The organism is Neobacillus sp. S1227 (genome assembly GCF_055385255.1).
This window is the reverse complement of the sequence record NZ_AP038276.1, coordinates 4,753,443-4,809,810: the sequence shown is the minus strand read 5'-3', so window position 1 is coordinate 4,809,810 and position 56,368 is coordinate 4,753,443. Positions and strand designations below refer to the sequence as shown.

63 protein-coding genes (2 of these 63 only partly in view) are annotated in these 56,368 nt (G+C 41.4%); 43 read left to right on the top strand and 20 right to left on the bottom strand.

Annotated elements, in window-relative coordinates; all coding sequences use genetic code 11:
• A protein-coding gene (locus ACZ5AE_RS24220; RefSeq protein ID WP_464567050.1) for a DUF3055 domain-containing protein crosses the window boundary here: on the bottom strand, window positions 1-30 show its 5' portion. 237 nt of this gene lie to the left of the window's left edge; the window shows 30 of its 267 coding nt (coding positions 1-30); its start codon is at window positions 28-30; its stop codon lies off the left edge, out of view.
• 186 nt (window positions 31-216) lie between these two features.
• Here ACZ5AE_RS24220 and ACZ5AE_RS24215 point away from each other — a divergent pair, with 186 nt between their 5' ends.
• From ACZ5AE_RS24215 to ACZ5AE_RS24205, 3 genes are all read left to right on the top strand, one after another.
• Window positions 217-1,518 carry an EAL domain-containing protein gene (locus tag ACZ5AE_RS24215; protein ID WP_464567049.1) on the top strand — a complete coding sequence of 434 codons (1,302 nt, stop codon included), beginning with the start codon at window positions 217-219 and terminating at the stop codon, window positions 1,516-1,518.
• A gap of 27 nt (window positions 1,519-1,545) precedes the next feature.
• The gene (locus ACZ5AE_RS24210; protein WP_464567048.1) at window positions 1,546-1,983 is read left to right on the top strand and encodes a DUF86 domain-containing protein; all 438 of its coding nucleotides are present in this window, start codon (window positions 1,546-1,548) and stop codon (window positions 1,981-1,983) included.
• 62 nt (window positions 1,984-2,045) lie between these two features.
• Complete coding sequence (locus ACZ5AE_RS24205) at window positions 2,046-2,810, top strand: TIGR01457 family HAD-type hydrolase (protein WP_464567047.1); 765 nt, start codon at window positions 2,046-2,048, stop codon at window positions 2,808-2,810.
• 42 nt (window positions 2,811-2,852) lie between these two features.
• Here ACZ5AE_RS24205 and ACZ5AE_RS24200 read toward each other — a convergent pair whose 3' ends face one another.
• Window positions 2,853-3,353: a phosphatidylglycerophosphatase A family protein gene (locus tag ACZ5AE_RS24200; RefSeq protein ID WP_423799470.1), complete on the bottom strand. Its 501-nt coding sequence runs from the start codon at window positions 3,351-3,353 to the stop codon at window positions 2,853-2,855.
• Window positions 3,354-3,537: 184 nt separating this feature from the next.
• Here ACZ5AE_RS24200 and yutH point away from each other — a divergent pair, with 184 nt between their 5' ends.
• A complete protein-coding gene (gene yutH / locus ACZ5AE_RS24195; RefSeq protein ID WP_464567046.1) occupies window positions 3,538-4,548 on the top strand; it encodes a spore coat putative kinase YutH in 1,011 nt (336 codons plus the stop codon).
• A gap of 134 nt (window positions 4,549-4,682) precedes the next feature.
• Here yutH and ACZ5AE_RS24190 read toward each other — a convergent pair whose 3' ends face one another.
• Complete coding sequence (locus ACZ5AE_RS24190; protein ID WP_249366610.1) at window positions 4,683-4,925, bottom strand: NifU family protein; 243 nt, start codon at window positions 4,923-4,925, stop codon at window positions 4,683-4,685.
• Window positions 4,926-5,183: 258 nt separating this feature from the next.
• Between ACZ5AE_RS24190 and ACZ5AE_RS24185 the strand changes: the two genes are divergently transcribed.
• Window positions 5,184-5,510, top strand: coding sequence for a YuzD family protein (locus ACZ5AE_RS24185; RefSeq protein ID WP_464567045.1), 327 nt, complete (start codon window positions 5,184-5,186; stop codon window positions 5,508-5,510).
• 49 nt (window positions 5,511-5,559) lie between these two features.
• On the opposite strand, the gene ACZ5AE_RS24180 is transcribed toward ACZ5AE_RS24185, so the two are convergent.
• Together ACZ5AE_RS24180 and ACZ5AE_RS24175 are read right to left on the bottom strand one after the other, a co-directional pair.
• Complete coding sequence (locus tag ACZ5AE_RS24180; RefSeq protein ID WP_464567044.1) at window positions 5,560-5,925, bottom strand: HesB/IscA family protein; 366 nt, start codon at window positions 5,923-5,925, stop codon at window positions 5,560-5,562.
• 237 nt (window positions 5,926-6,162) lie between these two features.
• On the bottom strand, window positions 6,163-6,402 hold the full coding sequence (locus ACZ5AE_RS24175) for a YuzB family protein (protein ID WP_464567043.1): 240 nt from the start codon (window positions 6,400-6,402) through the stop codon (window positions 6,163-6,165).
• Window positions 6,403-6,664: 262 nt separating this feature from the next.
• Between ACZ5AE_RS24175 and ACZ5AE_RS24170 the strand changes: the two genes are divergently transcribed.
• Window positions 6,665-7,732, top strand: a complete 1,068-nt coding sequence (locus ACZ5AE_RS24170; protein ID WP_464567042.1) for an NAD(P)/FAD-dependent oxidoreductase — start codon at window positions 6,665-6,667, stop codon at window positions 7,730-7,732.
• Window positions 7,733-7,780: 48 nt separating this feature from the next.
• Here ACZ5AE_RS24170 and ACZ5AE_RS24165 read toward each other — a convergent pair whose 3' ends face one another.
• The gene (locus ACZ5AE_RS24165; protein ID WP_464567041.1) at window positions 7,781-8,776 is read right to left on the bottom strand and encodes an NAD(P)/FAD-dependent oxidoreductase; all 996 of its coding nucleotides are present in this window, start codon (window positions 8,774-8,776) and stop codon (window positions 7,781-7,783) included.
• 437 nt (window positions 8,777-9,213) lie between these two features.
• On the opposite strand from ACZ5AE_RS24165, the gene ACZ5AE_RS24160 reads away from it, so the two are divergent.
• The 10 genes from ACZ5AE_RS24160 (at window position 9,214) to kapD (ending at window position 16,244) form a co-directional block, all read left to right on the top strand.
• Window positions 9,214-10,431 (top strand): NAD(P)/FAD-dependent oxidoreductase, encoded by a 1,218-nt coding sequence (locus ACZ5AE_RS24160; protein ID WP_464567040.1) that lies wholly within the window; start codon window positions 9,214-9,216, stop codon window positions 10,429-10,431.
• A gap of 161 nt (window positions 10,432-10,592) precedes the next feature.
• Window positions 10,593-11,084, top strand: coding sequence for an NUDIX domain-containing protein (locus ACZ5AE_RS24155; RefSeq protein ID WP_464567039.1), 492 nt, complete (start codon window positions 10,593-10,595; stop codon window positions 11,082-11,084).
• 155 nt (window positions 11,085-11,239) lie between these two features.
• Window positions 11,240-11,368 (top strand): YuiA family protein, encoded by a 129-nt coding sequence (locus tag ACZ5AE_RS24150; protein WP_217032071.1) that lies wholly within the window; start codon window positions 11,240-11,242, stop codon window positions 11,366-11,368.
• A 132-nt stretch (window positions 11,369-11,500) separates the two neighbouring features.
• Entirely contained in the window at window positions 11,501-11,824 is a 324-nt protein-coding gene (locus ACZ5AE_RS24145) for a YuiB family protein (protein ID WP_464567038.1), read from the top strand.
• Between the two features lie 121 nt (window positions 11,825-11,945).
• Entirely contained in the window at window positions 11,946-12,554 is a 609-nt protein-coding gene (locus ACZ5AE_RS24140; RefSeq protein WP_464567037.1) for a 3D domain-containing protein, read from the top strand.
• Window positions 12,555-12,641: 87 nt separating this feature from the next.
• The gene (locus ACZ5AE_RS24135; protein WP_464567036.1) at window positions 12,642-13,019 is read left to right on the top strand and encodes a DUF309 domain-containing protein; all 378 of its coding nucleotides are present in this window, start codon (window positions 12,642-12,644) and stop codon (window positions 13,017-13,019) included.
• 65 nt (window positions 13,020-13,084) lie between these two features.
• Entirely contained in the window at window positions 13,085-14,593 is a 1,509-nt protein-coding gene (locus tag ACZ5AE_RS24130; RefSeq protein ID WP_464567035.1) for a leucyl aminopeptidase, read from the top strand.
• A gap of 101 nt (window positions 14,594-14,694) precedes the next feature.
• Window positions 14,695-14,952, top strand: a complete 258-nt coding sequence (locus ACZ5AE_RS24125) for a hypothetical protein (protein ID WP_464567034.1) — start codon at window positions 14,695-14,697, stop codon at window positions 14,950-14,952.
• Window positions 14,953-15,068: 116 nt separating this feature from the next.
• On the top strand, window positions 15,069-15,449 hold the full coding sequence (locus ACZ5AE_RS24120) for a hotdog fold thioesterase (protein WP_464567033.1): 381 nt from the start codon (window positions 15,069-15,071) through the stop codon (window positions 15,447-15,449).
• Window positions 15,450-15,620: 171 nt separating this feature from the next.
• Complete coding sequence (gene kapD / locus ACZ5AE_RS24115; RefSeq protein WP_464573727.1) at window positions 15,621-16,244, top strand: 3'-5' exonuclease KapD; 624 nt, start codon at window positions 15,621-15,623, stop codon at window positions 16,242-16,244.
• A gap of 168 nt (window positions 16,245-16,412) precedes the next feature.
• Here the strand turns inward: kapD and kapB are convergent, their stop codons facing one another.
• Window positions 16,413-16,793 (bottom strand): kinase-associated lipoprotein KapB, encoded by a 381-nt coding sequence (kapB, locus tag ACZ5AE_RS24110; protein WP_464567032.1) that lies wholly within the window; start codon window positions 16,791-16,793, stop codon window positions 16,413-16,415.
• A gap of 129 nt (window positions 16,794-16,922) precedes the next feature.
• On the opposite strand from kapB, the gene ACZ5AE_RS24105 reads away from it, so the two are divergent.
• From ACZ5AE_RS24105 to ACZ5AE_RS24075, 7 genes are all read left to right on the top strand, one after another.
• Window positions 16,923-17,660 (top strand): peptidylprolyl isomerase, encoded by a 738-nt coding sequence (locus tag ACZ5AE_RS24105; RefSeq protein ID WP_464567031.1) that lies wholly within the window; start codon window positions 16,923-16,925, stop codon window positions 17,658-17,660.
• Window positions 17,661-17,739: 79 nt separating this feature from the next.
• A complete protein-coding gene (locus ACZ5AE_RS24100; protein WP_464567030.1) occupies window positions 17,740-17,949 on the top strand; it encodes a hypothetical protein in 210 nt (69 codons plus the stop codon).
• A 95-nt stretch (window positions 17,950-18,044) separates the two neighbouring features.
• Complete coding sequence (locus ACZ5AE_RS24095; protein WP_464567029.1) at window positions 18,045-18,599, top strand: superoxide dismutase family protein; 555 nt, start codon at window positions 18,045-18,047, stop codon at window positions 18,597-18,599.
• A gap of 153 nt (window positions 18,600-18,752) precedes the next feature.
• Window positions 18,753-19,106, top strand: coding sequence for a hypothetical protein (locus ACZ5AE_RS24090; protein ID WP_464567028.1), 354 nt, complete (start codon window positions 18,753-18,755; stop codon window positions 19,104-19,106).
• A 217-nt stretch (window positions 19,107-19,323) separates the two neighbouring features.
• Window positions 19,324-20,526, top strand: a complete 1,203-nt coding sequence (locus tag ACZ5AE_RS24085; RefSeq protein ID WP_464573726.1) for an alanyl-tRNA editing protein — start codon at window positions 19,324-19,326, stop codon at window positions 20,524-20,526.
• A 148-nt stretch (window positions 20,527-20,674) separates the two neighbouring features.
• Window positions 20,675-22,087 (top strand): NADP-dependent phosphogluconate dehydrogenase, encoded by a 1,413-nt coding sequence (gene gndA, locus ACZ5AE_RS24080; protein ID WP_464567027.1) that lies wholly within the window; start codon window positions 20,675-20,677, stop codon window positions 22,085-22,087.
• A gap of 70 nt (window positions 22,088-22,157) precedes the next feature.
• Window positions 22,158-22,535, top strand: coding sequence for a PH domain-containing protein (locus tag ACZ5AE_RS24075; protein WP_464567026.1), 378 nt, complete (start codon window positions 22,158-22,160; stop codon window positions 22,533-22,535).
• Between the two features lie 128 nt (window positions 22,536-22,663).
• Here ACZ5AE_RS24075 and ACZ5AE_RS24070 read toward each other — a convergent pair whose 3' ends face one another.
• Window positions 22,664-23,827 (bottom strand): MalY/PatB family protein, encoded by a 1,164-nt coding sequence (locus tag ACZ5AE_RS24070; protein ID WP_464567025.1) that lies wholly within the window; start codon window positions 23,825-23,827, stop codon window positions 22,664-22,666.
• 91 nt (window positions 23,828-23,918) lie between these two features.
• Here ACZ5AE_RS24070 and ACZ5AE_RS24065 point away from each other — a divergent pair, with 91 nt between their 5' ends.
• Complete coding sequence (locus ACZ5AE_RS24065; protein WP_464567024.1) at window positions 23,919-24,182, top strand: DUF1871 family protein; 264 nt, start codon at window positions 23,919-23,921, stop codon at window positions 24,180-24,182.
• 188 nt (window positions 24,183-24,370) lie between these two features.
• On the opposite strand, the gene ACZ5AE_RS24060 is transcribed toward ACZ5AE_RS24065, so the two are convergent.
• The gene (locus tag ACZ5AE_RS24060) at window positions 24,371-24,592 is read right to left on the bottom strand and encodes a helix-turn-helix domain-containing protein (RefSeq protein ID WP_464567023.1); all 222 of its coding nucleotides are present in this window, start codon (window positions 24,590-24,592) and stop codon (window positions 24,371-24,373) included.
• 228 nt (window positions 24,593-24,820) lie between these two features.
• Between ACZ5AE_RS24060 and yugI the strand changes: the two genes are divergently transcribed.
• From yugI to ACZ5AE_RS24010, 10 genes are all read left to right on the top strand, one after another.
• On the top strand, window positions 24,821-25,222 hold the full coding sequence (yugI, locus tag ACZ5AE_RS24055; RefSeq protein WP_464567022.1) for a S1 domain-containing post-transcriptional regulator GSP13: 402 nt from the start codon (window positions 24,821-24,823) through the stop codon (window positions 25,220-25,222).
• A 142-nt stretch (window positions 25,223-25,364) separates the two neighbouring features.
• The gene (locus ACZ5AE_RS24050) at window positions 25,365-26,564 is read left to right on the top strand and encodes an ornithine--oxo-acid transaminase (protein ID WP_464567021.1); all 1,200 of its coding nucleotides are present in this window, start codon (window positions 25,365-25,367) and stop codon (window positions 26,562-26,564) included.
• 79 nt (window positions 26,565-26,643) lie between these two features.
• Window positions 26,644-27,915 (top strand): Glu/Leu/Phe/Val family dehydrogenase, encoded by a 1,272-nt coding sequence (locus tag ACZ5AE_RS24045; RefSeq protein ID WP_464567020.1) that lies wholly within the window; start codon window positions 26,644-26,646, stop codon window positions 27,913-27,915.
• Between the two features lie 123 nt (window positions 27,916-28,038).
• Window positions 28,039-29,202 (top strand): iron-containing alcohol dehydrogenase, encoded by a 1,164-nt coding sequence (locus tag ACZ5AE_RS24040; RefSeq protein WP_464567019.1) that lies wholly within the window; start codon window positions 28,039-28,041, stop codon window positions 29,200-29,202.
• Window positions 29,203-29,850: 648 nt separating this feature from the next.
• Entirely contained in the window at window positions 29,851-31,200 is a 1,350-nt protein-coding gene (locus ACZ5AE_RS24035) for a glucose-6-phosphate isomerase (protein ID WP_464567018.1), read from the top strand.
• A 211-nt stretch (window positions 31,201-31,411) separates the two neighbouring features.
• Window positions 31,412-31,819 carry a YugN-like family protein gene (locus ACZ5AE_RS24030; protein ID WP_464567017.1) on the top strand — a complete coding sequence of 136 codons (408 nt, stop codon included), beginning with the start codon at window positions 31,412-31,414 and terminating at the stop codon, window positions 31,817-31,819.
• Window positions 31,820-31,999: 180 nt separating this feature from the next.
• A complete protein-coding gene (locus ACZ5AE_RS24025; RefSeq protein ID WP_464567016.1) occupies window positions 32,000-32,164 on the top strand; it encodes a Spo0E family sporulation regulatory protein-aspartic acid phosphatase in 165 nt (54 codons plus the stop codon).
• Between the two features lie 118 nt (window positions 32,165-32,282).
• Window positions 32,283-33,956, top strand: a complete 1,674-nt coding sequence (locus ACZ5AE_RS24020; protein ID WP_464567015.1) for a DUF6044 family protein — start codon at window positions 32,283-32,285, stop codon at window positions 33,954-33,956.
• 18 nt (window positions 33,957-33,974) lie between these two features.
• Window positions 33,975-34,994, top strand: coding sequence for a glycosyltransferase family 2 protein (locus ACZ5AE_RS24015; protein WP_464567014.1), 1,020 nt, complete (start codon window positions 33,975-33,977; stop codon window positions 34,992-34,994).
• Window positions 34,995-35,084: 90 nt separating this feature from the next.
• Window positions 35,085-35,708, top strand: coding sequence for a LysE family transporter (locus ACZ5AE_RS24010; RefSeq protein ID WP_464567013.1), 624 nt, complete (start codon window positions 35,085-35,087; stop codon window positions 35,706-35,708).
• A 42-nt stretch (window positions 35,709-35,750) separates the two neighbouring features.
• On the opposite strand, the gene ACZ5AE_RS24005 is transcribed toward ACZ5AE_RS24010, so the two are convergent.
• Entirely contained in the window at window positions 35,751-37,115 is a 1,365-nt protein-coding gene (locus tag ACZ5AE_RS24005) for an amino acid permease (protein ID WP_464567012.1), read from the bottom strand.
• Between the two features lie 422 nt (window positions 37,116-37,537).
• Between ACZ5AE_RS24005 and ACZ5AE_RS24000 the strand changes: the two genes are divergently transcribed.
• Entirely contained in the window at window positions 37,538-38,296 is a 759-nt protein-coding gene (locus ACZ5AE_RS24000) for a TraR/DksA C4-type zinc finger protein (protein WP_464567011.1), read from the top strand.
• Between the two features lie 62 nt (window positions 38,297-38,358).
• On the opposite strand, the gene ACZ5AE_RS23995 is transcribed toward ACZ5AE_RS24000, so the two are convergent.
• Window positions 38,359-38,565: a DUF4025 domain-containing protein gene (locus ACZ5AE_RS23995; protein ID WP_464567010.1), complete on the bottom strand. Its 207-nt coding sequence runs from the start codon at window positions 38,563-38,565 to the stop codon at window positions 38,359-38,361.
• A 139-nt stretch (window positions 38,566-38,704) separates the two neighbouring features.
• On the opposite strand from ACZ5AE_RS23995, the gene ACZ5AE_RS23990 reads away from it, so the two are divergent.
• From ACZ5AE_RS23990 to ACZ5AE_RS23955, 8 genes are all read left to right on the top strand, one after another.
• Window positions 38,705-38,842, top strand: a complete 138-nt coding sequence (locus ACZ5AE_RS23990; RefSeq protein WP_464567009.1) for a hypothetical protein — start codon at window positions 38,705-38,707, stop codon at window positions 38,840-38,842.
• A 34-nt stretch (window positions 38,843-38,876) separates the two neighbouring features.
• Complete coding sequence (locus tag ACZ5AE_RS23985) at window positions 38,877-39,767, top strand: cation diffusion facilitator family transporter (protein WP_464567008.1); 891 nt, start codon at window positions 38,877-38,879, stop codon at window positions 39,765-39,767.
• A 130-nt stretch (window positions 39,768-39,897) separates the two neighbouring features.
• Window positions 39,898-40,029 carry a hypothetical protein gene (locus ACZ5AE_RS23980; protein ID WP_464567007.1) on the top strand — a complete coding sequence of 44 codons (132 nt, stop codon included), beginning with the start codon at window positions 39,898-39,900 and terminating at the stop codon, window positions 40,027-40,029.
• A 12-nt stretch (window positions 40,030-40,041) separates the two neighbouring features.
• Window positions 40,042-40,980, top strand: a complete 939-nt coding sequence (locus ACZ5AE_RS23975) for a magnesium transporter CorA family protein (RefSeq protein WP_464567006.1) — start codon at window positions 40,042-40,044, stop codon at window positions 40,978-40,980.
• Window positions 40,981-41,190: 210 nt separating this feature from the next.
• Complete coding sequence (locus tag ACZ5AE_RS23970; protein WP_464567005.1) at window positions 41,191-42,411, top strand: helix-turn-helix domain-containing protein; 1,221 nt, start codon at window positions 41,191-41,193, stop codon at window positions 42,409-42,411.
• A 17-nt stretch (window positions 42,412-42,428) separates the two neighbouring features.
• On the top strand, window positions 42,429-42,581 hold the full coding sequence (locus ACZ5AE_RS23965) for a hypothetical protein (RefSeq protein WP_464567004.1): 153 nt from the start codon (window positions 42,429-42,431) through the stop codon (window positions 42,579-42,581).
• Window positions 42,582-42,880: 299 nt separating this feature from the next.
• Window positions 42,881-43,054 carry a hypothetical protein gene (locus ACZ5AE_RS23960; RefSeq protein WP_464567003.1) on the top strand — a complete coding sequence of 58 codons (174 nt, stop codon included), beginning with the start codon at window positions 42,881-42,883 and terminating at the stop codon, window positions 43,052-43,054.
• A 58-nt stretch (window positions 43,055-43,112) separates the two neighbouring features.
• Window positions 43,113-43,511 carry a cytosolic protein gene (locus ACZ5AE_RS23955; protein ID WP_464567002.1) on the top strand — a complete coding sequence of 133 codons (399 nt, stop codon included), beginning with the start codon at window positions 43,113-43,115 and terminating at the stop codon, window positions 43,509-43,511.
• 225 nt (window positions 43,512-43,736) lie between these two features.
• On the opposite strand, the gene ACZ5AE_RS23950 is transcribed toward ACZ5AE_RS23955, so the two are convergent.
• From ACZ5AE_RS23950 to ACZ5AE_RS23910, 9 genes are all read right to left on the bottom strand, one after another.
• Window positions 43,737-44,711: a nuclease-related domain-containing protein gene (locus tag ACZ5AE_RS23950; RefSeq protein ID WP_464567001.1), complete on the bottom strand. Its 975-nt coding sequence runs from the start codon at window positions 44,709-44,711 to the stop codon at window positions 43,737-43,739.
• A 247-nt stretch (window positions 44,712-44,958) separates the two neighbouring features.
• Window positions 44,959-46,476 carry an MDR family MFS transporter gene (locus ACZ5AE_RS23945; RefSeq protein WP_464567000.1) on the bottom strand — a complete coding sequence of 506 codons (1,518 nt, stop codon included), beginning with the start codon at window positions 46,474-46,476 and terminating at the stop codon, window positions 44,959-44,961.
• A gap of 163 nt (window positions 46,477-46,639) precedes the next feature.
• A complete protein-coding gene (locus ACZ5AE_RS23940) occupies window positions 46,640-47,203 on the bottom strand; it encodes an NAD(P)/FAD-dependent oxidoreductase (RefSeq protein WP_464566999.1) in 564 nt (187 codons plus the stop codon).
• Window positions 47,204-47,366: 163 nt separating this feature from the next.
• A complete protein-coding gene (locus tag ACZ5AE_RS23935; RefSeq protein WP_464566998.1) occupies window positions 47,367-48,569 on the bottom strand; it encodes an MFS transporter in 1,203 nt (400 codons plus the stop codon).
• 14 nt (window positions 48,570-48,583) lie between these two features.
• Window positions 48,584-48,988 carry a MarR family winged helix-turn-helix transcriptional regulator gene (locus tag ACZ5AE_RS23930; RefSeq protein WP_464566997.1) on the bottom strand — a complete coding sequence of 135 codons (405 nt, stop codon included), beginning with the start codon at window positions 48,986-48,988 and terminating at the stop codon, window positions 48,584-48,586.
• Between the two features lie 138 nt (window positions 48,989-49,126).
• Entirely contained in the window at window positions 49,127-52,576 is a 3,450-nt protein-coding gene (gene metH, locus ACZ5AE_RS23925) for a methionine synthase (RefSeq protein WP_464566996.1), read from the bottom strand.
• On the bottom strand, window positions 52,554-54,416 hold the full coding sequence (locus ACZ5AE_RS23920; RefSeq protein WP_464566995.1) for a bifunctional homocysteine S-methyltransferase/methylenetetrahydrofolate reductase: 1,863 nt from the start codon (window positions 54,414-54,416) through the stop codon (window positions 52,554-52,556). The genes metH and ACZ5AE_RS23920 overlap by 23 nt, the downstream gene beginning before the upstream one ends.
• 21 nt (window positions 54,417-54,437) lie before the next feature.
• Window positions 54,438-55,601, bottom strand: a complete 1,164-nt coding sequence (metC, locus tag ACZ5AE_RS23915; RefSeq protein ID WP_464566994.1) for a cystathionine beta-lyase — start codon at window positions 55,599-55,601, stop codon at window positions 54,438-54,440.
• Window positions 55,601-56,368, bottom strand: partial view of a methionine biosynthesis PLP-dependent protein gene (locus ACZ5AE_RS23910; RefSeq protein ID WP_464566993.1) — the 3' portion only. Its footprint extends 345 nt past the window's final position; the window shows 768 of its 1,113 coding nt (coding positions 346-1,113); the start codon falls outside the window, past its right edge; it ends in the stop codon at window positions 55,601-55,603. The genes metC and ACZ5AE_RS23910 overlap by 1 nt, the downstream gene beginning before the upstream one ends.

Below are 56,368 nucleotides of genomic sequence, written 5' to 3'. Positions count from 1 at the left end.
ATCATCATATAAGAAAAAACGCTCGCTCATTTCATATCTCCTTTAAAAAAATACTCTCACACTATCTATAGTAACAAATTCCTGCAGTGGATGGGAGTAGGATTAAATTTCTCAACAATGGTTTAGGAATATTTTCTTCTAAAAATTTAGGATAATGTAAAAATATGTTATAATATAGCTAAATCTGTAAGATAAACAGTTGTGAGGGATGAATGTATGGCTCGTCGCATCATGAATATGTTAAAAGGGGCAATAGATTGGGGGAAGATTTTCCTTCCTGCTGAGTCCTTGCGCTTTTATCCGCCTCAATTTATTTTGCGCAACCCTGTATTAGAGGGGGTAACAGCAGCCTTTCAGACTGGTTTGGAGGCAGCAGTTATTGTTTTTCATTTGGAAAATATGAATGAATTGCCGGTTATAAAAGGGAAAACTCAGCAAGATTATTTCATGAAGCAGTTAAAAAAGTATTTTCGCCATGCTGTCCAAGAACAACTGAAAGAAGAGGAAGTCATCGCTTTGCATGATTTTTATGGCGATGTGGTGACCTTGATCATGAAGGTGGGTGTTGATAAAAACACTTTGTCTGATATGGATCATGTTATTAAAAGATTGCTTTATTGTATTGAGGGCAGTCTGCAAAAACATTATCCTTCACAGCAAATTCACTTTGAAAATGGATATATGTTTATTGACAAGAAACATTACTCCATTTCTGATTCCATCCAAAAAGCCCATCGACAGGCCTTCTCAATGGCTGAAAAAAGACTGGCAATAAACTATGATGATAAAGATTATACGATTAATCAAATTATTACTAATAAAAATATCCGTTTGCTGGCCCAGCCCATTATTGATGTGGCAACAAATGAAATCCGTGCATGGGAGTTCTTGACACGGGGACCTAAGGACACTGCGGTAGAAAATCCTTTGCTGTTATTCTCGGTTGCGAGGCAGACTGGGACATTATATGCACTCGAAATGCTGGTTTTGGAAAAAGCATTTGAACAAATTAAGAAAGCAAAATGTAGTCAGGATATTTTTATCAATTGTACTCCGTTAACCCTTGGAAATATACGTTTCACAAGGGATATAAAGAATTTATTGCAAAGATTCACTGGTATTTCACCAAAACAAATAACAATTGAAATTACTGAAAACGATTCAATCGAAGGTTTAAAGAATTTCATTTATAATATAAAAATGTTACGATTAATGGGGTTTCGAATTGCCATTGATGATACAGGCGCGGGATACTCCAATTTAAGTACCATTAGTGAAATTATGCCGGATATTATAAAAATTGACCGATCTCTTATTCAAAATATCGATAAAAACTCGCTTAAGGAATCGATGTTAAAGGGTATTCTCCTAGTCGCGCGGGAGGCCGGTTCACTGGTTGTCGCGGAGGGAATCGAAAATGAGGATGAGGCAGCTGTCCTTACAAGAAACAAGGTCGATTTGGCACAAGGCTATTTCTACGCTCCGCCTACTGTACTAAACATAGAAATGGCAACTTAGAATAGAAAATAGAAGGAAGTGGAGTTCATGTACTTTGTTGACCGGGATAAAATTGAAACAACATTAATTTATTTGGAAACACAGATCACTCATTTCTCTAACCAGCAGGTCTGGTCGACCCCCATTGAAACGGCCGCATTGGAGCGGCTGACACATATGATGCTCGAGTCGGTATTGGATGTCGGCAATGCCATGATTGATGGGTTTATCATGCGTGATCCGGGGAGCTATGAAGACATAATAGATATTTTAATGGATGAAAAGGTCGTTACTGAAGAAACTGGAAGCAGTTTGAAAACTCTTATCAGTTTTCGGAAAAAATTGGTGCAATTTTATACCGAAATTGACCATAGTGAATTAACCCGGGAATTTTCTAAACATCTGTCGGCACTGACAATTTTCTCAGGAAATGTAAGGGACTATCTTACAAACGAATTAGGACCAGTTTCTGCATTTAAAAACTAAGACCGCCAATCGGTCTTTTTCTTTTTAACTAGAGGGACAAGGTCAATTAAGGAGTGAGATGATTGAAGAAATATAAAGGATATTTAATTGATTTAGATGGAACGATGTATAAAGGTACTGAGAGAATAGAAGCGGCTTCTGATTTTATTAAGAAGCTTCAGGAAAAGGGGGTTCCATATTTATTTGTGACAAATAATTCTACCCGGACCCCAGCACAGGTAGCGGAGAAATTAAAAAGCTTTGATATTCCAGCAACGGAAGATAGGGTCTTTACGACAAGTCAGGCAACTGCCAATTATATCGAAGAACTGAAAAAGGATGCCTCTGTCTATGTTATTGGTGAAGAAGGAATTCGCACAGTACTTGAGGACAAGGGCTTTCGGTTTGCTGGGGAAGATGCGGATGTTGTCGTAGTTGGCCTTGACCGCTCGATTAATTATGAAAAGCTGACGATTGCCTGTCTGGCTGTCCGAAACGGAGCCACATTTATTTCGACCAATGGCGATATCGCCTTGCCAACTGAAAGAGGGCTAGTACCGGGCAATGGCTCGATAACATCGGTTATAGCGGTATCAACACAAACAAAGCCGATTTTTATCGGAAAGCCGGAAGCAATTATTACGGAGCAGGCGTTAAAGGTTTTAGGCGTGGCAAAAGAAGATACGCTGATGGTGGGCGATAATTATGATACTGATATTCTGGCGGGTATAAATGCAGGGATTGACACCTTGCTTGTTCATACGGGCGTCACCACGAAGGAACTATTAAAAGGGTATAACATTCCGCCTACATATACAATCGATACACTAGACCACTGGGAACCATAAAAGGATGGCTGAAATAGCCATCCTTTTACTATTATATTATTTCTATTCACAATTGGCAGCAGCGTGTGCCAGTCTGCTTGAGGCGGCAGCGGCGATGGCGCCGACGATATCATCTAAAAAGGTATGGCATTGACCAGTTGATTTATCATTTAAGTGTGCCAAAATACCAGGTTTTTGCTTATCAATATAACCGTAGTTCGTAAAGCCGATCGATCCATAAACATTCACGATCGAAAAAGCCAGAATCTCATCAACCCCGTAGAGGCTTTCGTCTGTTGCAATAATTGATTGCAGCGGCTCCTCAAGCATCCCTTTTTCGGCTAAGACATCAAGCTGGATTCCGGTAATAATGGCATTTTGAACTTCCCTTTTAGTAAGTACCTTTTCTACGTTCGCAATGCAGTCTTCCATTTGCAGGTTTTTATGATATTTTTCCTGAAGATAAAAAACCAAATTTGCAATATCTTGAATTTCTACCCCTCTTTCTTTTAACAACCTGCGAGCCGTTTCCTGAACAACATTTGTCTTTTTTTGTTCTGCCATCCCTTATATCACCTTTTCTGTAAATTTTTCTATAATTGCTCTATTAACTTATGATATGCAATTATCCTTTCATGAATCAAATAAAAAACTTTACAGCTTGTTTTTACGATAAGGAAGACAACAAGTTTTCTTGGCTTTACTCATATATATGACTTAAAGGTGAAAAGAAGAAGGGGTGGAAAAGATGCTGCGAAAAATGCTGGAGGATCAGTATGGAATCAAGGCTGACGAACAGGTTAAAATAGATGCTTTTGATGCACTAAGAGGAAACGGCTGGCTGTATTTGATTGGAAATCCTGGAGGCAGAGAGGAGGAGGATTTGCAAGAACTGGCAGGTCTTGCAGAGCATATGCGCCAGACGGGTGACAAAAATGTCCCTGCATTCATGCAGACTAAGGATGGCAGTTATATTACAAACTGGGAGCAAAATAAATATTGCGTATTAGTAAACCGGCAGATGGAACAGCAGCAGCGAATCTCGAGAATGGGGCGGAAACTGGCAAAATTTCATGAGCGGGGCAGAAGGGTGCCTTTTCAGATTCAGCGGTCGAGCAGAGTTGGACAATGGAAGGGGATTTGGGAAAAACGGTTGGAACAGATGGAAAAAGTGTGGAGTGGCCTGCTTTTTCAAACACCTGAGGATGAATTTGAAAAATTGTTTATTGAGTCCTTTCCGTATTACATGGGATTAACAGAGAATGCTATTCAATATTTAGTGGATACGGAAATTGATGATTCCCCCGTGGAAACTGATAGCGGGACGGTTTGCCATGAACGTTTCACGAAAAAAACGTGGGGCGGACAATATATGATCAGAAATCCATTTGAATGGATATTCGACCACCGCAGCCGTGACTTGGCTGAGTGGACAAGGGAACAATATTTTCATAATATCCAAACATATGATATGGAGCTAAGACAGTTTTACGATGAATATCAGGGGATATCGCCATTGTCCTCTTTTTCATGGCGCCTTTTATATGCCCGTTTAATATTTCCGCTCCATTATTTCGAATGTGTAGAAAATTATTATATTACCCGCTCGGAACAGGAAAAAAAGCTGTTGGAGGAAACTCTAGGAAAAATTTTGCGGCAGTCCTCCGAGTACGAACGCTTTCTGGCAGGCTTTTTTCATATTTCAGGGGCGCCGGCGAAACACTTAAGCCTGCCGCAACTGGATTGGTTATATTCTTAATGGGCTTAAACTGAATACAAAAAAGCGATTGCTCTCAGGCAATCGCTTTATTATTAGCTATAAGAAAGTATAAATTCAACTACGCCTCTGTCTTCGTCCTTTTGGACCCGCCAATTGGTAGTTTTAATTTATTTTTAGAAAACTTGCTCGACTTCAACAATACCAGGTACTTCTTCTAGTAAAGCCCGTTCAATACCTGCTTTTAGTGTGATGGTAGAACTTGGGCAAGATCCGCAAGCGCCAAGTAAGCGAAGCTTAACAATGCCTTCCTCCACATCAACTAGTTCGCAGTCTCCGCCATCGCGAAGAAGAAATGGGCGTAATTTATCTAATACTTCTTGTACTTGTTCAAACATTTCCTGTTCTGACACTTTCATCGACTCCTTTCCTACTTATATTATACTGTCGATGCAAGGAAAAATCCATTCTCAGAATCTGGCGAAATGTATAAAGAAAACTCGCCGATTGGCAAGCCCCTAAGGGCGGGGACAGAGGTGCAGCTGCACTTATACGTTAATAAAGGATAAATTTTGGGGAAAATTTATTCTTCTTTACTAAGAGTCAAAAGAAGTCATTTTCTTAGGTTTTGAAGGTGCCATATTGTAAAATAAAAGAAAAACATAAGGAATGGTTTTATGGAATATACGGAAGTGGAAATTGTCCTATATGGTGCAGCAGTGCTCTGCCCAAGTTGTGTTAATCTGCCATCCTCGAAGGAAACCTTTGAATGGCTGGAAGCAGCGATTGCTAGAAAATTCCCGGAGCAGCCTGTTAAAATGACCTATGTAGATATTTTTCAGCCGCCAGAAGAAAGCGAAAAATCGCAATTTGCCCAGAGGGTAATTGAAGAGGATATGTTTTATCCGGTTGTAGTTATAAAGGATAAAGTGGTTGGCGAGGGTAACCCTCGTCTAAAAACTATTTTTTCGGAATTGGAAAAGTACGGGTACAAGGCGATATAAGAGGAAAGAGGCTGTCTTGTAAGACAGCCTCTGATCTTAAAACAAAGCCTTAACACTCTTCAGGTGATCCAGCCGCCGTTGCGGTACGGAAAGATGAACCACAGCCGCAAGACGCAATCGCGTTAGGATTATCAATCGTAAACCCGCCGCCCATCATCGATTGCTTGTAATCGATTTTCGTTCCATTTAAAATTGGTGCACTCTCTTTATCGACAAGAACCTTTATGCCAAACTGTTCAAATTGATGGTCATCTTCACTAACTTCGTGCTCGAAACCCATGCCGTACGATAAGCCGCTGCAGCCGCCGCCTTTAACACTGACTCGTAAAAAAGCGCCTTCCTCTTCATTATGCTTCATCATATCTTTAATTTGCAGTGATGCTGCTTCTGTTAAAATAACGATATCTTTACTCAAAAATGACCCCTCCTTAAAAATTTGAGGCTTATAAACTTAGTATATACACTAGCTGAAAACTACTCAACTTATACGATTACTACTAACAGGATATGCTGCCAATATAAAAAAGGGAGCGGCAAGCCCCCATTATATGTCTAGCTCCAGCGCCTAGCGGCCCGCAGGTCTACAGCCAATCCGTCAAGAAGGCTCGTCTAGCCTCGTGCCCCTGTTCAAGGCGCTTCCGCTTTTTCTGTATTAGAACATAGGATTTTCTTCGAGATACTGATAAATATTATCCACCAAATCTTCAGGGGTTTTACCCGTAACAATTTCCCCATTCACAAGCGCATAGAGAGTAGATGCGCATTTACCACAATAGCCGAGACATCCATATTCAATGATATCCAAATTTGGATCTTTTTCTAATATTTCTAGTGCTTTCTGTGCCCCACTAGCAAGATTACTGACACAAAATTCAATGATAGGCTTAATCATTACCTTCACCTCTCCACAACTTCTTATCCTACCGCTTTTAGGCTGCTTCGTCAATTATCACGTTCTTAGCAAACCTGTCAAGATGTACTTAAATGTGTTGTTATTTAGCCATATTTTCGTTATACTCATATTTGTGTGTTAAATGGACGGAATATCTATTTCAATAATATCCCACTCGTAATTTCAATTGAAATACTGTCTTTCTGAACAAAATAAAAAAATAGAAAATCTATAGTACAGTTATGACAAAGGGGAAATAAGCATGAAAAAATTAGTCATTCTTGGAGGCGGTTATGGAGGCATGAAGATTCTCTCCGAACTTCTTCCTAATAACCTGCCGGAGGACGTGACCATCACACTTGTGGATCGTGTTCCTTACCATTGTTTAAAAACAGAATACTATGCTTTAGCTGCTGGGACGATTTCAGACAAAGAAATACGCGTTTCCTTCCCGGAGCATCCTAGACTTGAGGTAGTTTTTGGGGAAGTCAGCGGGATTAACAGAGAAGAAAAAATTGTCCTGTTAAAAGACGCTCAGCCAATAAGCTATGATGACCTCGTTATCGGATTGGGCTGTGAAGATAAATACCATGGTGTGCCGGGTGCTGATCAATATACCTATAGCATTCAAAGTATCGGTAAATCAAGGGAAACCTATTCTGTCCTGAATAATTTACCCCCTGGTTCTGTCGTTGGTATTGTTGGCGCAGGCCTATCCGGGGTGGAGCTTGCCAGCGAATTAAGCGAAAGCCGCGATGATTTGCAAATTAAATTATTTGACCGCGGGAAGCATATTCTCTCTGCATTCCCCGACAGGTTGAGCAAATATGTAGAGAACTGGTTTGTAAAGCATAATGTTGAAATCATTAATAATTCCAATATCACCAAAGTTGAGGAAAACACCCTTTATAACCATGACAAGTCCATTTTTTGTGATGTAATTGTGTGGACAGCAGGGATTCAAGCGAATAAAGTTATCCGTGAAATGGAGGGGGAAAAAGATAGTTCCGGACGAATGGTGTTAACCCCGCAGCACTTTTTGCCTAATGATCAGCATGTTTTTGTTGTAGGGGATTGTGCAAGTCTGCCGCATGCTCCAAGTGCACAGCTAGCAGAAGGACAAGCCGAACAGATTGTCGAAGTTTTAAAAAAGCGCTGGAACGGCGAAGAATTGCCTGATGCTTTCCCTCCTATCAAATTAAAGGGAGTTCTTGGTTCATTAGGGAAAAAGCATGGCTTTGCTATGCTGGCAGATCGGCCTTTAACCGGCCGAGTCGCCCGTCTGCTTAAATCAGGGGTACTGTGGATGTACAAATTCCATAACGGATAATACTAAAAAGGCGTCCTATTTTGGACGCCTTTTGAATTAGTTTAATAATTATTTATCGAACATGGAAGAACTGTGAAGTGGCTGGATTTTTGCTTTGGGGTCCATGTATGCCTTTGCATTATTAACAGCAGTCGGGGCTTCACCGAAGCCGCAGGCAATTAATTTTACTTTTCCATCATAAGTGCAGATATCTCCAGCGGCATAAATTCCAGGGATATTGGTTTCCATTTTAGAATTAACCTTAATTGAATTCTTCTCAATTTCGAGGCCCCATTCTTTAATAGGTCCGAGGGAGGAAACGAAGCCATAGTTACAAATAACGGCGTCAACGTCAACAGTTTCTTTAGTTTCTCCGTTTACGGTTTCAAGAACGACCTGTTTAATGCCAGTTTCATTACCTATTAATTCTGCAGGGATATAGGGTGTTTTTACATCTACTTTGGAACTCATTAAGTTTTCTACGCTGTGTTCATGGGCGCGGAACTTGTCACGGCGATGAACAATCGTCACTTTTTCGGCAATTGGCTCAAGCATTAATGCCCAGTCAACCGCAGAATCGCCGCCGCCAAATACAACAACCTTTTGTCCGGAAAATTGATTCAAATCATCGATAAAGTAATAAAGGTTTTTGCCATCATACTGAGCAACACTTTCAAGCTCCAAACGGCGAGGCTGGAATGCGCCATTTCCTGCAGTGATAATAATGGTTTTAGAATAGTGAACCTCTTTGTTTGTTGTTAATTTAAAGGTTCCATCATCCTGCTTTTCAAGCTTTTCAACAGATTGCTCTAAGGCTACGGTTGGCTCAAATTTAGCCATTTGCTCCTTTAAGTTATTTATTAATTCTTGTGCTCGTACTTTTGGAAATCCGGCAACATCATAAATATATTTTTCCGGATAAAGCGCAGATAATTGACCGCCCAATTGAGGCAGGCTTTCAATAATTTTAACGGATGCTTGTCTCATTCCCCCATAAAAGGCAGTAAAAAGACCGACGGGGCCTCCTCCAATGATGGTAATATCATAAACCTTTTGATCTTGCACTCCGTATCCCCCCAACTAGTAGTTACGATTCCACTCATATCATAACATAAAATATGTCAATCCTCATATATCTGTTTAGAAAATTATGACAATGAATAATGATTTGTGAAAATTTATACTATTTTTGTGATAAATATATTCGATAAATTGCTTGAATTTCGGTTAGAAGTAGCATATGATGTATTGTGGATATATTGTTAAGATTTTGTGACAAAACGGGTACAATTTTTTTGTGAAATGTCTTGCTCTGTTTTTCACAAAATGGCATTTGTTTGGATTTCCCAAACTTTATGTTTGCTAGGTTCTTTATTTTTATCCTCGTTCGTGAATTATATCACATACATTTTCCAGTAAACCAAAATAATAATCACCAAAGCTGTGGAAGATAAGAAAAAGAGGATTTATAAAAATATTTTATAAGGGTGGAAGTGATTACGTTGAGAAAGCCTAAAATTGTTATTCTCGGAGCGGGATACGGCGGGCTAATGACGACTGTACGCTTGCAAAAGCACCTTGGTGTTAACGAAGCGGATATTGTCTTAGTGAACAAAAATGATTACCACTATGAAACCACTTGGCTGCATGAGGCCTCGGCCGGAACATTGCACCACGATAAGGTTCGTTATGATATTCGCAATGTCATTGATCGCAGCAAGGTTGACTTTGTTCAAAGTACCGTTGTTGAGATTAAGAAGGATGAAAAGAAGGTAATTTTAGAGAACGGCGAAATTGAATATGATTATCTTGTGATAGCACTTGGTGGGGAGCCTGAAACCTTCGGCATCAAAGGCTTGAAGGAATATGCTTTCGGTATTACGAATGTAAATTCTTCCCGTTTGCTTCGTGAGCATATAGAATATCAATTTGCCACTTACAATATGGAAGAGGAAAAAGATGATACACGCCTGACAATCGTTGTCGGCGGCGCCGGTTTCACAGGAATTGAGTTTCTTGGAGAATTGACCAATCGTGTTCCGGAATTATGTCATGAATACGATGTCGATCAGCATAAAGTGAAAATTATCTGTGTGGAAGCTGCACCAACTGTTCTGCCTGGATTTGACCCTGAATTAGTCAAGTATGCAGTATCGCAATTAGAACGTAAGGGTGTAGAATTCTTAATTGGAACAGCGATTAAGGAATGCACCCCTGAAGGTATTCTAGTTGCAAAAGGTGAAGAGGAGACTCGTGAAATCAAAGCGGGTACTGTTGTTTGGGCTGCTGGTGTTCGTGGAAACTCTGTTATTGAAAAGTCTGGTTTTGAAGCAATGAGAGGCCGTGTTAAAGTACAGCCAGACTTAAGAGTTCCTGGTTTCGATGATGTCTTTATCCTTGGCGACAGTTCTTTGGTTATTAATGAAGAAATCAACCGCCCATATCCACCGACTGCACAGATTGCGATGCAGCAGGGTGAGGTATGCGCGCGTAATATTGCATCACTTGTGCGTAATAAGAGTGAACTTGAAGAATTTAAGTTTGATAATAAAGGTACTGTCTGCTCTCTTGGTGAAGATGACGCAATTGGGGTTGTTTTTGGTAAGAAAATAACAGGGGCTAGTGCTTCTTTCATGAAGAAAGTAGTCGATAACCGTTCTCTTTACATGATTGGCGGGGCTGGTCTCGTATTGAAAAAAGGTAAATTTAATATCTTTTAATAAATTTTCGTAACAAAAAAAGGACAGGGCCGCCTGTCCTTTTTTGGCTAATAAGAAAGTAATAATTCAACTACGCTTTTGTCTTCTTCCTATTTGATTCGCCAATCGGCGAGTTTTCATTTTTTTAGAATAGTTATAAAAGCTTAAGAAAGGGGAAAATTATGAGCAGTAAGGAAAAACGAGGGAAGGTCTGGTTGGCTGTTTCCGGTTTAGTTCAATCTGATGCAGGGGAATGGCTGGTAGTTAAAAAGAGGTATGGCGGGTTAGAAGGCAAATGGTCCCTCCCCGCAGGTTTTGTGGAAGAAGGTGAGACGGCAGATGAAGCCGTGCTTCGAGAGGTGGAGGAAGAAACGGGGATTGTTTGTACGGTTAAAGGACTGATTGGGCTGCGTACGGGTGTCATTAAAAGCGAGATTAGTGATAACATGCTGCTGTTTTTACTTGAACCAGTCGGGAAAATGGACATCACCCATCAGGACTATGAATTGTACGAAGCTAGATTTATGGCTCCGGAAGAACTGCTGAAGGAAAAGGAAGCATCGATTCTTTTGGAGTATCTGATCGGGCGAAAGGATTTACTGGAAAAGCCTGTTATCGATGGGGTAAATCCTGGTGACCAGTTTGGTTATACCGCTTATAAATTATTTTTTTAATTTTTCAGAAATTTACGTCACGCTTAGAAAATGAAAGGAAACGGGGGGTGTATCCGTTTTCTTCCGTCCAAATCGCCTGAATTTCGCTCTTTCGTTTTATTTAAATACTTGGTATATTATCAGAAAATTGAGTCAATAAGAAAGGGATGATGATAATGACAGTTCAAAGTGTTGACACAAAAACCTGTGATTATTGTTCCGGAAACGGCTATTTTCAATTGGTTCTTGGCGGAACGGAAACCTGCGCAAGCTGCGGCGGCACTGGCAAGAAAGTTGAAAAATAACCGTGCCTAGGAAAAAAGCCAACCCAGTTCTTCGAAGACTCGAAGGGCTATTTTTTTTGTTAAAATGCTGTTAATATTGACTCTCACATGGACATTGAGTACACTATATGTTGATGCAAAGGGGGAGTTTCAATGCAAATGAGCATTGTTGTCTTGATTATTTCAATTGTACTATTTTTTGTGTTATTTTTTGGAATTGGCTTTATTCTGAATATGCTTTTAAGAATGTCGTGGATTATGGCGGTCGTTTATCCAATAGTCGCCATTTTTATCATAGATAAAGTCTCATTTTTTGAATATTTTACCGATAGCAAGGCAGCCTTTTTAGACTTAGTACACAGACTGGGCTCCTTAGCCACTGCAGATGTCCTCATTTTATCTAGCGGTCTGGCCGGAGCAATCGCCGCAGGTTTTACCATTAAATTCTTACGGAAAAATGGTTATCAAATGTTTTAGACCTTCACATATTATGAAGGTCTTTTTTAATATAAAATATAATTGGTAATTTTTTTCACTCCTTTTTTGAATAATTCATTCCTACTTGGGAATGAATATTTTGGGAGGAGTGAAAAAAAGAATGAATAAAGTGAAAAATTGGACGAAACGATTTGCTATGATTATTTTGTTCTTTTTGGCATTATTCGCGACGTTCCAATCTATTTCAGGTTTACCTTTGCAGACCATGTTTTTTCATCTAGTTAATGCTAATTCGGTAAGCGAGGCTGTTACCGCGCCTGCCCAAACACTGGAGAATTCCATTGATTGGTCCCAATACCCTAAACATACCGTGACAGCGACCGGCTATACGGCTGGGGCAGAATCCACCGGGAAAAATCAGGGCCACCCCGAATATGGAATCACTTATTCTGGTGTTAAAGTAAAGCGCGATTTGTTTTCAACTATTGCAGCCGACCTAACTGTTTTTCCAATTGGGACCGTTCTCTTTATTCCAGGGTATGGGTATGGAGTGGTCGCAGATAAAGGCGGCGCCATAAAGGGAAATCGCCTGGACCTTTATTATGAAACAGTTGAGGATGTTTACCGCCACTGGGGCAAGAAAACGGTCGATGTATATATCGTTCAAAAAGGAAATGGAAAACTGACCGAAGAACAGCTGCAAGCATTAAACGAAGATAAATCCCTGCAGGTCTTCAGGCAGCAATATACAAGCTCAGAAAAAAAATAACAGGCCCCGTGCCTGTTTTTGTTTTTTGTGGAATTCTTAAAAACTATTTAATAAAATGATTAAAAAGGCTTAGGGGCAGGTGGGTTCATGGATTATCCAATTGAGTATTATGAGTTTTTTGTCAGCTTTAATGAAGGGGATTATTACACTTGCCACGACCTGCTCGAGGAAATGTGGCTGATTGATAGGGATAATCTTTTTTTAAAAGGATTATTGCAAATGAGTGTGGCCATTTATCACTATGAGTACGGAAATGTGAAAGGTGCCAGATCCATGATGGCTACAGCTCACCGCTACTTGCAGGCGTACCGTCCTAAGTTTTGGGGGCTGGACTTGGAAAAGGTCTATCCATTTATTGATCAATGTTTGGCTCTATTTCCTCAAGACATAGACAGTGTCCCGTTTGAACAGGTGGGGGAATTGCCAAAGCTGCCACAAATGTTTTTGTATTTGGAGGATGATTAGTTTATCGAAATAAATTCCCTGATTCGGTATAATGAATTCGAATCATGAAGCGGAGGTCGATCAAGATGTTTGATGTAAAAAAAGAATTCGATTTATCAGCTGAGCATGAAAGCTTAGTTATTGGTCTAGCGGATAAACCGGAGAAGTTTTCCGGACTGCTGTCCAAACTAGATGAGGCTTTTGATGGGCAGTTGACAGAACTCGTCAAAGCTGGGGATATCTCGGCAAAGCTAAATAAAATTAACAAAGTACATAGTTTTGGCAAAATTGGTTCTAAGCGGCTTTGGATTGTCGGACTTGGCAAAGAAAAGGAACTATCCTTTGATAAATTAAGAAAGGCTTTTGGACAGCTATTCAAAGAGTTAAAGGCAGGCAAGCAGACAGAAGCGTCCGTATATTTGGATTCTTTCATTAGCGAAAAGGTGGATGGGCCGGATGCTGCTCATGCGCTAAGTGAGGCATTAGGTCTAGCTACTTATCAGTTCGATGGCTATAAGCAAAAATCAAATGAACCTGAGAAGAAGCTTGAACATCTAACGATTTATTGTAACACTGTTGATGCGGGGGAAATAGTAGCCTCATTAACGGTTGGATATGCCTTTTGCAAGGGAACCAATTCAGCCCGCACGCTCGTTAACACTCCAGGTAATATGCTGACAGCCACCGATATGGCTGACTATGCGGCTGAACTTGCTAAAAAGTACGATTTTGAGGCAGAAATCCTCGATAAAGCTGAGATCGAAAAATTGGGTATGGGGGCTTTACTCGCTGTCAATAAAGGGTCTATAGAGCCGCCAAAAATGATTGTATTAAAATATCAAGGTAAAGAAGAATGGAAGGATGTCATCGGCCTTGTTGGAAAAGGGATCACCTTCGATACCGGAGGCTACTCCATTAAGACGAAGGCCGGCATTGTTGGAATGAAATCTGATATGGGCGGTGCAGCCGCTGTACTCGGTGCCATGGAAATTATCGGTGAGCTTAGACCAGAGCAGAATGTTGTTGCTGTTATTCCATCAACAGACAATATGATTAGCGGAAATGCCTTTAAACCGGACGATGTAATTACCTCTATGAGCGGGAAGACAATTGAGGTTTTAAATACAGATGCGGAAGGCCGGCTCGTCCTTGCTGATGCTGTAACCTATGCAAAGCATCATGGGGCCGAATACTTGGTGGATGTTGCTACCCTGACAGGAGGCGTTATTACTGCTCTTGGTTTAAACACCACAGGTGCTATGACAAATGATGAGTTGTTATATGAGCAAGTATTGGAAGCCGCCATGGAAGCAGGCGAGCAGATGTGGCAGCTGCCTCTGTTTGAAAGTGAAAAGGAACGGGTCAGGAATAGTAAAGTGGCTGACCTTAACAATTCTCCAGGCAGCGAAGGCCATGCTATTGTTGCCGGAGCGTTTATCGGCGAATTTGCTGAAAATACACCTTGGGTTCATTTGGACATTGCCGGGACAGCGACGACATCAAAATCCCATGCACTTGGCCCTGCAGGGGCAACAGGTGTCATGACCAGAACGCTCGCCCTTTTTGTTGAACGGTTCGAACCTATCGAAAAATAGGAAAGGGGCTTGCCTTTGGCTAAGCCCGCCCACTCCAAACCAATAGTACTCGCATATGAATTAGTATAGGCAAGTATAAAGGAAAAGGAGGAAATGCCTTCATGTACCCATATTATCGAAGTCCCTATCCAATTCAGGACCAAAGATTTTTAGGAGGCTGGGGATGGGGCTTGCCGTTAGCAATAGGCGGGCTTGGATTTTTAGGAGGATTAATCGGTGGGGGAATAGGCGGAGGAATTGGTGCTTCCTTGGCTCTCAGACCGCCGTTCTATGGCGGCTTCGGATACCCGGGCTTCGGATACCCAGGCTTCGGATATCCAGGCTTTGGCTACCCTGGTTTTGGTGCACCTTATTATTAATATTTGAGAAAGCAGCTCAGCGCGAGCTGTTTTTTCTTTTTAAAAAATATAAAGGAAATTGTTCAAAAAACGAGAATAGGTTAATGTGGACCAAATACATATCGGAGGGAAAATACATGATAGGAAATACATTATTACAAGCACTTGGAATTGAAGTTACCCACCTTGAAAAGGGAAAAGTTATTGCTACTATGCCAGTCGATGAACGCACCCGCCAGCCATTTGGAATTTTGCACGGCGGGGCATCAGTTGCCTTGGCGGAAACGGTTGCAAGTGTGGGTGCATATGAGTTAGTCGACCAGGAGACAGAGGTTGTCGCAGGACTTGAAATTAATGCCAATCATGTCCGTTCCAAACATGAGGGAGTGGTTACGGCTGTCGGAACTGTCCTGCACCAAGGGAGGACGACACAGGTTTGGGATATTAAACTTACTGACGAGCAGGACCGCCTCATTTGTGTATCAAGGTGCACGATGGCTGTCATTAAAAAGAAATAGCCATAAGTGGGGATGGGGGATTATTTCCCATCCTTTTTTACTATATTGTACAAAAATTTAAAAAATTTACTTCAAATTCGTGCTATAATGTAAGAAATGAGCACAATTTTTTGTACAGGTATCATTATATAATGTAATAAGATGACTTAAATCGAAAGGCGGGTGAAAATGATGAAGGCAGCGCGGCAGCATTTGTTTATTGATTTTGAATTTACGATGCCTGAACGGAATGTTCGAATGAAGGACTTTTTTGCGGAAATTATTGAGGTTGGAATTGTTGCGGTTGTGGACGATCATATTACCGAACAGTTTTCCTCTTTTGTTACACCGCTTAAATTTCCAAAGTTAACCGAACGCTGCAAGTCCTTCTTACATATTACGCAGCAGCAAGTGGACACAGGGTTACCCTTCTTTGAGTTTATTCGAAAGCTCGAGGAATTTAATAAAAATAAATTGGATACCAGCATTGTTACATGGGGAAATATGGATATGAAGGTACTTCGCCAGAATTGTCTAGCGGCAGGCGTTGCTTTTCCATTCCATGCTGCAGAATTAGATTTATCTATGGAGTATAAACGATTCTTCGGTGACCAAAATCAAACCGGACTTTGGAAAGCGGTTCAGGAATATGGGAAGGAAGGGACAGGCAGGCACCACCGGGCCTTGGATGATGCGTTGACTACCTATAATATATTCAAGTTGGTAGAAAAGGATAAACGCTATTTAGAAAAGCCAAAACCAACGACCATTGGTGATCGTATTGATTTTTCAAAGCTCTTAAATGAATTCGCATAAAAGGCCAAATCACTTTAATGGATTTGGCCTTTAGTATTTTATAGGGAGTTGATTTCTGCTTCAGGCACTCCGCTTTCCGCGGGCGGTCCGGGGAGCCTCCTGTCACTAAAGCTCCTGCGGGGTCTCCCCGCCCCGTCCTTCCTCTCCATTAATGACCTTTATTTCGGCTTACTTAAAATAATCCTTCTCAAGAGAATCCAGCATGTTCAGGCTCATTTCAGCCCATTTTGTTTGCATTTCCTCTAGGTCTATTCTCATTTTGCCGCATGCTTCCTTCAGTGATGATAAATATTCAGGTACGTCTCCTTCGAAGGGTTTGACCATTTGTTTCGGAATATTCGCCTGTTCCCGGTGGGCTAAGGCCCGTCTTTCATGAAAAATCATAACATCAGCATCCTTAGGATTATGTAAATCTCCCTGCATTGGATGCTTCGCAACAGCCAAAACCCTTACCAAATAGGCTTGTGGTCTTATATCCGTGATTTCACCGATATATTTTCCTGTCTTATAAATCCCCGTTACAATCGTTCCTATTTCTAACTCTGACACAATAAACACTCCTAACTCCAAAATTCATTCCTTAGCTTCTTCCATTTTATTACGAAAAATAATAAATTAAAAACATGATGCCAAAAAATAATAATTTCGTTTAAAGCGAGAGAATGGAGGGAAGCTAGTATGAGAAGGAAAGTACATATCTTTATTTCTTTTTTCATGGTTGTTCTATTGGCAGCATGCGGAACAAGTAATAAGACGGAAGAAAGTAAATCGGACACTGCCGCACCAAAAACTGAACAGAAGAAAGGAGAGCAGCAAGTGGGAAATACAGTTTATCCGCAGCTTACAACAGAAGTAGCTGAGAATGAAAGGCTTGTGGAAATGGAAACCTCAATGGGAAATATCAAAATTAAATTATTTCCTGAGTACGCTCCAAAAGCAGTAGAAAATTTTGTTAAACATAGCGAGGCCGGTTATTATAACGGACTGATTTTTCACAGAGTTATTAAGGACTTTATGATCCAAGGCGGGGACCCAAACGGGAACGGAACAGGCGGCCAAAGTATTTGGGGCGAGCCGTTTGAGGATGAGTTCTCGAAAAACCTGTTTAATTTGCGGGGGGCGTTGTCAATGGCAAACGCAGGGGCAAATACGAACGGAAGTCAGTTTTTTATTGTTCAAAGCACTAAGCTTGATCCGTCTATGCAGTCCCAATTAGAAAAAGCTGGTTATCCAAAGGAAATGATCGAGGCTTATGCTGAAAATGGCGGGACTCCATGGCTTGACTTTAAGCACACTGTTTTTGGTCAAGTGGTTGAGGGAATGGATATTGTTGATAAAATTGCCGGTACAAAGGTTGATGCTAAGGACAAGCCGGAAACAGATGTTGTAATTAAGCATATTAAAGTCCTAAAATAGGAGAATAAAAAATTGGTCTGAAACATCATTTATTGTATAATTAGGCTTTAGACAGGTCTCTGTAGAAAGGGAGATTAATATGTTTCAGCCATTTATTCTATCCTTATTTTTATACTTTCCGGAAGATAAATCAGAATATATCCCGGCAGTTATCAGCTTTGCGATTTTCTTTGTGGCAGCCATTCTTACGTTTCGCTTTATCATAAAAATTTCAAAGCGGGAAGCCATGAAGGCAAAAGAATTAGAGAAAAAGCTTGAACAAAATAACATTCCACAAAAGAACAGCTAAAAAGCTGTTCTTTTCTTTTTGGCACAGCGGGAATAGGACAATATTCGATTGTTCATACTAATCGCAAATTGTCTATTTTGGGGGGAACCATAAATATGAAAAAACTTTGCCTGTTCATTCCGCTCCTATTTCTGTCGGGATGTATGGAAAAGACGATTACAAAGGTGAATGTGGACATGTATAATGCTTCAGGAGATTCGCTGGGAACGCTGGAATTGGCTGAGCAGGCAAGCGGGGTGAAATTAACTGGAAACCTAAAGGGACTGACACCGGGGGTACATGCTATTCACATCCATGATAAAGGCACATGCAAAGCACCCGATTTTAAATCAGCAGGGAACCATTTTAACCCGGAAAGCAAAGAGCATGGCCTCCTTCATCCCAAAGGGGCCCATGCCGGCGATTTGCCGAATTTAATTGTCGGGGATGACGGATCAGCTAAAGTAGATCTTATGGCCCCGAATGCGACGCTTAAGGATGGGAAGAAATCCTTGTTCACAAAGGAAGGTACCTCCGTTGTCGTAACCCAGAAAAAAGATGATGGTATGACGCAGCCGGCGGGCAATTCTGGAAAAAGAGTCGCCTGCGGGGAGATTTCCAATGATAAACAGAAACCGGGCCAAAAGAAAGCCCAGGATGAAAAACAATAGTTTTAAAATTTTTCTTTAGAAAACAGACTAAAAAGGTTAGGCTGTTTGCTTAATGGGGGAACAGCCCATTTTTTATGAGAATAGGTATCTATCTATGCTTATCCCACTATTTGTACATACACTACCAGAGAAATGAGTTTAGGAGGGATAAGGATGAGCAAAAGACAAATGGGCGGCTTTCCAGGGCAGTTTGGATCCATGGGGTCTCCGCAAATGACAGGCTTTCCACAGCAGGGATTTCCACAAATGGGCGGCATGGGCGGCTTTCCACAGCAATACCACCCGCAAATGATGGGCGGTTACCATGGCTATCCACAAATGGGCGGTTTTCCACAGCAAGGATTTCCACAAATGGGCGGTTTTCCACAGCAAGGATTTCCACAAATGGGTGGTTTTCCACAGCAAGGGTTCCCGCAAATGGGCGGTTTTCCACAGCAAGGATTCCCGCAAATGGGCGGTTTTCCACAGATGACTACTCCTACTGGCCCAAGAAAAGAAAAAAAATAATCCCTCAATGAAATTAATACGACCTTAATCAATTTTACCTGTTCCTTACGCGGGAGCAGGTTTTTCTCTGGCTAATAGGAAAGGGGAAAGTATTAATTCATCTACGGTCTTGGTCCTATCAGGCTCGCTACCGGCGAGTTTTCATTTAACTTGATTAATTGATTATTTTTTTTCACAATGGGTATATTGAAATATCCTTGGGAGGCGAGCATTTATGATGAAGAATAAATTGTACTATACTGACCCATACATAAAATCCTTTAAAGCGGAAGTTGTAAAGCAGGAACAGGATATTTCAGGTAATTGGTTCGTTGTGTTATCTCAAACTTCCTTTTACCCAACTGGCGGCGGGCAGCCGTTTGATACAGGCTTGATAGAAGGAATCAAAGTGGTCAATGTCGAGGAAATTGATGGTGAGATTCGCCATTATCTTGAGATCCCATTACCTTTCGAGAAAAAAGAGGTAAACGGGGAAATTGATTGGGATCGGCGGTTTGACCATATGCAGCAGCATGCCGGCCAACATATATTGTCGGCGGCGTTTGAGCATTTATTTGGGTATAAAACAGTTGGTTTTCACCTAGGTAATGAAACCGTCACGATTGACTTGGATACTGAGCAGTTAACCGAAATTGAGGCAGAAAAAGCAGATGAACTGGCCAATCAAATTATTTTAGAAAACAGACCGATTGAAACACAATGGGTGACCGAAAAGGAATTATCTCAATATCCATTACGAAAAGAGACTAAGGTTAAGGAAAATATCCGCCTCGTCATCATTCCGGATTTTGATTATAACGGCTGTGGTGGGACGCATCCGAAAGGAACAGGTGAGGTAAGAGCAATTAAGATTTTAGATTGGGAAAGACAGAAGAAAAAAGTCCGCCTTCAATTTGTCTGTGGTGAACGTGTCCTGAAGCAGTTATCTCAGAAACATAAGGTGCTGATTTGCTTAACAAAACTTCTTAATACACCAGAACCGGAGATGGAACAAGCAGCCATTCGGCTTATTGAAAGCAGGAAGGTACTGGAGAAGGAACTGGAGCAGCAGCAAGAGCTTCTTCTAAAATATGAAGCGAAAGAGCTTCTGGACAAGTCCTCATCCGCAGGTGTTATTGGTAAAGTGTTTCAAAACCGTTCGATTCAGGAACTGCAGAAGCTGGCAAGGCTTATGACTGGTGAAAATGCTGCAGCGCTTGTTGTATTGGCAGCAGAAAATGAAGACCGGCTCCAGCTTGTATGTGCTAGAGGTGCATCTCGAACTGAAAAGATGAATAAATTGATTCAAAGCGGACTGGAACTCATCAAAGGCAAAGGCGGGGGCAATGAATCCTTTGCCCAAGGAGGCGGTGCCCCGCAAGTTTCATGCGAGGTGCTTTTGCAGCATATGCTAGATTCACTAAAAGCGGCATCAAGATAAATGTAAAAAGTTTGGATGAACATTCCTTCAAAGTGAATACTAAAATTGAATCTTCTAAATGAGTGTATTAGAGTTGTTTGAAATATTTTTTCGTTTATAATAAATCATGGCGAAAAATTTTTTAAACGACTTGAAGGGATGATTTATATTGGCAAAACAACAAGTGGGCGTTGTAGGAGTCGGAGTGATGGGGAGAAGTTTGGCCTTGAATTTTGAAAGCAAGGGTTTTTCCGTGTCCGTCTACGACCTATCTGCCGAGAAAGTAAACGAAATATTAGAGCAGCATAAAGATAAAAACATTACTGGAACCGCAAACATCGGAGAATTTATTCAATCGCTGGAAACACCCCGAAAGATTTTGTTGATGGTGAATGCCGGTGTGATTACGGATAAGGCGATTGAATCGCTCCTTCCACATTTAGAGCAAGGGGATATTCTTATTGATGGTGGGAACAGCTATTATCAGGATACGATTCGCAGGAATGCGGAGCTTGCGGACAAAGGGATTCTTTTCATTGGTGCAGGAGTTTCAGGAGGAGAAGAAGGGGCATTAACGGGTCCTTCGATCATGCCGAGCGGCCAAAAAGAAGCATATGAGCACGTAGGGCCGCTGCTTACGGCTATTTCAGCAAAGGTAGATGGCGAGCCATGCTGTACATACATAGGACCAGATGGAGCGGGACACTTTGTCAAAATGGTTCACAATGGTATCGAGTACGGAGATATCCAGCTTATATGTGAAACTTACCATCTTATGAAATCACTGCTGGGCCTGTCCGCAAAAGAACTTCATGAAGTTTTTCACGAATGGAACCAAGGAGAGCTAGACAGCTACCTTATCGAAATTACTGCGGATATTTTTACAAAAATCGACCCTGACACCGGCAAGCCTTTAGTTGATGTCATTCTTGATACGGCCGGACAAAAGGGAACGGGAAAATGGACCAGTCAAAGTGCGCTTGAATTAGGTGTGCCATTATCAACGATTACCGAATCGGTCTTTGCACGGTTTATCTCAGCTATGAAGGATGAACGATTGAAAGCCAGCAAAATTTTAAGCGGGCCGCGCGACAATAAGTTTATTGGAAACAAGCAGGATTTTATTGAACAAATCAGAAAAACTTTATATTTTAGTAAAATCATTTCTTACGCACAAGGATTCAGTCAATATCAATCAGCCTCCAAGGAGTATAATTGGGACCTGAAGCCAGGTGAAATTGCAAAGATTTTCCGGGGAGGCTGTATTATTCGAGCAGCATTTCTGCAAAATATCATGGATGCTTATGATCGCGATCCGCATTTGGAAAATTTATTGTTGGATTCCTATTTTCAGTCGATTACCGCTGATTATCAAGAGTCTGCCAGGGAAGTGGTGGCAACTGCCGTTAAGACAGGAATTCCGGTTCCGGGTTTGTCAAGTGCCGTTGCCTACTATGACAGCTACCGTTCAGCAGTATTGCCCGCCAACCTGCTGCAGGCGCAAAGGGATTATTTTGGAGCCCATACCTATCAGAGAGTCGATAAGGAAGGGATCTTTCATACAGAATGGCTGGAAATCTAGAAACTCACAGTATCTCTGTGAGTTTTCTTGTATACTTAAATGAGATAAGTGGAAGAATGGAGGAGTCTTCATGGGATTTTTGGATGGCTTAATGGGAAATGCTTCGGAAGTAAATGTTACGGAAATTCAAAAGGAATTTGCAAAGGTGCTGGCGCCGAATGAACAAATTGAGAAGGCATATAAGCTGATTCGCGATTTGTTCCTCTTTACAAACAAGCGCTTAATATTAGTGGACAAACAAGGATTAACAGGAAAGAAAGTCGAGTATCATTCGATCCCTTATAAGAGTATTACCCATTTTAGCATTGAAACGGCCGGGAATTTCGATTTGGATGCAGAACTAAAGATTTGGGTTTCCGGCAGCGCCCTGCCGCTGCAAAAACAATTTAACAAAAATTTAAATATCTATGATCTGCAAAGCGTACTGGCTGAATATGTACTAAAATAAAAAAATCCTGCCCCTCCTGATTTTACGCGTAAAATCTAAGCGGGGGCCAGGACTTTTTTTGCTAATGAATAAATTCAACTACTCCTCTGTCTTCTTCCTAACGGACTCTCCAATCGGCAAGTTCTCGTTTATTCAAATGCTTTTTTCAGCCGCTTTAATCCTTCGATTAAATCATCCATTGGACAGGCGATGTTCATGCGGACGAATCCTTCGCCGCCTGGCCCGTATTTTGGGCCGGGTTCGAGCGCCAGTTTTCCTTTTTGGAGGAGGCGCTGCCGAAGTTCCTTATCACTTAGTCCAAGCTTACGGCAATCCATCCAAAGCAGATAGGTTCCTTCCGAGTCGATGCAGGTGATATCAGGGAGATGCTCCTTAAGAAAGGAAATTGCGGTATCTTTATTTTTCTGAAGATAATCCAGCAAATCCTCGAGCCAAGCTTCGCCCTCACGATAGGCAGCCTCCATCCCGGTAATGCCAAATGTATTCAGTGAAAAGGCCCCCTGCCGCCTCATCGTTTCCTGGAATTCAATACGCAATGTCTCATTTTTGATTACAATAGCGGAAGCGTGCAGGCCGGCAAGATTAAAGGTTTTGCTGGGGGCAATAAAAGTAATTACCTTTTCAGCTGTTTCCTCATTCAGTGACGCAATCGGAATATGCTTATGGTTTTTATAGACCAGATCTGAATGTATTTCATCAGATAGAATCAGGCAGTTATACTTTAAACAGAGTTCAGTAATCTTCTTTAGTTCTTCCTTGGTCCAAACTCTTCCCCCAGGGTTATGCGGACTGCACAGCAAAAAGAGCTTGCAGCCTTGCTTTAAAGCATTTTCAAAGGCAGTAAAGTCAACCCTGTACCTATCTCCATCAAGGATAAGCGGAGCATTGACTATCTTTCTGTTGTTTTTTTTAATCATATCGAAAAAAGGTGTATAAACTGGTGATTGGAGCAGTACCTGATCTCCCTCTTCAGTAAACGTTTGGATAGCCGTGCTGATTGCCTGTACCACGCCGCCGCAATAGAGAAGCCAATTCGGCTCAATCCTCCACTGATGTCTTTTCAAAAGCCATTCTGCTATTGCTTGTGATGTGGAGGGAGGTACAAATGTATAGCCGAAAATACCATGCTCTACCCGCTCCTTTAATGCCGTAATGACAGCCTGTGGAGGCTTGAAATCCATATCTGCAACCCACATTGGCCACAGGTTCTCTTCTCCAAAAAGCTGCTTTGTTGCCTCCCATTTAACTGAGTAGGTATTCCTTCGGTCAATTCTTTCATTAAATATTGACATCTTTGTCCCACCACCCGAAATAATTTTATAGTGCCTATCTCTTATGATAAAATATTTTAAGCAAAATGGAAAAATAATAGGAGACTTTTACATGAGAAAAGAGATTCATACAAATTTGAAGATCGTTGATTTATTGAATGAATGGAATCCATTTCAGTTGACAAACGCCAGCTATGAAACAGAGATTGCGGATGTGATTCAGGCAGTCCATGAATTTGATAATCCTGCCAAGCTAGCAAGGAGAATCCAGAGTATCTATGAATTTTCTTTTGAGAAGGTCATTCCGCTGGAAAAATGCTTGATGATGGCAGAAGAGCTGTTAACCATTCAAGCAAATGATTCCTGTTCAATTTAGCGAAAAAAAAGCGAACCAGCCGTTTGGCGGTCCGCTCAAAAAGGGGGGAATACTAGAAAGCTTATGTCATCATAGTTTCCACATATTCCTCGTTATATACCTAAAAAAATAAAAAAAGCGGAAGCTTCCGCTTTTTTTCATCATTTAGCTGCAGCACCCCTCGTCAAGGCGCTTCCGCTTTTTGGGTATCAATCATTAACAGATTGTTCTTTATGGTTTTTTAAAAGCTCTGCAGCAGGAATATCGAGAACAGTAGATAATTTTAAAATCGTTTGAGAGCTTGGTATTTGTTCCCCTGACTCATAATTCTCAATCGTTTGAGTCCCTACTCTAACCTTTTGTGCTAGTTCCTCCTGGGTCATGCGGCGTCTTTCACGGGCCTCTTTAATAATATGACCGATTGAATTCATACTGTTCACCCCTATTTTTGGATAGTTTGCTACTATTATTATATCATGGTAATAATCCTTTTTTTAATCTCATTGCAAAATTAATGTTACGATATTCTGACAATTTGAAAATATTAAAGATTTTGTTTGTTTTTATGAAATTAGTTTTTGATTATGACTAGCATATGTGGTATAATTTTATAATGCGTATAAAAGGTATATATAATTTATTTACTTAGGAGTGTTTTCATGTCAGGAAAAATTGAAACCGGAAGTATTATAACAGGTAAAGTAACAGGTATTCAACCATATGGAGCATTTGTTGCTTTGGACGGAAATACACAGGGGCTTGTTCATATTTCTGAAATCACGCACGGATATGTGAAGGATATAAACGACCATTTGAAAGTAGGCGACGAAATTAAGGTTAAAGTTTTGTCGGTAGATGAAGAGGCTGGAAAAATTGGCCTTTCCATCAAAGCTACAGAAGAAGCACCTGTTCAGCAAGCTGCACGCCCTAAAAAGCCGCGTAAGCGCCAGGCTGCTGCAATCATCCAAGAGGGTGATGGACAGCAAGGATTTAATACATTAAAAGAAAAACTTCAAGAATGGATCGACCAGTCACAACGTGAAGATTTAATTAAAAAGTAGTTTATTAAAGCCTAGACCCAGCAAAAGACCGGGGCTAGGCTTATTTTTTTAAAATTTTTGTGAACAAATTCATTCTTTTATCCTGCTAGGCTACAATAAAGATGAATGTAACTAAAATTGCCTGAAAACGGAGGATTCATAAATGCCTGCAAATATAAATTCGCAAGAAATTATTGAAAAAACCGAGAAGTATGGCGCTCATAATTATCATCCCCTGCCAATTGTGATTCATAAGGCCGAAGGAGTTTGGGTGGAAGATCCGGAAGGCAACAAATATATGGATATGCTTAGCGCCTATTCTGCAGTCAATCAAGGCCACCGTCACCCCAAAATTATTCAAGCGTTAAAGGAACAGGCGGATAGAGTTACGCTGACTTCCCGCGCTTTCCATAACGATCAGCTTGGACCTTGGTATGAAAAAATTTGTAAAATGACAAATAAAGAAATGGCACTTCCAATGAATACGGGTGCTGAAGCAGTGGAAACTGCTGTAAAAGCAGCAAGGCGTTGGGGCTATGATGTCAAAAGGATTCCTGATAACCAAGCTGAAATCATCGGCTGCGTCGGAAACTTCCATGGCAGAACGATGCTGGCAGTTTCTTTGTCTTCTGACGATGAATACAAACGTGGTTTTGGCCCAATGCTTCCGGGGATTAAACTAGTTCCATACGGAGATATTGAGGCTTTACAGTCGGTGATTACGTCTAATACTGCGGCTTTCCTAATTGAGCCAATTCAAGGTGAGGCGGGTATTATTATTCCTCCTGAAGGATATATCAAGGCAGCATATGAACTGTGTAAGAAAAATAATGTTCTGTTCATTGCTGACGAAATTCAAGCTGGTCTGGCACGGACTGGAAAAATGTTTGCCTGTGAATGGGAAGGCATTGAACCGGATATGTATATCCTTGGAAAAGCACTTGGCGGGGGTGTATTCCCAATCTCCTGCGTTGTGGCTAATAACGAGATTTTAGGAGTCTTCAATCCGGGTTCACACGGATCCACTTTTGGCGGGAATCCGATGGCATGCGCAGTATCAATCGCAGCACTCGACGTTCTTCAAGATGAGAAGCTTGCGGAAAGGTCATTGGAGTTGGGAGAATATTTCGTTAAGAAACTAAGGGAAATCCAGAATCCAAACATTAAGGAAATTCGTGGTCGCGGCCTGTTTATTGGTATGGAACTATCTGAACCTGCTAGAAAATATTGCGAGCAATTAAAAGAAGAGGGCCTGTTGTGTAAAGAAACCCATGACAACGTCATTCGCTTTGCTCCGCCACTGGTCATCACAAAAGAAGAACTCGACTGGGCAATTGAACGAATAAAAAAAATATTAGGGTAACGACTTTCATGCATGATAGCGGCGGGGCCTTAGCCCTGCTGCTCATATGTGGATTTCTTGATATAGTAGGGGTGCAGTGATGGGGAATACGGTTGGAGATGGAAAAGAAAAAGAGACATTAAACCTGCTTACATCTACACAAATGGTTCTTCGTGAAGTATTAGATAAACTAGGATTCAAACAAGAAATGTATGATTTGCTGTCTGAGCCAATGAAGTCGCTCATTGTGAGAATACCTGTAAGGATGGATGATGGATCGACAAAAATTTTTACAGGCTTCCGGGCCCAGCATAATGATGCCCTTGGGCCAACTATCGGGGGAATCCGGTTTCATCCCAGCGTTTGTGAAGATGATATAAAGGCATTAGCAATTTGGATGAGTTTAAAATGCGGGATTGCAGGTATTCCTTTCGGAGGAGGAAAAGGAGGAGTCCTTTGTAATCCAAGAACCATGTCAATGGGAGAACTCGAACGGTTAAGCCGCGGTTATGTACGGGCAATCAGCCAAATTGTCGGGCCGACAAAAGATATTCCGGCCCCGGATATTTACACGAATGCGCAAATCATGGCATGGATGCTTGATGAATATAGCAAGCTTAGACAGTATGGTTCATCTGCATTCATTACTGGGAAGCCCCTCGTGCTCGGGGGTTCGGAAGGCCGTGATATAGCAGGGGCATTGGGGGCGGCGATCTGCATTGAAGAAGCAGCTGAAAAACAAGGGATAAGACTTAAGGGAGCCCGGGTCATCATTCAAGGGTTCGGCAATGCCGGCGGTTTTATTGCCAAGTTTCTGTATGAAGCAGGAGCAGATATTATCGGAATTTCGGATGTTTATGGTGCTCTTTTTGAACCGGACGGCTTAAATATAGAGTACCTTCTTAAACGGCGTGACAGCTTTGGCACGATATCAACTCTTTTTGACGGTGTCATCACAAATGAAGAATTACTAGAACAGGATTGTGATATATTGATTCCTGCTGCTGTCTCCAATCAAATAACAGCAGAAAATGCACATGCCATCAAGGCAAGGATTGTGGCTGAAGTGGCAAATGGCCCAACGACCTTTAAGGCAACCAGAATCCTTACCGAGCGCGGCATTTTTCTGGTACCCGATGTTTTAACGGGGGCCGGGGGTGTAATTGTATCGTATTTTGAATGGGTTCAAAATAATCAAGGATACTATTGGGGCCGGGATGAAATCTTGGATAAACTGCGAGAAAAGATTGTCCAATCGTTTAACATGGTCTATGACTTGTCGCAAAGCAGAAAGATTAATATGCGTTTGGCTGCCTATATGACGGGTATCCAAAAAATGGCTGAAGCATCTCTTTTTAGAGGATGGGCTTAAATGAAGTAAGGACCACTCGCCTGCTGGCGGGTTTTTGTTTGTCTCGGGGGGATGCTGTGCGCCAATTTTGCAAAAAAACTTAATATCCATAATAATAAAGAATGGAAGGGAGTGTTCAAAAAAATGGATAATTTTATTTTTCAAAATCCTACCAAATTAATTTTTGGGAAAGATCAGCTTCAACAGTTAAAAGTAGAAGTTCCGCGCTATGGAAAAAAGGTCCTGCTTGTGTATGGGGGCGGAAGCATCAAGCAGACTGGTCTTTATGACAAGGTCGTGACAATTCTAAATGAGATTGGGGCAGAGGTATTTGAACTTCCGGGAGTAGAACCCAACCCTCGTATAACCACGGCTAGAAAAGGGGTAGAAATCTGCAAAACAGAAGGAATAGACTTCATTCTGGCTGTAGGTGGCGGAAGTGTAATTGATTGTAGCAAATTAATAGCTGCCGGAGCAAAGTATGACGGCGATGCCTGGGATATAGTCATTAAAAAAGCATTTGCGAAGGAAGCGCTTCCGTTTGGTACCGTACTGACACTGGCTGCTACCGGTTCGGAAATGAATGCGGGTTCAGTCATTACAAATTGGGAAACTAATGAAAAATACGGCTGGGGAAGTGCAGTAACATTCCCTAAATTCTCTATTCTTGATCCGGTTCATACTTATTCTGTTCCAAAAAATCAAACCATCTATGGGATCGTGGATATGATGTCTCACGTCCTTGAACATTACTTCCATCTTACTGAGAAAACAGAATTTCAGGATCGCATGTGCGAATCTTTGCTGATTACAGTTATGGAAACAGCGCCAAAACTGCTGGAAGACCTGGAAAACTATGATCACCGGGCAACCATCCTTTATTGCGGCACTATGGCTTTAAACGGTATTTTAAATATGGGCTACCGCGGGGATTGGGCAACTCATAATTTAGAGCACGCAGTGTCGGCAGTTTATGACATTCCGCATGGCGGCGGCCTTGCAATTCTTTTCCCGCATTGGATGGAGCACAATCTTAAAGTCAAGCCTGAACGTTTCAAGCAGCTTGCTGAACGGGTTCTTGGCGTTAGTGCTGAAGGTAAAAGCGCTGAGGAAGCAGGCCGTGAGGGTATACGTAAGCTGCGGGAGTACTGGAACAGCATCGGTGCCCCTGCCCGTTTAGCGGATTATGATATCGATGACAGCAAGCTTGACCTAATGGCAGACCGTGCCATGGCCAACGGGGAATTTGGCAGCTTTACCAAATTGAATAGAGAAGATTGCATGGCGATTTATCGCGCGTCATTATAAAACAAGAGGCTCAGGCATATTGCTAACAGGATTACTTGTTAGGTGCAAAATGGTAAATCACAAACCTAATCGCATAATTTTCACAACATAAATCACAGTATATTGGACAGTCCATAAGGCTTTGAGATGAAAATATCTCTAAGCCTTTTTTCAAATTTTCATTATCTGACTAAAGCAACCGTAAGTGTATTAGTTTATTAACTCTAAATAGAGTTTGATAAATAAGCGTATAAATTTCCCTTAATAAGTAAAGAAGATTAAGAATAACTTAAATAGGCGTATAAATTTCCCCTATTGACTCAAAAGACTTCAGTATTGGGGATTTTGATTTGTTTAAGCGGAAAACCTTCCCTTATTTACGCCGTTATGGGCCCTATTTTACATTTAGCGGAAAAAACTCCGCTTATTTTACGATCACTAGTTACTCAATTAAGGATAAGACTTCTTATGTTTCAAGAAAATCAAGTGAACCTCCGTTAGATGCAATGAGGGGAGTTTTGCGCAAAGAAAATGGCAAATACGAAAAATGTCCATTTTTGTAAAAAAATCAACAAAATTGGGTACGCTTACAACAGGGGGCTTCCCTTGCTAATCCACCCCTTATTCGATAAAGTGATTAATGAAATATATAATAATGGAGGATCATGCATGACACATGTTCGTTTTGATTACTCAAAAGCTCTCTCCTTTTTTGGAGAACATGAACTTACATACTTAAGGGATGCGGTTAAAGTGGCCCACCATTCCCTTCATGAAAAAACCGGGGCGGGCAGTGACTTTTTAGGGTGGATTGACCTGCCAACAAACTATGACAAAGAGGAATTTGCCCGGATCCAAAACGCAGCCGAAAAAATCAAATCAGATTCTGACGTTCTGCTTGTTATCGGAATTGGCGGATCTTATTTAGGAGCAAGAGCTGCAGTTGAAATGCTCCAGCATAGCTTCTACAATGCCCTGCCAAAAGATAAACGGAAAACCCCGCAAATTATTTTTACCGGCAATAATATCAGTTCTTCTTATATGCGGGATCTTATGGACCTTCTAGAAAATAAGGATTTCTCAATTAACGTGATCTCCAAATCTGGAACAACCACCGAACCGGCAATTGCTTTTCGTATTTTCCGCAAATTGCTCGAAGAAAAATACGGTGTGGATGAAGCCCGCAAACGAATTTATGCAACAACCGATAAAGCCAAAGGAGCCTTAAAAACACTGTCGAACGAGGAAGGGTATGAAACCTTTGTCATACCTGATGATGTCGGCGGCCGCTATTCGGTGTTAACAGCTGTCGGCTTATTGCCAATCGCTGCAAGCGGAGCGGATATAGTGAAAATGATGGAGGGTGCTGCGAAAGCCGAAGAGGACTATAGCCATTCAGAGCTTGAGGATAACCAAGCGTATCAATACGCAGCCGTCAGGAACATTCTCTATAACAAAGGCAAAACAATCGAAATGCTGATCAATTATGAGCCAGGGCTGCAATATTTCTCTGAATGGTGGAAGCAGCTGTTCGGTGAGAGTGAAGGGAAAGATCAAAAGGGGATCTATCCTTCATCAGCAAATTTTTCCACGGATCTTCATTCCCTTGGTCAATATGTGCAGGAAGGGCGCCGGGACCTATTTGAAACCATCGTCAAGGTAGAAAATCCCCGTCATGAGCTGACCATTGAGAAATTTGACAACGACCTTGACGGCCTTAATTATTTAGCAGGACAAACTGTTGATTTCGTCAATAACAAGGCATTTGAAGGAACAATGCTGGCCCATACTGATGGAGGTGTTCCGAATTTAATTGTGTCAATTCCGGCAATGGATGAGTATACATTCGGCTATCTTGTCTATTTCTTTGAAAAGGCATGTGCCATGAGCGGTTACCTGCTTGGCGTCAACCCATTTGATCAGCCTGGTGTAGAGGCCTATAAAGTGAACATGTTTGCGCTTTTAGGCAAACCTGGATTTGAGGAGAAAAAGGCAGAGTTGGAAAAACGTTTAAAATAATTTGCAGTAAAGAGTGCTGAATAAAATTCGGCACTCTTTTTTAGCTAATAAGGAATAATAAAATTTTTCCAAATTTTATTATTTCTTAACGCATAAATTCAACTACGCCTCATGAACCGTCCTGACGGACTTGCCAATCGGCGAGTTTTCATTTATTGAATTCATTTACAAAGGGAATACTAAGCTTAATGTTTAAAAGGGGTGATATGTTTTGAAGGAATTACCGTCTAAGGTTGAAGGAAAACAGTTTGATTTGTATAAGCTTGAGCAAAAATTAAAACCTATTGGCTATTCTATTGGCGGGAATTGGGACTATGACCATGGTTCCTTTGATTACAAAATAGATGATCAAGATGGCTATCAATTTTTAAGACTGCCGTTTACAGCGGTTGATGGCAACCTCGATAGAAATGGCTGCACAGTTGAACTTGGAAGACCGTTTCTGCTTTCTCATCAATATGAGGGAGGAATTGATGAACAAGGAACCTCTGGTACATTTTCCGGTTCTTTTAATCAGTTCCAAGAGCCGACCGATAAAGATGCCAGTCTTTCGGATAATGCCTTGAATGCGGGGCAATCTCTTGTAGCGGAACTGGAATCCGTATTGCTAACAGATTAGGTTATTGCTAATGAGGAGAAGAGGAGCAGAGTGGCCTCTCTCCTTAGCAGCAATAATTCGAGTTCACAAAAGTTTCACAAAATGCACCTTTCTTTGGCATTTTGGTACTTGTATATATCTAGGAAAACTTGTAAATTATGTTTAATACTAGTGCTATATTATGAAATTGAGGGTTGGAGCATGATGATGAGAGAGAGTTCTTTGTTATCCATTATTGAAAAAACGAGACAAGAAATGATTGAATTGGCACATCTTTATGGGTACTCCAATCCAAATGTAGTCCGCTGCAGTCAGCAACTCGACCAACTTTTAAATACATATGACAGGAAAAGTATAAAACATTAATACAAGAAAAAGCTTTCCATTTGCGGGGGGCTTTTTTTTATGGAATAATTTCCTGCCAAATTGCAAAGTTTAAAAGGGAAAATTGAAAACAACCATTGTTTTTGAGGTGTAAAAAGTGATGATGGAAACAAAAAAAGAGCGAAGATATATCATCTTTGCCTTGCTTGTTTTAGCAGTCTATCTTTCTCCGTTATTTATCCTGCAGGAAAATGCCCATATTCGGGTCCACGATAATTTGGACTCCAACATCGCTTGGTATAAGGTCTTGGCAAGGAGCGGCGAAATATTCGGCGGTGTTGAGGGGGCGATTCCGCAAATTATTAATGGGCTCCTTTCAAGGAATGCCTTTGGAACCGAGTACAGTGTCATTGTTTGGCTTCATTCATTGCTGCCAACGATGACAGCCTATGCATTGAGTCAGACATTAACAAGAGTTACCGCATTTTTAGGGATGTACATATTGTTAAAAAAGCATTTTCTTCCAGATGGACGCTGGCTCCTGCTAAATATTAGCGCAGCCTTGGCTTTTGCGATGACGCCTTTTTGGCCATCGGGAATGTTGAGTACATTAGGGATGCCTCTTGCTCTGTGGGCGTTTTTAAATATCCGCAAAGGTGAAGGCTCGTTAAAGGATTATGCGGTGTTAACCTTTTTGCCTTTTTACGCAAGCATCGTTTTGGGATTTTTCTTTTTTCTAAGTGCGATGGGGGTTTTTTGGCTGGTAGATTGTCTTCGTAAAAAGGACTGGAACCTTCGCTTCTTGGTTGCAATTGTTTATATGACTTTTGTGTTTGCCCTTGTTGAGTATCGTTTAGTCTATTCTTTTTTATTTAAAGGCGAACCGAACAGCCGCGACGAATATTTCCATGCGTACCTGCCCTTTTGGCGTGCTGTCCGGCTCACCTTTAAAAATTATCTACTGGGGCACACCCATGTAATGACCGTTCATACTTTTATCATCCTGCCGGCTACCTTTATCGCTTTTTATTTTATTGTATCGAAAAAGCTTTGGAGGCAGGAAAGAATCTTTGTTTTATTATTTGCCCTAAATTTCCTCTTGTCGCTATGGTATGCGTTCTGGTTTTATGAGGGCTGGCAGCCTTTGACGAAAAAATTCCACTTTATGGATACCTTTAATTTTGCCCGTTATCATTTTTTACGGCCAATAGTAATCTATGCAAGCTTTGCATTAGCCCTTAAAATCATCACCCTGCAGGGAATTAATTGGGCGAAAACAGCCCTGTGTTTGGCGATCATGCAGCTTTTGGTGCTGGGACTATTCAATGATGAAATCATTTATCGTGACAAACCGACAGTGAAGCAGTTTTATGCCGAGGATTTATTCGCAGAAATTAAAGATTATATTGCGCTGCCACAGGAGAACTATCGGGTTGCAAGTATTGGAATCCACCCAGCAATCGCACAGTTTAACGGGTTTTATACACTTGATACCTATAATAATTTTTATCCATTAAGCTACAAACATCAATTTAGGAAAATAATTGAAAAAGAATTGGCCAAAAATAAAACCATTCAAAAGTATTTCGACCAATGGGGCGGGCGCTGCTATCTTTATACGGCGCAGCTTGGAAAGAGATATATGATAAAAAAGGATTCCAAGCGGCATCTCAAAAACTTGGAATTAAACACGGCTGTTTTTAAGGAAATGGGCGGGCGGTATATTTTTTCAGCTATCCCGATCGATAATGCTGCTAAAAATCAGCTGACACTTGAAAAGGTGTTTGTCACCAAAACGTCTGCCTGGAAAATTTACTTGTATAAGACATTTTAACATCGGGGGTATTAGCAGATGATGGAACCAATCCTTACTATTGTTGTACCGTGCTATAACGAGGAGGAGGTTTTGCCGGAAACGATGGTGAAGCTTCAGCAGCAGCTTGAGGAGCTGATTGCCGATTCGCTTGTTTCAAAGCAAAGCAAGCTTTTGTTTGTAGATGACGGAAGTAAGGATCGAACATGGGAACTGATCTATAAAGAGGGGCTGCGAAATAAGTATGTCCGCGGCTTAAAATTGGCTCGCAATGTCGGACACCAAAATGCACTTATGGCAGGTCTTCATGCGGCAAAAGACTTATCTGATTGTGTTATTTCGATTGATGCGGACCTTCAGGATGATATTCGGGCCATCCGCGAGTTTATTTTAAAATTCAATGAAGGCTGTGAGATCGTTTACGGTGTACGAAAAGGCCGTGAAACGGATACATTTTTTAAACGGAGTACTGCCCAAGGCTTTTATAAAATGATGAGAAAATTAGGTGTTGATCTTGTTTATAACCATGCCGATTTCAGACTGATGAGTAAACGGGCCCTGCACGAACTGGAGCGTTTTAAAGAGGTGAATTTATTCCTTAGAGGAATCGTACCTCTTCTCGGGTTTCGGACCGATGTGGTGTATTATGACAGGCTCGAAAGACAGGCAGGAGAGACTAAATATCCGTTAAAAAAAATGCTGGCATTTGCCTTTGATGGGATTACCTCTTTTTCTATTTCGCCAATCCGCTTTGTGTTAGTAATTGGTTTTGTTTCTTTTCTAATGAGTTTATTCTTTGGCAGCTATTTCCTAACCCTAAAATTTTTAGGCAATACCGAAACAGGCTGGACATCGCTGATTACCTCTATCTGGTTAATTGGCGGACTGCAGTTAATAGCGATTGGTTTAATCGGGGAATATATCGGAAAAATTTATAAGGAAACAAAACAGCGCCCTAAATACATTGTTGATATTGATACGTTAAATCTGCCGATTCCCCGGCGCCATTTGCTGACCACCACCACTGATGAAGAACTATATCCTGTAAACCTAAAATAAGAGGAGGGCATGCTCCTCTTTTTTTGTCGTACAACCTCCCTCCCATGAATACATATGGATAGACAGGCTTTAATGGGGGGAGAAGAGCAAATGAATGTGTTTTTAAGTTATATTTTACTAGGTTTATCACTGGCTGCTCCCATTGGTCCAATCAATGCAGCGCAAATTGACAGGGGAATCCGCAATGGTTTTATGCACGCATGGCTGATTGGAGTAGGTGCGGTTGTTGCCGATGGCGTGTATATGCTGGTGGTTTACATAGGCGTAGTAAAGTTCCTCGATACTGAGTTTATGCAGACTTTTCTGTGGCTTTTCGGCTTTTTTGTGCTGATTTATACGGGAGTGGAAACGATCCTTAATGCAGGGAAAATTCATTTGAATCATTATCGTGGAAAGGAGCCGCTAGTAAAATCCTTTCTTACGGGTTTTTTTATGTCAATCTCCAATCCTTTAACAATCTTATTTTGGTTGGGAATTTACGGCTCAGTTCTTGCGAAAACAGCCGCTTCTTATGATGCGGGGAGACTGATATTGTATAGCAGCGCCATTTTTATTGGGCTGTTGATTTGGGACATCATGATGGCGAGTGTGGCCAGCAGCTTTCGAAATTTTTTAACCTCAAGGCTTCTCGTGTTAATATCGATACTTTCAGGTCTTTCTTTAATAGCATTCGGCATGTATTTTGGTTTTCAGGCCATAAGTATATTATTTTAATACTGTAGGAAAAAGGCGGCATTTTGCCGCCCTTTTGATGGATTACGCTGTCGGCCACGGTTTAAGGATGGTCTTCTTTTTGTTCTTCTCGCTTTTTTTCCATTTGACCTTCATGATTAAAGTAATCGCACCAATCACTCCCACAAACGCTATGCTGATGAAGAAACCAGGCCTGCTGGAAGCATGGAATAAGGTGCCGGTTACCGCAATTAAAATCAACAGAATTCCAAGATAATATTTTATTTTATCTTTAGCAGTTATTTTAAGAATTTTTCTTGGAGAAACAAGAATAAACATCCAATTATAAAGCAGCATTAATCCTGCCGCAGTCGTTATATATTCATAAATTCGATTTGGCATCAGTAATGCTGACACGACAGATACAGTAATGCCGATTATCGTAAGAATTAGTGTAGGCAGCGGAATCTTTAGCTTTCCTTCCTTTGCAAAGCTTGCCGGAGCATCCCCTTCTTTTGCAAGGGTAACTAAAACACTGGTTACTCCAAAAAGTGAAGCAACCATAGTGGAAAAGCCGGCAACTATTAATGCACCGTTAAAGATATGCGGCACAAACGACAGGTTATAAGCATCTAATGCAATAACAAACGGGCTTTCCTTGGCATTAAATTGATGCCAATTGACCATAGTGACAGCAATCCCGATTGAAAGAGCGTAGATGAACATCAGGGAAAAGAGCATAACTCTGCCGGCCTTTGGAGCTTCCTTAGGGTCTTTTAATTTAGTTGCCATCAAACCCAGAATTTCAATACCGCCAAAGGCATAATAGGCAAAAATAACAGCAGACCACAGTCCTTTCATTCCACCCGGAAAGAAATCCTTTTTACTGTTAGGATACTGAATCGGGCGGTCGCCATCAATCACGCCAAATAAAGCCAACAGGGCAATAATGATAAACATCAAAAGGGCTGCTACCTTTAAGACGGCAAGAACATTTTCCAGCTTATTTAAAATTCCCACACCAATAAGAATGACGGCCAATCCAAGGACAGCGTAAACTGCTGCAAATACCCATAGGGGAACGTTTGGGAACCAGAAACGTGAAAAAATTGACAGTGCTGTCATTTGGCTTCCCATAATCAAAACTTCTGAACACCAATAAACCCAGCCGCTGCTAAACCCTGCCCATCTGCCGTATGCCTTTTTTGCATAAGACCGGAAACCGCCCTCGAGCGGTTCTTTTGCGGTCATTTTTGATAGAGCATCAAATACAAAATAGGTGCCAAGTGCAGCGATTAGATAGGCAATTAAAATGGACGGTCCTGCCATTTTAATTGCCAAGCTCGAGCCCAGGAAAAAACCTGTACCGATTGTACAGCCAATTCCAAACAAGGAAAGCTGCCACCAGCGTAAAGTAGTTTCCTTTGCGCCAGACGTTGACTTACCCATAGAATATCTCCTTTTATACTAGTCTTTGCCCCAGCTATACGTTACGTCCGGTGGCGCCTGGTGACTTGTCAGTATTGCTTTGGTTATTATAGTCTTCACCATTTAGGCCGGGCATTTGTCTTCGATCCGACCCTAAATACTCTCCCTGGTGTTTTTCTTGTGCCTTTTTAAATTTATCAAAGTTTTCATTTACCAAATTAATCCCTCTTTTCTAATGCTCAAATATATTTCTTAAGATATACTCCTGACTGTTTCTTATTCAATATTCAAACGATGTTCAGTTTGTTTTTTGATGGAATTTAATTTTTATTACATAAACCGCCGTGAAACAAATGAAACTAAAGAGGAACTAGACAAATTGAACACATCAGGCATGATATAGATTTTTTATGACGCTTTTCTAATGAAAGGGGTAGATTTAGATGTTATCGACAGAAAAGCTGGCTGGTTTGCGCTTGCAATTATTAGAGGAAAAAAGTGAGCTGGAGGCACATTTGGAGCAAAATGACCACTTGGGTTTTGAAAGAGGACATGCTCATGAATCAATGGGGGAATTATCCTCCTACGACAATCATCCTGCCGATGAGGCAACGGAGTTATATGAACGGGAAAAAGATAATGCCTTACTGGAACACTATAAATTAGAGCTCTCCAATGTTAACCAGGCTTTAGAGGCGATGGAAAATGGGACATATGGGAAATGTGCGGTATGCGGCAAAGAGATTCCACTTGAGCGTTTGGAAGCCTTGCCGAACACTACGTACTGCATTGAGCATAGCCCAGATCAAGTGACTTCCCATAAACGTCCTGTCGAAGAAGGTGTCCTAATGCCGCCATTCGGCAAGTTTGATATGGATGAAAAGGATGAGAATGTCGCCTTTGATGCAGAGGACTCTTGGCAGACTGTCGCACAATGGGGAACGTCGGACACTCCATCCGATTTAGCCTTTCCGCAGGACGATTACCAAGACGTATACGTTGAGGCAGATGAAAATATTGGCTACGTCGAGGACTATGAAAATTTTGTCGGCAATGATCTTTATGGAAATAACATCACCGTTTATCCGACTCCACAGCATGAAAAATATGAGGAAGCACTTGATGAAGAAGGCATTATGACAAGCTTCGGTGATTTGCCCGCTTATGAACATGACCCATACGTGGAACGAGACGATAGATAGCAAAGGAACTGATTCTTAAAAAAAGAAAACAGCTTTCAAACGAGAGCTGTTTTCTCTGATTTTTACTCTGATTTATTGTTATTCAGGGGAATGTCTGCACCGTCCTCATTTTCAATGACGGCACCGATTTCACCTTCGGCATAGACATCGCTAACCTGTTCATGCGTCGTGGCAAAACCAGAGGAAAGTTGGTCGCTATTTTGATAATAACTGGCATGAAAGAAGCTGCCCGCTACTTCAGTTCCTTTTTTTGGGTCTTTTTTCACCATGTATCTCTCTCCTTTTTGTTATAATTGTCTAGCTGCCGCGTCGGGTCTAGGCGCTTCCGCTTTTCATGTTACATCTGTATTGTTTCTTTTTATTTTAGTCTTACTCCTATAAAATAAATCCATGGAAGGGGCACTATATATGAAGAAGAGAAATGAATTTCCATCGCAGGAACAATTAGATCAGGCATTTCACTTTTTGCATGATGAAATTAATAGAATCTCGGTAATCGAAGAAATCGAAATGATTAAAGATGAAAAAGACGGGCATGAAGAGTAGAGGGAGCAGCTAGGGAGAGTATTAGGGGGTTGTTATGGGATCAAGAGAAGCTTTGGCAAAAAAGATTGCCTGGATAAGTGTCATAAGTAATATTATCCTTACTTTAGGAAAAATGATAATAGGCTTGTATGGCCATAGTGATGCTGTATTTGCCGATGGGATCCATTCTGCTGCCGATGTTTTTGCATCCATTATTGTTCTGCTTGTCATCAAAATTGCCAATAAACCTGCCGATGAGGAGCACCCATATGGACATGGGAAGGCAGAGGTTATTGTTTCAGGAATTGTTGGTATTTTATTGTTCCTTGTGTCCATTTATGTTGTATACGAAGGGATTACAAGTTTCTTCCGGGAAATCGAATCACCAAGCCTTTTGGCGATGTGGGTGGCGGTATTTTCTTACGTTGCAAAAGTGGTTTTATATAGAAGTTCCATGAACGTGGCCAAACAAAATAACTCAAAAGCGATTGAAGCGATTGCGTTTGATCACAAAGCTGATATTGTTGCTTCGCTTGCGGCTGCCATTGGTGTTCTGCTGTCCATTATTGGAGAACGCTTTTCGGTTCACCTCCTGCAGTACGGTGATAAGGTAGCAAGTATTTTTGTCGCCTATCTCATTTTTAAAATTGCAAAAGAAATGTTAACCGAAGCATTCGATATTTTACTGGAGCGGAATATTAACAATGAAACCATTCAAGAATATATTGCTATTATTAATGAATTTTCCGATGTAAGGCGGATAGACCGCATTAGGGCTAGAGAACTCGGGCATTACATTTTGGTTGATTTACGGATTTCCATTGACCATTTTAAGACCATTAAGGAAGGGCATGACCTTGCTAGATCCATAAAAGAAAAGCTAATGGAACGGCATGACAATATCGAAGAAGTACTTATTCATTTAAACCCTTATTTTCCGGATTAAAAATAATTTACCAAAAAAAACTGATTTGTACTTTCGGATATTTGGGTTTATGATAGGATTGGTATAGGGTGCTGCATCTTGCGGTACCCTTAAAAAATAAAATAACACTACAGTAAAGGAGTTGATATTTTTGAGTTATTCCATAGACCCTGACCCTGAAAGGAGCGGGGAAGTCAATGTGTTTTTTGAATTGATGAAATTGGCTGCTGCAAGAATATCAACTCTAAAAAAAGGCGGTTGGCTTCCTCAAAAACGAAAGTGAGGAGGTTTTGGCATGTTGGAAATTTTTAATAGCACTGAGACAAGAATGTTAGAAAAGGTGGATACCATTTCAAAGGGCTGCTGGGTAAATATGTACGCCCCGACAGCAGAAGAAATAGCCAAAGTTTCAAATGACGCACAGGTCGACATTGACATTATCAAAGATGCGTTGGATGATGAAGAGCGCCCAAGGATTGAGCGTGATGATGGCAGAATCTATATTATCGTGGACTTTCCTTATATTGTTCATGACGAAACTGGCCTTGCTGTTTACGAGACAATCCCAATCGGCATTATCTTGACCGATGAAAATATTATTACCGTTTCTTTGAAGGACTCTCCAATAATTGATGAATTCCGTAAAAACAGGGTAAAGGAATTTTACACCTTCAAAAAAACACGTTTTGCCCTGCAGATATTATTTGTCATTTCATCTTATTATCTTCGATATTTAAAGCAAATCAATAAGAAAACCAATGAAATTGAACGGGTTGTGCATCAATCCTTGAAAAATAAAGAGCTTTACGCATTTCTTGCGCTGGAAAAAAGCTTGGTTTACTTCACTACTTCTCTAAAGTCAAACAAGGTCGTTATGGATAAAATTTTACGCTTTAATTATTTGAAAATGTATGAGGAAGATAAGGATTTATTAGAAGACGTAATTATTGAAAAAACACAGGCGATCGAGATGGCGGAAACCTATCATTCTATTTTAACCGGAATGATGAATGCATTTGCTTCGATTATTTCAAATAACCTGAACATCGTTATGAAATTCCTAACTTCCATCACTATTATTCTCGCACTGCCGACGATGGTGGCGAGTTTTTACGGAATGAACGTAGAGCTTCCATTTGAGAAAAACAACTATGCATTTGCTATTCCATTAATCCTCTCGGCTTGTTTAGCCTGTTTAACGGCTTATATATTTTGGAAAAAGAAATATTTTTAAATAAAAAACCGTCCCTTTGGGGCGGTTTTAAAAATTTTCCCAACATGAAATAGCTTGACTGATGCATGAGGACGGTTCTTAAGCTTCAATAATTTTATATCATTTGAACCGACCTCCGCTTATTTTTAAAAATAGTCTGAAAAAACGTATTTCAGAATGAAAATTATTGATGTAAAATAGTGTAAAAAAGAGAGGCAAGCTGGTGACATAATGGAATTTGGAGCACTAATCAAATACTTTCGTACCCAGAGAGGAATAACCCAGGCAGAGCTTGCTAAAGGGATATGCTCGGTTCCCCATTTAAGTAAAATTGAGAACAACTCTAAAGAAGCAAACGAGGAGACCATCGCCCTGCTGCTTGAACGGCTGAATATAAGCATAGAAGAGATGGAGGAAAATGAGGAAAAAATTAAAGCACTTATACGGGACTTTAGCAACAAGATTAATTTTTATTTAAAAGAAGAAATTGAAGAAACCTATCAGAAACTAAAATTGATAGAACATTTAATTCCTTTTTCAAAGTATATCTATATTTGGGAGTTATATAAGTATAGGTATCTACTATTTAAAGGGCAAATAGACGAAGCTGAGTATCAAAAAGATTTATTATATAAACAAAAAAAGAATTTTTCCCAACATGAAGATTATTTATTTCGTTACTATAATGCGGTATTTTTAATACTAAAGGGTCAGTTTAAAAATGCAGATGATATTTTTGACACCTTGAATATCGATAATGAACACGAGGCTGCTAGTGGAGAGTACCTTTACCATAGAGCATTGGCAAAAAGTTCGCTTGAGCAATCTGGCCATGCTATTCATTTTGGTAAGCTGGCACTGCAAATGTTCATGAACCAGCATAACTTTATCCGGATTCTTCATACGCTTATGCTGTTAGGGATCAACTATACCAACTCAAATATATATGAAGAAGCTGAAGAATGTTTTCAGCATATTATTCGGAATGCCGAATTACTAAAGGAAAAACAGTTACTTCCGCAGATTTACCACAATATGGGGCATCTGCAATTTAAAATGAAACATCAAAATGAGGCGCTGTTCTATTATGAAAGAAGTTTGGAACTGCAGCCAAATATTAATCAGCATTATCTTGTTACTTTGTATTCCATCGGAGAAATTAATTACTTTTTAGGGGCAAAGGAAAAATCGATGGAATGCTTTCAAGAAGTAAATTCTCTGGCAAAGGATCTGGGAGTAAAGAAATTTAGACTTTTAAGCGAATATTATCTGTTGCTTATGACTTCTCCGGCAAAGGGCTATAAATACTTGGAATCCAAAGTAATACCCTTTTTAGAAGAGGAAAATGAATCCCATGAGGACCTTACTCATTATTATAAGCTGCTAGCTGATTATTACTCAGAAAAAGGTATGGCCTTGGAAGCAGTCAATTATTTAAATAAAATAACATAAAAAGAGGGGGCAGATTTATGAAGAAGTTTATTATTGGAGTTATTCTTTCCATTTCAATGCTGGGTCTGGTCACATTTGCAGACAGCGGGAAGGTAGAAAAGGCAACTAACGAAGTGGCAATTTCTACTTACATGTCTTCACCACCGCCGATCCAACCACCAGTTGGTTGATGAAAATCCCTGATTATTCAGGGGTTTTTTTTGTGCATAATAAGTAATAAAGGCTCTTTTCTCAGAGATTGTTGCTTTTAACTATATTGAAAACACCGAGTGGATTGGAGCGAAAGGCGCTTGACTCCTGCGGGAAATAGAGGAAAGGTCGAGACCCCGCAGACGGAGCGTCGAGGAGGCTCGACTTCCTCCCCGCGGAAAGCAAGCACCTGTAGCGGAAAGGAACGGACAGTGTTATTCCCAAAAACAACAAACTTTACGAAAAGAGCCATAATAAATTTATGGATGAGGTGCTTCTTATGACCGATAAGAAAAAAGAGCCGCAGTTTCAAAGCGGGAAGGCAGATGATAAATCTGTTAAAGGGCTTTACGGATTAGATCCGGAAATGAGCTTATTATCTGTGAATTTTGCCACAACAGAAAATCCCTTGTTAAATGAACACTATCAGGAAGACTCGAAAGAAAACCAATAAAATGGTTATGCTATTCATATGTGTTTAAATTATTGGCAGTGATATAGGAGGTATTTTAATGAAATCATTCGTGGTAAGTTTTCATCAAGAAGACAATGTTGATACAATGCAGGTGCAAAAATTAAGTCAAGAGGAATTTGAGAAAGCAACAGAAGGCGGAACCAGGCATCTATTTGAATTGGACACAAACATAGGCTTTTTTATCTTTTTTGATGGAGCAGACAAAGACGGAGACCTCTCTTACATGGTGTTGCAATATGAAGAAGACAACGAAGATCCGGTTGCCTGCTACTCCTTCCAGCTTAAAGATTTTTACGAATTTATGGCCCTCTACCTGAATGATTTTGAATTGAATGAGGAACAAGATGAACAGGACGAAGAAGCATACGGCCCGGTCCATCATTTAGCGCATTTACTGTTTCATATTGCGGGTGAAGGCAGGGATTTGGAAGTTTAAACAGTAAAAGGGCGCCGGATTTTAGCGTCCTTTTTACTGTTTTTGGACTTGAACTGGGAAATTTTTAATGGAAATCATGAATTCTTGCCTTTAAAAAGGGAAAATTTCCTTTGTTAATATTTCAATTGGCGAATTTTACAAGTCTATTGGCGATTTATGGATTTCAATTGGCGGATTATAGGATTCTATTGGCGAATCTGACACTTCTATTGGCGAATTGAATTCTTACCACGGGAAAGATTTAGGAAAATAAATTCTATACCTGTTTTCTCCAGTATGATTTAGTTTTTCAGAATGAAGCAGTCTTTTCGCAGTATGAATTGATTCTAAATGTGTAAACTCTCGAAATTTTTTACTAGTAATTTTCATATCATAAAGCAAAAAATAATCCATCAACGCATTCATATGGGCATCTGCTGAATATTTATCGCAGCGAGAGCACCACCATTTTTGTTTTTTGCGGATTAGTGGAAGATAACCGCAATACGGGCACTGAACTCCGGTCAATAGATCCGACCTTTTAATCCCAAACTTATTAAATAGATACTTAGTTGGCGGTGTATTCAGCTTTACCAGAAGTTTGCAAAGTTTTCGGAGTTCCTTCGCGGTGAGGATTGCATCGGGATACAATTTTTCAAAGAATTCAATTCTGTTCAGAAGAACATCAGCCTTACAGGTACGGGGCTTTACTTTGCGGGAATTGGGGCCTGATACGACATAAGTACAATATGAATTACTAAAGACAATAACATATTCAACGGGGAGTGGAGGATAACCATTATCGGCTAGTATTTTTTTAATAAACTTCTTATGCCTTTCTGCTTGAGCCACCGGATAGGGATAACCTTTTTCTTTTTCGTTAACGATTTGCGTAAACTGCTCATTTTCAGTATCAATTATTAATTTCCCGGCCATATGTTTAACTGAAATAACTAAGGCGTATGCAGAAGTAATCAGAAGGGTATCAATTTGAAGGTTAAATTCATCATCAGGAAGATCTAAATCATAAAGTATCATATATTTGTCTTTCGGGAGCATTCGAAAGTAGAAATCGAGTGATTTTTCTCCCTGGTATCCGGCTTCCCTCCTCCTAAGTTCATCCAAAATTTCTTGATATTTCTCGTTACTTAGTGGCAGGCGCCGCAAAATAGCCGACAAAATAAGAATTTTTAACGGAATTGTCCTGTCTTTTATGAGCAAAATAACCTCTCCTTTCTTTTTGAAAAATAAATTCTTAAAAAAGGGGAGAATCCTGCTGAATTTTATCGAAAATTGTTAAATAATTGTGTCTGCAATTAAAAAGTGAAAACCTTTATATTGTAAGTAAATTTCTATTGGCGAATTTTTACGCTCTATTGGCGAATTAACAAGGCCTATTGGCGATTGTTAGACTTTTATCAGCGAATCAATAAAGCACCAGACCCCAATCAGGATCCAGTGCTCTAATTTACCCCCGCGAACCTTCTTTATTTACCTCAACCCGAGCTTTCCCCATAAAGAAAATCGTCACAGCCGCCAAAGCAATTGGGATCAACGTAAGTGTAAAGGTATAGGTAATTGATTCCGACAGTGCATGAATGATCTTATCTAAAATAACCCCAGGAATTTTCGCACGTTCACTTACTTCAAAGATTTCCCGTGGATCACCCATTTTAAAACCACCGCCGCCTGCACCTTGCATTCCCTTAAATGCCTCTTTCAAACGGTCTGTAAAAACATTATTTTGAATCGTACCGTATATCGTTACCCCCAGCGTCATTCCAAACGAGCGCAAAAACGAGTTTGTGGAGTTCGCTGTGCCCCGATATTGAGGCTCCAGATTATGAAGCGAGGCGGTCGGCAGAAGGGAGAAGGAGAAGCCGACGCCAAAGCCGACAAGAATCATAAAAATGGTCAACATCAAGCGGGACGTATCCTCGGTCATGGTACCTAGGCAGTACATGCCAACAACATATGAGATTATCGAAATCACCATCAAATTCCGATAAGACGTTTTTGTTAAAAAAATACCTCCGATGGAGCTCCCGGCAACAGACCCGAGCATCATCGGGGTTAAAATCAAGCCAGCATTCTTGGCTGTTCCGCCGTAAACCGCCTGCACAAAAATCGGAATAAACACTGTTAAAATAATAAACGTGCCGCCATATAAAAAGGCGAGAATCTGCGAGGCAGCAAACAACCGTCTCTTAAAAAGCCATAACGGTAAAATCGGTTCTGCAGCCTTGAATTCCGCTATAAAAAAAGCAACGAAAAAGACCACGAAACTAACAAATAGGCTGATAATCGGAACAGAATTCCAATCATATTCTTTTCCGCCTAACTCCAAAGCAAACATAAGGCTGACAACCGAAATGACCAGTGTAACCGCGCCAAGCCAATCAATTTTTTGCTTGGAATGCTGTAAGGATTCATGATAATAACGAACAATTAAAATAATCGAGACGAGTCCAAGTGGGATGTTTACATAGAAAATCCAATGCCAGCTAATGTAATCCGTAATATAAGCACCCAAAAGCGGACCAAGCACGCTTGATAGGCCGAAAACAGCACCAAGCAGACCTGTCATCTTTCCGCGTTTCTCCGGCGGAAAAATATCAAAGACAATCGTAAAAGCAATCGGCATTAAAGCGCCGCCGCCAATGCCCTGAATGGCTCGAAAAATACTTAATTGAACAATGGTTTGCGCGAATCCGCAGAGTGCCGAACCAATCAAAAACACCGTTAACCCAAAAAGGAAAAAGCGTTTCCGCCCATACATATCCGACAGTTTGCCAAAAATCGGCATGCCCGCCATGACGGCTACCATGTAGGCAGAGGTGACCCAAACAAATTTATCGAGCCCGCCTAGGTCAGAAACAATTGTCCCCATAGCCGTGGCCACAATCGTGTTGTCCATCGCGGACATCAAGATGGCCAGAAGAAGACCGGCTGTCACCAGGTTAATATTGCTGTCATGTTTGATCATAAAAGTCTCCTTATTCAATTTTCATCTAATGGGCCATAGGCCAAGAAACCTCCTACGTATTAATTTTAACTGACAGTCAACAGAAAATAAATTTGAATTTTAATAAAAAAATCCCCTTGCAAAAGGGGATACGCTTATCACTTAGTATACTCCAGAGTTTTACTTAAGCTTTTAAAACATCATGGTCAACGTAGCGCTCACCATTGATTTCGCTGATTACATTAATGGCAACCTTTGCACCGTCGCCGGCAGTAATAATTGTATGTACGCTGACACCTGCAGCAGTACCGGCAGCCCAAATTCCGTCAATGTTTGTTTTTCCTTCCGCATTTACATCCAAAACTGTTTTGATTCTTGGTTCTGTACCTGGCTTTGTATTTAAGCCAGCCTTTTCAGCAAGGTCAGTCAAGGCACCAGTCGCAATAATTACATGTTTTGCTTCAAACGTTTTTTGATCTGTCTCTACTGTAAATCCAGCATCAGTTTTAGTAATGTTTGTAACGGTCGCTTGAACAATTTCCGCGCCGAATTTCCGCGCCTGTTCTTTTCCGGTTTCTACAAGTTCAGGGCCGGTAATTTCTTTAACACCATAATGGTTTTCAATCCACGCGCGTTTAGTCATGCTCTTATCATTATCAACAACCAATGTTTGTTTCCCAGCTTTTGCAGTAAATAAAGCAGCACTAGCGCCAGCAGCGCCTGCACCAACGATGACAACATCAAACATATCAAAACCTCCAAATTTTTATTTTTCAATGATAATGGTAGCCAATTACAAATTAAAAGTAAAATGAACTGCTTAATTCAAAGTTTTTGCAAAACGAAATAAAAAGAACCAGCAAGCCGTTTAAGGTTGGATGGTTCTTAAGTTCATTAACTGTATAACTAATTTAAGAAATTTCCTGTGCTTTAGATTGTGCCTTTGTAGTCGTCTTCCTTTTTGTATGAAGAACATAAAATAATACAACGCCGATTAAAATATAAAATGCACAAATGAAATACATCGAGCTATATTCCATCTTAGCGGCAATTATACCCACTAGAAATGACCCAAATGCGATACCTGTATCGTAAATGGATAAAAAAGTTGCTGTCGCCAGACCCCTTTTTCGAGGTTCTGCATTTTGAATAGCTATCGTTTGGAAGGTTGGAAAAAGTGTTCCCCAGCCTAACCCGATTAGGCCTGCCGAGAGGAGGAACGTAAACGCCCCATTACTTTGGCTTAAGACGACCATTCCAATTGCAAATAGAATGAGACATGGATAAGAAATCACGTTTGGACCATATAAATCCAGCCATTTTCCCGTAAATGGTCTTGACATTAGCAGAACCACCGCATATACAACAAAGAACAAGCTCGAAACATGCTCTAAATGAATTTGGGCTGCATAGATGGAGACAAAAGAAAGCAGTGCGGAATAAACAATTGCCAAGAAGCCGCCGACAATGGCAATCGGAACAGCGGAAGACTCAAACAGATTACGGACCGAGAAGGATGCAGCAACCTTCTGTTCGTCTTGTTCCTGTTTTGGCAGCTTAACGCTTAGCCCGGTAATCAAAGCGCCAATAGCCACTGCGATGCTAATGATAAACATGATTTTAGCGCCCCATTGCTGCATTGTCATCAACCCGACAAATGGTCCTAATACCATGGCCATATTGGTTGATAAGACGAAATAACCCATTCCTTCACCTCTCCGTGAAAAAGGAATAATGTCAGCTACAATCGCTCCCGCTGCGGTTGTTGCCATACCAAAACCAATACCGTGCAGCAGTCGGATGATTAAAAATCCAGCTGTTGTTTTAGGGAATAGGTAAAAAGGAGCCGCTGCAGCAAAAACAATCAGCGCGGTTAGCAGCACCTTTTTGTTACCGGCACGTTCAAGCCAGTTACCTGCAAGCGGCCGCGAAATAATAGCAGAAAGCAAAAAGACGGTCGTCATTAGACCCGCCTGTGAAGCACTTGTGTGAAGCTCATTCAACGCATAGCTTGGAAGGGTCACTAGCAAAATATAAAAGGTCAAAAATAAGAAAAAGTTACTTGCAGAAATACCAATAAAATTCTTCGTCCATAATTTTGGTTTGTTAGACATTTAATGCACTCCTTTTAATAAAGCTGGTCAAGCCAGCTTTTTTGCAGCTGATAAAGCTCCTCCTTATGTGATTTTGGGAGCAATGATTTATTCAATTCGATGACGATTTTCTCCCACTCCGGAAATTTGGCAAGCGCCTCATCCGTAAGTTGAACACGTTTTTCACGTCGATCCTGACCGGGAATCTGTTTAACGTAGCCCTGTTTCACCATGCGCTGGATCGTTCGAGTCATGGGAGGTGCTTCAACAGCTAAATATTCACTGAGCTCTTTTTGCGTTAATGAGCCCTTGTTTTTTAAAACAAAAATAACGGCCCATTGCGAACCGTATAATCCCGTTGGTTTCAGTGCTTCATTCAGTTTATTTGTTAGACGTCGTGATAATTGATGAAGGGTATGGATTAATTCGTGATTGATCATAATACACTCCAAATTAATTAATAATTACCTAGGTAACTATAATGGATATATTAAAAAATGTCAAGAAATGTTCACAAGATGTCGACTTTCCCAAACAAAAAATTCCGCGGATTATTATTCCGCGGAATCTTCATATGACTATCTTAACACATTAAAATACCTAGCCTCTGGATGGGCGAAAACAATGGCAGAAACAGAAGCTTCAGGCTCCATCATACAGCCATCTGTTAACTGGACACCGATATCCTCCGGCTGGATTAGCTTAAAGAGCTTTTTCTGATCTTCCAGCTCAGGGCAGGCAGGGTAACCAAAGGAGAAACGCTGGCCCTGATAGTGGGCAGCGAAACGGTCCTGCATTGTAAAGGCCAGAGGATCCGGGAAGCCCCAGCGGTCACGCATCTGCCGGTGAATTAATTCTGCCAGACCTTCGGCACTTTCAAGAGCGAGCGACTGCAGGGCATGGCTTTCAAGGAAGCGGCCAGACGCCTTAAGCTGATCAGCTTGCTCTCGAATGCCCCTTCCGGCAGTTACCGTAAAGAAGCCGACATAATCCATCACGCCGCTATCGACCGGTTTTAGGAAATCAGCTAAACATAAATATGGTGCAGATTCCTGACGAGGAAAATCAAACGTCTCAATCACCTTTACAGGATTTTCTGGATCATAAATATGAACCTTATTTCCCTCAGATTGTGCCGGGAAAAATTGATAAACAGCTGCAGGTGTAATCCAGCTATTTGCGCTGGCATCCGCAAGTAGATTATCAACCATGTCTTTTACTTTCCAGGCCTTCTCATCCTTCTCGGCTAACAGTTTTGCAATTTTTCCTTTCACACCTAGATGGTGACCCAACAGCATCTGCATATTAATATACGGCTCAATATGTGACAAGGAATAGGATTTAAGGACATGCCGTTTTGTATCTTTTGGAACAAAAACGGGAACCTCAGTAGAGACAGCAGCCCTCTGCTTTACAGCCACTGAGGCGGCAGAGCGGACTGGCAGCTCTCTTGGTACATCTAAGGCGGCCAACTTTTCCTGTTTTTCGGCAAATAATTTTTCAAGTTCTTCTTGGGATTGAAGCTGGTTGGCGATTGCCAAGCCATTCATCGCATCTTTCGCGTAAAGAACAAGTCCTTCGTATTCCTTGGCTATTTTCGTATCCGTAAATTTGCGGGAAAGTGCCGCACCGCCGACCAGGATAGGGAGGGAGATGCCTGCTTCCTTCATATCTTGTGCCGTTAACACCATTTGCTGGGCGGATTTTACCAAAAGACCGGAGAGCCCTACCATGTCTGGCTGGATTTCGCGAATGGCTTTTATCAATTCGGCAGGTGCCACCTTAATCCCAAGATCAATGACTTCGTAGCCATTATTGCTGAGAATAATATCGACCAGGTTTTTCCCGATATCATGGACATCGCCTTTAACTGTGGCCAAAATGACTTTTCCTTTTGAAGCAGACACTTCGCCTTTTTCCATAAAAGGCTCCAAATAGGAAACGGAAGCTTTCATGACTTCAGCACTTTGGAGAACCTCGGCAACAATCAACTGGTTATCATTAAACAGCCGGCCAACTTCCTTCATTCCGTCCATTAACGGGCCATTAATAATATCAAGAGGGGCAGGATACTTGGCGAGTGCTTCTTCCAAATCAGGAAAGAGTCCTTCCTTTGTCCCTTCGATAATATAATAGCCGAGCCGCTCTTCAAGGCTCATATCGAGCGTAGTGCCTTTTGCTTCCTTCTTCTTATCACGATAAAAATCAGTGAAAATTGCCAATGTTTCATCGGTTGTTTTAAATAATAAATCCTCAGCCAGTTGAACCTCTTCCTTTGAAATGGAAGCGAAGCGTTCCAGCTTTTCAGTATTGACAATCGCATAATCCAGGCCAGCCTGAGTACAGTGGTAGAGGAATACAGAATTCAAAATTTCCCTGCCGACAGGAGGCAGCCCAAAGGATACGTTACTTATGCCGAGTATCGTTTGAACACCGGGAAGCTGTTCCTTAATTAGGCGGATGCCATCAACCGTGGCTTTAGCTGATCCAATATATTGTTCATCACCTGTACCTACAGGAAACACTAATGGGTCAAAAATTAAGTCCTGCGGCTTCAATTTATATTTGTTGACTAAAATATCATGGGAACGGCGGGCAATTTCCAATTTGCGTTCTGCAGTAACACCCATGCCGGTTTCATCAATAGTACCGACAACGACGGCAGCCCCGTAGCGATGAATCAATGGAACTACCGCTTGGAAACGTTCTTCGCCGTCCTCAAGGTTGATGGAATTAATAATCGCTTTTCCCTGTGAATACTTCAACGCCTTTTCAATTACTTTTTCATCTGTTGAGTCGATGACAAGCGGCACCTTTACCTTTTTGACGACTTCGGTGATGAAGTTTTCCATATCGACAAGCTCTTCACGGTCCGGGTCAGCAAGACAGATATCGATGACGTGCGCTCCGCCTTTTACCTGGGCCCGGGCGATTTCTGCGGCTTCTTCAAATTTACCTTCAGCTATCAAACGTTTAAATTTGCGTGACCCAATAACATTGGTCCGTTCTCCAACCATGATCGGCCTTAAAGTTGGATCATCGTAAATGAACGGTTCAATTCCTGAAACCATATGATGGGAGGATGGCTGGTATTCCCTGGGCCTGTAATCTTTCATTGCATCCGCAATGGCGCGGATGTGATCAGGGGTCGTACCGCAGCAGCCGCCGACAATATTGAGCCAGCCATGAGCGGCAAAATCAGCGAGCTTTTTCGCCAGAGTTTCCGGTGTCTCATGATAGTGGCCCTCCTCGTCAGGCAGGCCTGCATTTGGATAGCAGCTGACTGCTGTTCCAGACAGATTGGCGAGCGAGCGTATATGGTCCTGCATGAATTCTGGTCCTGTTGCACAGTTCAACCCAACAGCCGCTGGATTCATATGCTCAATGGAAATATAAAAAGAATCAATCGTTTGTCCAGCCAAAGTTGTTCCCATTGGCTCGATTGTTCCAGAAATAAACAGAGGCAATGTTTTCCCGGTTTTTTCAAATGCTTTTTCGATGGCGACATAGCCTGCCTTAACATTTAGCATATCTTGAGAGGTTTCTAGAAGGAGCAGGTCAACTCCTCCGTCAATCAAGCCAATCGCCTGTTCCTCATAGGAGGCAGCCAGTTCATCAAAGGTTGTTCCGCCGGTAACGCTTAATGTTTTTGTCGTCGGTCCCATGGAACCGGCCACATAGCGAGGCCAGTCCTCGCTGGAAGCTGCCTGAGCTTCCTTCACTGCAATCATCGCAGCAATTTTATTAATTTCATAAGCTTTATATCCAAGCTCATACTCATCTAAAACAATGCTGGTAGCACCAAAGGTGTTTGTCTCGATGATATCTGCTCCGGCCTCTAAATATTCGCGGTGAATGCGCGCAATAACTGCTGGAGCGGTTAAATTGAGATTTTCATTACAGCCCTCGTACTGTTCACCGCCAAAATCATCAGCAGAAAGACCTGCTTGCTGCAGCATCGTTCCCATTGCACCGTCCATGACAAGAATGCGTTTTTTCAACTGCTCAATAAATGGTCGTTTCGACATAGCTGTTCCCCCTCAGTTCACACGCACGCTGTCGGGCATAAAGGGCCAGTTCAGCAGTAAGTTCATAGCGTAAAAATGGTGTGATTAAATAAATTCCATTAAATAAATCTAAGGCTGCATCGATTAGCCCCTTGGTAATTTCAACGCCTTCTTTTGCCGCTTGGAGCGGATCATCATGAAGCGAGGCCATCCGTTCCCGAATGGAGTCGGCAATTTTAATGCCAGGTACTTCATTATGAAGGAACTCCGCGTTTTTACTGCTGGTAAGCGGCATTAAGCCGATGTAGATCGGAGCTTTTAAATGTTTCGTATGTTCATAGACTTCAAGCAGTTTTTCTTCGGAAAAAACCGGCTGCGAGATAAAATAGTCGGCCCCATGCGCAATTTTCTTCTCCAAACGTTTGACCGCTTTTTCCACCGAGCGGACATTCGGGTTAAAGGCTCCGGCAATGCTGAACGCCGTTTTCTGGCCCAAGTCCTTTCCGGAAAAAGATAAACCTTCATTTAATTGTTTAATCATTTGAATCAGTTCAAATGAAGAAACATCATAAACGGAAGAAGCCCCTGGAAAGTCGCCGACACGGGCAGGGTCGCCAGTGATCGCCAAAACATCATGCATTCCTAACGTGTGTAGACCCATTAAATGGGATTGTAGGCCGATAATGTTGCGGTCCCGACAGGATATATGGATAAGCGGGCGCATTCCTAGTTCTTTTTTTACTAGATAGCCTAAAGATTCATTGGAAATCCTCACTTGCGCAAGAGAATTATCTGCTAGTGTAATCGCATCAATGCCGGCTTCCTTTAAAGCCTTAGCGCCTTCAAAAAACTTCTTTGTATCAAGCTTTCTTGGCGGATCTAATTCAACGATAACTGATGGCCGTTCCTTCACAATTTCTTGAAGAGGGGCGTAATCTCGCTTTGCAGGACGATCTTCAACTATGATTTTCTTTGGTTTTAATTCTACTACTTTTTCCGTTACCGGGGTGCTGTTTTTTAATTCTGTGGCAAATGCCCTGATATGTTCGGGGGTAGTGCCGCAGCATCCTCCTAAAAGCCGGACACCTTGCTTGCGGAATTCAGCCGCTGACCTGCGGAAGTAGTCAGCATCACCATCATAATGGAACTTTCCATCCGTATAAGCAGGGAGACTGGCGTTTGGATAGGCTGAAAGAAAGGCTCGCTTAGGCAGTTCGATTTGTTCGAGCGCAACCAGCATATGATGCGGGCCAAGTCTGCAGTTTAAGCCGACAATGTCCGCGCCTAGCCCTTCAAGTCTCTGCAATGCCTCATTTACTGGAGTACGATCCTGCAATATTCCCGGTTCTGCAAGAGAAACCTGGGCAATAATTGGCAGTTGTGTCTCCTTTCTGGCGATGGTAAGAACGGTTTCGAGTTCTTCCAAGTCATAAAAGGTTTCGAGTAAAAGGCCGTCAACACCCTCTAATAGAAGGCAATACAACTGTTCCCGAAAGCTCCGTTTAATTTCCTCGATCGGAATGGATTTGGGCTTGATGCCACGGTTGCCGCCCAAGGTACCGAGCACGTAGGCGCGGTTCTCGGCGGCTCTTTTGGCAATCTGTACAGCAGCGCTGTTGATATCCTTGACGGAATCTTCCAGGCCGTACCGTCCAAGCTTTAAATAGTTGGCCGCATAAGTGTTCGTTTGAATAATATCGGCCCCTGCATCAATATAGGCTTTATGGATATTCTGAATTTGCTCAGGGCGAGAAAGATTCAATTCCTCAAAACAGGAATCTTTTCCATAGGAATAAAGCATTGTTCCCATAGCCCCGTCGGCAATTAAAATTTGACTTTGTAATTTTTCTAGAAGACTCATCGCTATTCTCCTTAAGAGAGCTTATTTCACCTGTAGCTTTTCCAAGGCTTGTGAAAAATCCTTAATCAAGTCTTCAGGTTTTTCAAGTCCGACTGAAAGTCGCAGCAGACTGTTTTTAATTCCCCTTTTTTCCCTTTCTGCTTGCGGCATGGCGGCGTGAGACATTTTTGCCGGATAGGACAAGATTGATTCTACTGCACCAAGACTGACCGCAAAGACAGGAATTTTTACATTTGACACAAAATTCCGAAGGGCATCCTCGTCAGCCAGTTCAAATGAAAGAACAGCACCCGCACCGCTTGCTTGAGCTTCCTGTAATTCCTTCTCTGGGTGATTTTCAAGTCCTGGATAATATACCTTTTCAATAAGCGGATGCTCTTCTAGGAATTTGGCAATCTCTAATGCGGCTTTCTGTGATTGCTCAAGGCGAACATGAAGAGTTTTTAAGCCTCTCATCACAAGCCAGGCATCCTGTACGCCGAGTACTGCTCCAAACGAATTTTGAAGAAAATAAAGCTGTTTCGCCAATTCCTCGTCTTTAACGACCGCAAGTCCTGCTACCACATCGCTGTGTCCTGAAAGAAACTTGGTGGCACTGTGAAGGACAATATCCGCACCAAGCTCTAATGGCCTTTGCAGAGCAGGGGTAAGGAAGGTATTATCAACAAAAGTCAGGGCGCCAATGGACTTTGCCAGTTCGCTGATGGCTTTGATGTCAGTCACCTTCAACGTCGGGTTGGATGGTGTTTCGACATAAATGGCCTTTGTGTTTGGCTTAATTGCTTGTTTGACTTGTTCAAAGTCGGTCATATCGACAAAGGTATGTTCAATCCCGAAACGTGTCAATACTTGCGTAACCATCCGATAGGTCCCGCCGTATACATCCTCTGTCACAATCACATGATCTCCAGAGGAGAGAAGCAAAAAGGCAGTGGAAATGGCAGCCATTCCTGAAGAGAAGGCAAATCCGCGAACTCCGCCTTCCAGTTCTGCAATAATATCTTCTAATGCTTCCCGAGTTGGGTTTAAACTGCGGGCGTAATCGTATTTTCCGAAACTGTCAATTTCAAATTGATGAAAGGTGGATGCGTGCTGGATTGGAACACTGACCGCTCCTGTTTGTGCATCCATTTTATGACGATTATGAAGAAGCTTTGTTTCAAAACTAAATTCCTCGTGTCCCATCAAACATTCACTCCTTCAACTAATTTTGCAAAAGCTTGCTCTAGGTCAAAAATGATATCTTCTGCGTCTTCAATTCCTACTGAAAAACGCAATAAACGGTTACAGACGCCTTTTGCAATCCGGATTTCTTCAGGAATATCGGCGTGTGTCTGGGTCGCCGGATAGGTGATAAAGCTTTCAGTTCCGCCAAGGCTTTCGGCAAATGAAATTAATTTTATGCTTTGCAGGAACGGATTTACCCACGTTTCATCTTTTAAACGGAACGAAACCATTCCGCCTCTTCCAGGGTAAAGCACATCGGCTACCGCATCGCTATTAGATAGAAATTCGACTACCGCTTTAGCGTTTTTCTCATGTCTTTCCATACGAAGTGATAATGTTTTCATCCCGCGCATTAACAGCCAGGAATCGAATGGGCTTAAAACAGCACCAGCTCCATTATGATGGAAAGCTAATGCTTCACAAAGCTCCTTGCCTTTAGCTACAATAAGCCCTGCGAGCACATCGTTATGTCCTCCAAGGTATTTCGTCGCACTATGCATGACAATGTCTGCACCAAGTGCAATCGGCTGCTGCAGCAGCGGGGTGTAGAAGGTGTTATCCACAATTAACAATACGCCGTGATTCTTGGCAATTTTAGCTATGGCTGCAATATCTGCCTCCTGCATAAGCGGATTGGTTGGTGTCTCTAGGAAGATCGCCTTTGTCTGTGGAGTAATGTTCTTCTCAACCTCTTCTGGGTTACAGGTGTCGACATATTGACTTTT

Coding starts and splice junctions, on each gene's coding strand:
- ACZ5AE_RS24215 (WP_464567049.1), top strand. CDS start 217: ATGGCTCGTCGCATCATGAATATGTTAAAAGGGGCAATAGATTGGGGG.
- ACZ5AE_RS24210 (WP_464567048.1), top strand. CDS start 1,546: ATGTACTTTGTTGACCGGGATAAAATTGAAACAACATTAATTTATTTG.
- ACZ5AE_RS24200 (WP_423799470.1), bottom strand. CDS start 3,353: ATGGCAGAACAAAAAAAGACAAATGTTGTTCAGGAAACGGCTCGCAGG.
- yutH (WP_464567046.1), top strand. CDS start 3,538: ATGCTGCGAAAAATGCTGGAGGATCAGTATGGAATCAAGGCTGACGAA.
- ACZ5AE_RS24190 (WP_249366610.1), bottom strand. CDS start 4,925: ATGAAAGTGTCAGAACAGGAAATGTTTGAACAAGTACAAGAAGTATTA.
- ACZ5AE_RS24185 (WP_464567045.1), top strand. CDS start 5,184: ATGGAATATACGGAAGTGGAAATTGTCCTATATGGTGCAGCAGTGCTC.
- ACZ5AE_RS24175 (WP_464567043.1), bottom strand. CDS start 6,402: ATGATTAAGCCTATCATTGAATTTTGTGTCAGTAATCTTGCTAGTGGG.
- ACZ5AE_RS24170 (WP_464567042.1), top strand. CDS start 6,665: ATGAAAAAATTAGTCATTCTTGGAGGCGGTTATGGAGGCATGAAGATT.
- ACZ5AE_RS24155 (WP_464567039.1), top strand. CDS start 10,593: ATGAGCAGTAAGGAAAAACGAGGGAAGGTCTGGTTGGCTGTTTCCGGT.
- ACZ5AE_RS24150 (WP_217032071.1), top strand. CDS start 11,240: ATGACAGTTCAAAGTGTTGACACAAAAACCTGTGATTATTGTTCCGGA.
- ACZ5AE_RS24145 (WP_464567038.1), top strand. CDS start 11,501: ATGCAAATGAGCATTGTTGTCTTGATTATTTCAATTGTACTATTTTTT.
- ACZ5AE_RS24140 (WP_464567037.1), top strand. CDS start 11,946: ATGAATAAAGTGAAAAATTGGACGAAACGATTTGCTATGATTATTTTG.
- ACZ5AE_RS24135 (WP_464567036.1), top strand. CDS start 12,642: ATGGATTATCCAATTGAGTATTATGAGTTTTTTGTCAGCTTTAATGAA.
- ACZ5AE_RS24130 (WP_464567035.1), top strand. CDS start 13,085: ATGTTTGATGTAAAAAAAGAATTCGATTTATCAGCTGAGCATGAAAGC.
- ACZ5AE_RS24125 (WP_464567034.1), top strand. CDS start 14,695: ATGTACCCATATTATCGAAGTCCCTATCCAATTCAGGACCAAAGATTT.
- ACZ5AE_RS24120 (WP_464567033.1), top strand. CDS start 15,069: ATGATAGGAAATACATTATTACAAGCACTTGGAATTGAAGTTACCCAC.
- kapD (WP_464573727.1), top strand. CDS start 15,621: ATGAAGGCAGCGCGGCAGCATTTGTTTATTGATTTTGAATTTACGATG.
- ACZ5AE_RS24105 (WP_464567031.1), top strand. CDS start 16,923: ATGAGAAGGAAAGTACATATCTTTATTTCTTTTTTCATGGTTGTTCTA.
- ACZ5AE_RS24100 (WP_464567030.1), top strand. CDS start 17,740: ATGTTTCAGCCATTTATTCTATCCTTATTTTTATACTTTCCGGAAGAT.
- ACZ5AE_RS24095 (WP_464567029.1), top strand. CDS start 18,045: ATGAAAAAACTTTGCCTGTTCATTCCGCTCCTATTTCTGTCGGGATGT.
- ACZ5AE_RS24090 (WP_464567028.1), top strand. CDS start 18,753: ATGAGCAAAAGACAAATGGGCGGCTTTCCAGGGCAGTTTGGATCCATG.
- ACZ5AE_RS24085 (WP_464573726.1), top strand. CDS start 19,324: ATGAAGAATAAATTGTACTATACTGACCCATACATAAAATCCTTTAAA.
- ACZ5AE_RS24075 (WP_464567026.1), top strand. CDS start 22,158: ATGGGATTTTTGGATGGCTTAATGGGAAATGCTTCGGAAGTAAATGTT.
- ACZ5AE_RS24070 (WP_464567025.1), bottom strand. CDS start 23,827: ATGTCAATATTTAATGAAAGAATTGACCGAAGGAATACCTACTCAGTT.
- ACZ5AE_RS24065 (WP_464567024.1), top strand. CDS start 23,919: ATGAGAAAAGAGATTCATACAAATTTGAAGATCGTTGATTTATTGAAT.
- ACZ5AE_RS24060 (WP_464567023.1), bottom strand. CDS start 24,592: ATGAATTCAATCGGTCATATTATTAAAGAGGCCCGTGAAAGACGCCGC.
- yugI (WP_464567022.1), top strand. CDS start 24,821: ATGTCAGGAAAAATTGAAACCGGAAGTATTATAACAGGTAAAGTAACA.
- ACZ5AE_RS24050 (WP_464567021.1), top strand. CDS start 25,365: ATGCCTGCAAATATAAATTCGCAAGAAATTATTGAAAAAACCGAGAAG.
- ACZ5AE_RS24045 (WP_464567020.1), top strand. CDS start 26,644: ATGGGGAATACGGTTGGAGATGGAAAAGAAAAAGAGACATTAAACCTG.
- ACZ5AE_RS24040 (WP_464567019.1), top strand. CDS start 28,039: ATGGATAATTTTATTTTTCAAAATCCTACCAAATTAATTTTTGGGAAA.
- ACZ5AE_RS24035 (WP_464567018.1), top strand. CDS start 29,851: ATGACACATGTTCGTTTTGATTACTCAAAAGCTCTCTCCTTTTTTGGA.
- ACZ5AE_RS24025 (WP_464567016.1), top strand. CDS start 32,000: ATGATGATGAGAGAGAGTTCTTTGTTATCCATTATTGAAAAAACGAGA.
- ACZ5AE_RS24020 (WP_464567015.1), top strand. CDS start 32,283: ATGATGGAAACAAAAAAAGAGCGAAGATATATCATCTTTGCCTTGCTT.
- ACZ5AE_RS24015 (WP_464567014.1), top strand. CDS start 33,975: ATGATGGAACCAATCCTTACTATTGTTGTACCGTGCTATAACGAGGAG.
- ACZ5AE_RS24010 (WP_464567013.1), top strand. CDS start 35,085: ATGAATGTGTTTTTAAGTTATATTTTACTAGGTTTATCACTGGCTGCT.
- ACZ5AE_RS24005 (WP_464567012.1), bottom strand. CDS start 37,115: ATGGGTAAGTCAACGTCTGGCGCAAAGGAAACTACTTTACGCTGGTGG.
- ACZ5AE_RS24000 (WP_464567011.1), top strand. CDS start 37,538: ATGTTATCGACAGAAAAGCTGGCTGGTTTGCGCTTGCAATTATTAGAG.
- ACZ5AE_RS23995 (WP_464567010.1), bottom strand. CDS start 38,565: ATGGTGAAAAAAGACCCAAAAAAAGGAACTGAAGTAGCGGGCAGCTTC.
- ACZ5AE_RS23990 (WP_464567009.1), top strand. CDS start 38,705: ATGAAGAAGAGAAATGAATTTCCATCGCAGGAACAATTAGATCAGGCA.
- ACZ5AE_RS23985 (WP_464567008.1), top strand. CDS start 38,877: ATGGGATCAAGAGAAGCTTTGGCAAAAAAGATTGCCTGGATAAGTGTC.
- ACZ5AE_RS23975 (WP_464567006.1), top strand. CDS start 40,042: ATGTTGGAAATTTTTAATAGCACTGAGACAAGAATGTTAGAAAAGGTG.
- ACZ5AE_RS23970 (WP_464567005.1), top strand. CDS start 41,191: ATGGAATTTGGAGCACTAATCAAATACTTTCGTACCCAGAGAGGAATA.
- ACZ5AE_RS23965 (WP_464567004.1), top strand. CDS start 42,429: ATGAAGAAGTTTATTATTGGAGTTATTCTTTCCATTTCAATGCTGGGT.
- ACZ5AE_RS23960 (WP_464567003.1), top strand. CDS start 42,881: ATGACCGATAAGAAAAAAGAGCCGCAGTTTCAAAGCGGGAAGGCAGAT.
- ACZ5AE_RS23955 (WP_464567002.1), top strand. CDS start 43,113: ATGAAATCATTCGTGGTAAGTTTTCATCAAGAAGACAATGTTGATACA.
- ACZ5AE_RS23945 (WP_464567000.1), bottom strand. CDS start 46,476: ATGATCAAACATGACAGCAATATTAACCTGGTGACAGCCGGTCTTCTT.
- ACZ5AE_RS23940 (WP_464566999.1), bottom strand. CDS start 47,203: ATGTTTGATGTTGTCATCGTTGGTGCAGGCGCTGCTGGCGCTAGTGCT.
- ACZ5AE_RS23935 (WP_464566998.1), bottom strand. CDS start 48,569: ATGTCTAACAAACCAAAATTATGGACGAAGAATTTTATTGGTATTTCT.
- ACZ5AE_RS23930 (WP_464566997.1), bottom strand. CDS start 48,988: ATGATCAATCACGAATTAATCCATACCCTTCATCAATTATCACGACGT.
- metH (WP_464566996.1), bottom strand. CDS start 52,576: ATGTCGAAACGACCATTTATTGAGCAGTTGAAAAAACGCATTCTTGTC.
- ACZ5AE_RS23920 (WP_464566995.1), bottom strand. CDS start 54,416: ATGAGTCTTCTAGAAAAATTACAAAGTCAAATTTTAATTGCCGACGGG.
- metC (WP_464566994.1), bottom strand. CDS start 55,601: ATGGGACACGAGGAATTTAGTTTTGAAACAAAGCTTCTTCATAATCGT.